This window comes from Rhizobium skierniewicense Ch11, from assembly GCF_023757665.1.
GTDB classification, from domain to species: domain Bacteria; phylum Pseudomonadota; class Alphaproteobacteria; order Rhizobiales; family Rhizobiaceae; genus Agrobacterium; species Agrobacterium skierniewicense.
Window position 1 is genome coordinate 56,441 of record NZ_RXPG01000021.1, and the last position, 57,671, is coordinate 114,111.

54 protein-coding genes, 1 tRNA gene and 1 other RNA gene (1 of these 56 cut by a window edge) are annotated in these 57,671 nt (G+C 57.1%); 24 read left to right on the plus strand and 32 right to left on the minus strand.

From position 1 onward, the window contains the following. Positions 1-101: 101 nt before the first annotated feature. The 3 genes from EKM04_RS14515 to EKM04_RS14525 form a co-directional block, all read right to left on the minus strand. Entirely contained in the window at positions 102-1,433 is a 1,332-nt protein-coding gene (locus tag EKM04_RS14515; RefSeq protein ID WP_183895592.1) for a L,D-transpeptidase family protein, read from the minus strand. 311 nt (positions 1,434-1,744) lie between these two features. Then, on the minus strand, positions 1,745-2,254 hold the full coding sequence (gene ldtR / locus EKM04_RS14520; RefSeq protein ID WP_174153476.1) for a transcriptional regulator LdtR: 510 nt from the start codon (positions 2,252-2,254) through the stop codon (positions 1,745-1,747). A gap of 232 nt (positions 2,255-2,486) precedes the next feature. Further along, positions 2,487-2,924, minus strand: a complete 438-nt coding sequence (locus EKM04_RS14525) for a DUF6163 family protein (RefSeq protein ID WP_183895590.1) — start codon at positions 2,922-2,924, stop codon at positions 2,487-2,489. Between the two features lie 144 nt (positions 2,925-3,068). Here EKM04_RS14525 and hemB point away from each other — a divergent pair, with 144 nt between their 5' ends. The 4 genes from hemB to EKM04_RS14545 all read left to right on the plus strand — a co-directional run bounded on the left by hemB (position 3,069) and on the right by EKM04_RS14545 (position 6,151). Next, entirely contained in the window at positions 3,069-4,082 is a 1,014-nt protein-coding gene (hemB, locus tag EKM04_RS14530; RefSeq protein ID WP_183895588.1) for a porphobilinogen synthase, read from the plus strand. A 66-nt stretch (positions 4,083-4,148) separates the two neighbouring features. Next, complete coding sequence (locus tag EKM04_RS14535) at positions 4,149-4,607, plus strand: RDD family protein (protein WP_183895586.1); 459 nt, start codon at positions 4,149-4,151, stop codon at positions 4,605-4,607. A gap of 149 nt (positions 4,608-4,756) precedes the next feature. Continuing rightward, the gene (locus tag EKM04_RS14540) at positions 4,757-5,530 is read left to right on the plus strand and encodes an arginyltransferase (protein WP_174153438.1); all 774 of its coding nucleotides are present in this window, start codon (positions 4,757-4,759) and stop codon (positions 5,528-5,530) included. 39 nt (positions 5,531-5,569) lie between these two features. Then, positions 5,570-6,151: a DUF922 domain-containing Zn-dependent protease gene (locus EKM04_RS14545; protein WP_412762965.1), complete on the plus strand. Its 582-nt coding sequence runs from the start codon at positions 5,570-5,572 to the stop codon at positions 6,149-6,151. Here EKM04_RS14545 and EKM04_RS14550 read toward each other — a convergent pair whose 3' ends face one another. Then, complete coding sequence (locus EKM04_RS14550) at positions 6,152-6,754, minus strand: J domain-containing protein (protein WP_174153440.1); 603 nt, start codon at positions 6,752-6,754, stop codon at positions 6,152-6,154. Positions 6,755-7,117: 363 nt separating this feature from the next. Here EKM04_RS14550 and EKM04_RS14555 point away from each other — a divergent pair, with 363 nt between their 5' ends. Further along, positions 7,118-7,471 (plus strand): nuclear transport factor 2 family protein, encoded by a 354-nt coding sequence (locus tag EKM04_RS14555; RefSeq protein WP_183895584.1) that lies wholly within the window; start codon positions 7,118-7,120, stop codon positions 7,469-7,471. A 103-nt stretch (positions 7,472-7,574) separates the two neighbouring features. Further along, positions 7,575-7,650, plus strand: a tRNA-Thr gene (locus EKM04_RS14560). A gap of 83 nt (positions 7,651-7,733) precedes the next feature. Here EKM04_RS14560 and EKM04_RS14565 read toward each other — a convergent pair. The 6 genes from EKM04_RS14565 to EKM04_RS14590 all read right to left on the minus strand — a co-directional run bounded on the left by EKM04_RS14565 (position 7,734) and on the right by EKM04_RS14590 (position 14,920). Then, entirely contained in the window at positions 7,734-8,843 is a 1,110-nt protein-coding gene (locus EKM04_RS14565) for an endonuclease/exonuclease/phosphatase family protein (RefSeq protein WP_183895582.1), read from the minus strand. A 28-nt stretch (positions 8,844-8,871) separates the two neighbouring features. Further along, on the minus strand, positions 8,872-9,927 hold the full coding sequence (locus EKM04_RS14570; RefSeq protein WP_183895580.1) for an ABC transporter ATP-binding protein: 1,056 nt from the start codon (positions 9,925-9,927) through the stop codon (positions 8,872-8,874). Continuing rightward, on the minus strand, positions 9,915-11,609 hold the full coding sequence (locus EKM04_RS14575; RefSeq protein ID WP_183895578.1) for an ABC transporter permease: 1,695 nt from the start codon (positions 11,607-11,609) through the stop codon (positions 9,915-9,917). Before EKM04_RS14575 ends, EKM04_RS14570 begins: the two co-directional genes overlap by 13 nt. A gap of 9 nt (positions 11,610-11,618) precedes the next feature. Next, positions 11,619-12,602 carry an ABC transporter substrate-binding protein gene (locus EKM04_RS14580; protein ID WP_183895576.1) on the minus strand — a complete coding sequence of 328 codons (984 nt, stop codon included), beginning with the start codon at positions 12,600-12,602 and terminating at the stop codon, positions 11,619-11,621. Between the two features lie 81 nt (positions 12,603-12,683). Beyond that, the gene (locus EKM04_RS14585; RefSeq protein ID WP_183895574.1) at positions 12,684-13,517 is read right to left on the minus strand and encodes a PhzF family phenazine biosynthesis protein; all 834 of its coding nucleotides are present in this window, start codon (positions 13,515-13,517) and stop codon (positions 12,684-12,686) included. Positions 13,518-13,675: 158 nt separating this feature from the next. Beyond that, positions 13,676-14,920 (minus strand): aminotransferase-like domain-containing protein, encoded by a 1,245-nt coding sequence (locus tag EKM04_RS14590; RefSeq protein WP_183895690.1) that lies wholly within the window; start codon positions 14,918-14,920, stop codon positions 13,676-13,678. Between the two features lie 241 nt (positions 14,921-15,161). On the opposite strand from EKM04_RS14590, the gene EKM04_RS14595 reads away from it, so the two are divergent. Further along, positions 15,162-15,614 carry an RbsD/FucU family protein gene (locus tag EKM04_RS14595; RefSeq protein ID WP_183895572.1) on the plus strand — a complete coding sequence of 151 codons (453 nt, stop codon included), beginning with the start codon at positions 15,162-15,164 and terminating at the stop codon, positions 15,612-15,614. 226 nt (positions 15,615-15,840) lie between these two features. Here EKM04_RS14595 and EKM04_RS14600 read toward each other — a convergent pair whose 3' ends face one another. From EKM04_RS14600 to EKM04_RS14625, 6 genes are all read right to left on the minus strand, one after another. Then, positions 15,841-16,560 (minus strand): hypothetical protein, encoded by a 720-nt coding sequence (locus EKM04_RS14600; protein ID WP_183895570.1) that lies wholly within the window; start codon positions 16,558-16,560, stop codon positions 15,841-15,843. Positions 16,561-16,683: 123 nt separating this feature from the next. Next, the gene (locus tag EKM04_RS14605) at positions 16,684-17,355 is read right to left on the minus strand and encodes a hypothetical protein (protein ID WP_174153450.1); all 672 of its coding nucleotides are present in this window, start codon (positions 17,353-17,355) and stop codon (positions 16,684-16,686) included. Between the two features lie 167 nt (positions 17,356-17,522). Beyond that, on the minus strand, positions 17,523-17,867 hold the full coding sequence (locus EKM04_RS14610; protein ID WP_183895568.1) for a helix-turn-helix domain-containing protein: 345 nt from the start codon (positions 17,865-17,867) through the stop codon (positions 17,523-17,525). A 367-nt stretch (positions 17,868-18,234) separates the two neighbouring features. Further along, a complete protein-coding gene (gene ilvC, locus EKM04_RS14615) occupies positions 18,235-19,254 on the minus strand; it encodes a ketol-acid reductoisomerase (RefSeq protein WP_183895566.1) in 1,020 nt (339 codons plus the stop codon). Between the two features lie 45 nt (positions 19,255-19,299). Next, positions 19,300-19,956, minus strand: coding sequence for a TetR/AcrR family transcriptional regulator (locus EKM04_RS14620; RefSeq protein ID WP_174153478.1), 657 nt, complete (start codon positions 19,954-19,956; stop codon positions 19,300-19,302). A gap of 157 nt (positions 19,957-20,113) precedes the next feature. Further along, on the minus strand, positions 20,114-20,521 hold the full coding sequence (locus tag EKM04_RS14625; RefSeq protein ID WP_183895564.1) for a winged helix-turn-helix transcriptional regulator: 408 nt from the start codon (positions 20,519-20,521) through the stop codon (positions 20,114-20,116). A gap of 113 nt (positions 20,522-20,634) precedes the next feature. Here EKM04_RS14625 and EKM04_RS14630 point away from each other — a divergent pair, with 113 nt between their 5' ends. Beyond that, entirely contained in the window at positions 20,635-21,522 is an 888-nt protein-coding gene (locus EKM04_RS14630) for an SDR family oxidoreductase (protein ID WP_183895562.1), read from the plus strand. Positions 21,523-21,776: 254 nt separating this feature from the next. Here the strand turns inward: EKM04_RS14630 and EKM04_RS14635 are convergent, their stop codons facing one another. Further along, positions 21,777-23,042 carry an NAD(P)/FAD-dependent oxidoreductase gene (locus tag EKM04_RS14635; protein ID WP_183895560.1) on the minus strand — a complete coding sequence of 422 codons (1,266 nt, stop codon included), beginning with the start codon at positions 23,040-23,042 and terminating at the stop codon, positions 21,777-21,779. Between the two features lie 78 nt (positions 23,043-23,120). Next, the gene (locus EKM04_RS14640; RefSeq protein ID WP_183895558.1) at positions 23,121-23,876 is read right to left on the minus strand and encodes a pyridoxine 5'-phosphate synthase; all 756 of its coding nucleotides are present in this window, start codon (positions 23,874-23,876) and stop codon (positions 23,121-23,123) included. 316 nt (positions 23,877-24,192) lie between these two features. On the opposite strand from EKM04_RS14640, the gene EKM04_RS14645 reads away from it, so the two are divergent. Continuing rightward, positions 24,193-24,909, plus strand: coding sequence for a MerR family transcriptional regulator (locus EKM04_RS14645; RefSeq protein WP_183895556.1), 717 nt, complete (start codon positions 24,193-24,195; stop codon positions 24,907-24,909). A gap of 76 nt (positions 24,910-24,985) precedes the next feature. On the opposite strand, the gene EKM04_RS14650 is transcribed toward EKM04_RS14645, so the two are convergent. Further along, on the minus strand, positions 24,986-26,113 hold the full coding sequence (locus EKM04_RS14650) for an ATP-dependent DNA helicase (protein WP_183895554.1): 1,128 nt from the start codon (positions 26,111-26,113) through the stop codon (positions 24,986-24,988). Between the two features lie 215 nt (positions 26,114-26,328). On the opposite strand from EKM04_RS14650, the gene EKM04_RS14655 reads away from it, so the two are divergent. Continuing rightward, on the plus strand, positions 26,329-27,174 hold the full coding sequence (locus EKM04_RS14655) for an aldo/keto reductase (RefSeq protein WP_183895552.1): 846 nt from the start codon (positions 26,329-26,331) through the stop codon (positions 27,172-27,174). Positions 27,175-27,549: 375 nt separating this feature from the next. Here the strand turns inward: EKM04_RS14655 and EKM04_RS14660 are convergent, their stop codons facing one another. The 3 genes from EKM04_RS14660 to EKM04_RS14670 all read right to left on the minus strand — a co-directional run bounded on the left by EKM04_RS14660 (position 27,550) and on the right by EKM04_RS14670 (position 30,378). Further along, positions 27,550-27,858, minus strand: coding sequence for a hypothetical protein (locus EKM04_RS14660; RefSeq protein WP_174153460.1), 309 nt, complete (start codon positions 27,856-27,858; stop codon positions 27,550-27,552). 134 nt (positions 27,859-27,992) lie between these two features. Continuing rightward, positions 27,993-28,565, minus strand: coding sequence for an acetolactate synthase small subunit (gene ilvN / locus EKM04_RS14665; protein ID WP_045228882.1), 573 nt, complete (start codon positions 28,563-28,565; stop codon positions 27,993-27,995). Between the two features lie 19 nt (positions 28,566-28,584). Then, on the minus strand, positions 28,585-30,378 hold the full coding sequence (locus EKM04_RS14670; RefSeq protein WP_183895550.1) for an acetolactate synthase 3 large subunit: 1,794 nt from the start codon (positions 30,376-30,378) through the stop codon (positions 28,585-28,587). Between the two features lie 393 nt (positions 30,379-30,771). On the opposite strand from EKM04_RS14670, the gene EKM04_RS14675 reads away from it, so the two are divergent. Further along, complete coding sequence (locus EKM04_RS14675) at positions 30,772-32,673, plus strand: ATP-binding protein (RefSeq protein ID WP_183895548.1); 1,902 nt, start codon at positions 30,772-30,774, stop codon at positions 32,671-32,673. Positions 32,674-32,719: 46 nt separating this feature from the next. On the opposite strand, the gene miaA is transcribed toward EKM04_RS14675, so the two are convergent. Next, positions 32,720-33,616, minus strand: coding sequence for a tRNA (adenosine(37)-N6)-dimethylallyltransferase MiaA (gene miaA / locus EKM04_RS14680; protein WP_183895546.1), 897 nt, complete (start codon positions 33,614-33,616; stop codon positions 32,720-32,722). Between miaA and serB the strand changes: the two genes are divergently transcribed. Next, complete coding sequence (serB, locus tag EKM04_RS14685) at positions 33,615-34,505, plus strand: phosphoserine phosphatase SerB (RefSeq protein WP_183895544.1); 891 nt, start codon at positions 33,615-33,617, stop codon at positions 34,503-34,505. The genes miaA and serB overlap by 2 nt on opposite strands. Next, positions 34,502-35,059 carry a GNAT family N-acetyltransferase gene (locus EKM04_RS14690; RefSeq protein WP_183895542.1) on the plus strand — a complete coding sequence of 186 codons (558 nt, stop codon included), beginning with the start codon at positions 34,502-34,504 and terminating at the stop codon, positions 35,057-35,059. Before serB ends, EKM04_RS14690 begins: the two co-directional genes overlap by 4 nt. Positions 35,060-35,116: 57 nt before the next feature. On the opposite strand, the gene EKM04_RS14695 is transcribed toward EKM04_RS14690, so the two are convergent. From EKM04_RS14695 to ssrA, 3 genes are all read right to left on the minus strand, one after another. Continuing rightward, positions 35,117-35,311 (minus strand): DUF4169 family protein, encoded by a 195-nt coding sequence (locus EKM04_RS14695; RefSeq protein WP_183895540.1) that lies wholly within the window; start codon positions 35,309-35,311, stop codon positions 35,117-35,119. 35 nt (positions 35,312-35,346) lie between these two features. Beyond that, a complete protein-coding gene (locus tag EKM04_RS14700) occupies positions 35,347-35,859 on the minus strand; it encodes an SspB family protein (RefSeq protein WP_174153467.1) in 513 nt (170 codons plus the stop codon). 127 nt (positions 35,860-35,986) lie between these two features. Beyond that, positions 35,987-36,357: a transfer-messenger RNA gene (gene ssrA / locus EKM04_RS14705) on the minus strand. A gap of 117 nt (positions 36,358-36,474) precedes the next feature. Here ssrA and EKM04_RS14710 point away from each other — a divergent pair. The 8 genes from EKM04_RS14710 (at position 36,475) to EKM04_RS14745 (ending at position 43,048) form a co-directional block, all read left to right on the plus strand. Beyond that, on the plus strand, positions 36,475-36,783 hold the full coding sequence (locus EKM04_RS14710; RefSeq protein ID WP_183895538.1) for a DUF2853 family protein: 309 nt from the start codon (positions 36,475-36,477) through the stop codon (positions 36,781-36,783). A gap of 87 nt (positions 36,784-36,870) precedes the next feature. Continuing rightward, entirely contained in the window at positions 36,871-37,665 is a 795-nt protein-coding gene (locus EKM04_RS14715; protein WP_183895536.1) for a thymidylate synthase, read from the plus strand. Further along, positions 37,662-38,189: a dihydrofolate reductase gene (locus tag EKM04_RS14720; protein WP_183895534.1), complete on the plus strand. Its 528-nt coding sequence runs from the start codon at positions 37,662-37,664 to the stop codon at positions 38,187-38,189. The genes EKM04_RS14715 and EKM04_RS14720 overlap by 4 nt, the downstream gene beginning before the upstream one ends. Positions 38,190-38,334: 145 nt before the next feature. Further along, positions 38,335-39,483, plus strand: coding sequence for an FtsH protease activity modulator HflK (gene hflK, locus EKM04_RS14725; protein ID WP_183895532.1), 1,149 nt, complete (start codon positions 38,335-38,337; stop codon positions 39,481-39,483). Between the two features lies 1 nt (position 39,484). Further along, on the plus strand, positions 39,485-40,408 hold the full coding sequence (hflC, locus tag EKM04_RS14730) for a protease modulator HflC (RefSeq protein ID WP_183895530.1): 924 nt from the start codon (positions 39,485-39,487) through the stop codon (positions 40,406-40,408). Between the two features lie 118 nt (positions 40,409-40,526). After that, positions 40,527-40,856 (plus strand): DHCW motif cupin fold protein, encoded by a 330-nt coding sequence (locus EKM04_RS14735; RefSeq protein ID WP_183895528.1) that lies wholly within the window; start codon positions 40,527-40,529, stop codon positions 40,854-40,856. 165 nt (positions 40,857-41,021) lie between these two features. Next, positions 41,022-42,572 (plus strand): Do family serine endopeptidase, encoded by a 1,551-nt coding sequence (locus EKM04_RS14740; protein WP_183895526.1) that lies wholly within the window; start codon positions 41,022-41,024, stop codon positions 42,570-42,572. A 263-nt stretch (positions 42,573-42,835) separates the two neighbouring features. Then, on the plus strand, positions 42,836-43,048 hold the full coding sequence (locus EKM04_RS14745) for a ribbon-helix-helix domain-containing protein (protein ID WP_174153484.1): 213 nt from the start codon (positions 42,836-42,838) through the stop codon (positions 43,046-43,048). A 249-nt stretch (positions 43,049-43,297) separates the two neighbouring features. On the opposite strand, the gene EKM04_RS14750 is transcribed toward EKM04_RS14745, so the two are convergent. The 4 genes from EKM04_RS14750 to EKM04_RS14765 all read right to left on the minus strand — a co-directional run bounded on the left by EKM04_RS14750 (position 43,298) and on the right by EKM04_RS14765 (position 52,897). Further along, positions 43,298-46,969 (minus strand): AsmA family protein, encoded by a 3,672-nt coding sequence (locus EKM04_RS14750; RefSeq protein ID WP_183895524.1) that lies wholly within the window; start codon positions 46,967-46,969, stop codon positions 43,298-43,300. An 85-nt stretch (positions 46,970-47,054) separates the two neighbouring features. After that, positions 47,055-48,473, minus strand: a complete 1,419-nt coding sequence (locus EKM04_RS14755; RefSeq protein ID WP_183895522.1) for an FAD-binding oxidoreductase — start codon at positions 48,471-48,473, stop codon at positions 47,055-47,057. 120 nt (positions 48,474-48,593) lie between these two features. Next, positions 48,594-51,746: an efflux RND transporter permease subunit gene (locus EKM04_RS14760; protein WP_183895520.1), complete on the minus strand. Its 3,153-nt coding sequence runs from the start codon at positions 51,744-51,746 to the stop codon at positions 48,594-48,596. After that, entirely contained in the window at positions 51,743-52,897 is a 1,155-nt protein-coding gene (locus tag EKM04_RS14765) for an efflux RND transporter periplasmic adaptor subunit (RefSeq protein ID WP_183895518.1), read from the minus strand. Before EKM04_RS14765 ends, EKM04_RS14760 begins: the two co-directional genes overlap by 4 nt. Positions 52,898-53,202: 305 nt before the next feature. On the opposite strand from EKM04_RS14765, the gene EKM04_RS14770 reads away from it, so the two are divergent. Next, entirely contained in the window at positions 53,203-55,683 is a 2,481-nt protein-coding gene (locus tag EKM04_RS14770) for an ATP-dependent helicase (RefSeq protein WP_183895516.1), read from the plus strand. A gap of 80 nt (positions 55,684-55,763) precedes the next feature. Here EKM04_RS14770 and EKM04_RS14775 read toward each other — a convergent pair whose 3' ends face one another. Further along, positions 55,764-55,931, minus strand: a complete 168-nt coding sequence (locus EKM04_RS14775) for a hypothetical protein (protein WP_183895700.1) — start codon at positions 55,929-55,931, stop codon at positions 55,764-55,766. 106 nt (positions 55,932-56,037) lie between these two features. Here EKM04_RS14775 and EKM04_RS14780 point away from each other — a divergent pair, with 106 nt between their 5' ends. Both EKM04_RS14780 and EKM04_RS14785 read left to right on the plus strand, forming a co-directional pair. Next, positions 56,038-56,520, plus strand: a complete 483-nt coding sequence (locus tag EKM04_RS14780) for a DMT family transporter (RefSeq protein WP_183895514.1) — start codon at positions 56,038-56,040, stop codon at positions 56,518-56,520. After that, positions 56,517-56,939 (plus strand): DMT family transporter, encoded by a 423-nt coding sequence (locus tag EKM04_RS14785; protein ID WP_183895513.1) that lies wholly within the window; start codon positions 56,517-56,519, stop codon positions 56,937-56,939. Before EKM04_RS14780 ends, EKM04_RS14785 begins: the two co-directional genes overlap by 4 nt. 6 nt (positions 56,940-56,945) lie before the next feature. On the opposite strand, the gene EKM04_RS14790 is transcribed toward EKM04_RS14785, so the two are convergent. After that, on the minus strand, positions 56,946-57,671 hold the 3' portion of the coding sequence (locus EKM04_RS14790) for a DUF2778 domain-containing protein (protein ID WP_174153493.1). It continues 543 nt past the right edge of the window; the window shows 726 of its 1,269 coding nt (coding positions 544-1,269); its start codon lies off the right edge, out of view — the gene reads right to left on this strand; the stop codon is at positions 56,946-56,948.

Sequence of the window (57,671 nt, forward strand, 5' to 3'; positions counted from 1 at the left end):
CTGCGACTTTGGCAAAAAATTCCATTGGAATCGTCGCCATTCCACCAAAAGAAAAGCCGCGCTTTGAAAAACGCGGCTTTTTGAATGTCTGGAACGCTCGATCAGTTCCGCGGCAGAAGGTCGTCGTCGATCGAGCCGGATGGCTGTTCCTGGGTGTTGGTGGTGTTCAGCGCCAACTCGGCGTTGCCGTCCTGGCTGTAGATGTCATCGCGGAACTGCACGACGCCATCCTTCGTAGACCAAGCGGTGATGTACACGAAGTAGACCGGAAGCTCCTGCGCAAGCTTGATGGGCTTGTTCTGACGGGTGGCGATAACACGTTCGATTTCCTGTCGCGACCAGCCGGGCGTATCCCGCAGCATCCAGGTCGTCAGATCACGGACGTTCTGAACGCGGACGCAACCCGAGGATTCGAAACGCATCAGCTTGTTGAACAGGCCCTGCTGTGGCGTGTCGTGCATGTATTCGTTGTTCGGGTTGTGGAAGTTGATCTTCGTGGACGACATGGCATTGTTCTTGCCGGGGTCCTGACGAAACATCAGGTTCGGTGCCTTCGGCGCGTTCCAGTCAATCGTCGTTGGCGAGACTTCCTGCCCCTTGCTGTCCAGAAGGCGGATGTTGTTGCGCTCCAGATAGGTCGGATCCTTCTGCATCAAGGGAACGATGTCCTTCTCGATGATCGAGCGAGGTGCTGTCCAGTAAGGATTGAGGATGATCTCGTAAATCTTGGAGTTGATGATATGCGTCGGACGACTGTCACGACCGACGACAGCTGTGTTTCGCAAAACGACGCGATTGTTTTCGACCGCTTCGATGGACGCAGCCGGGATGTTGACCATCACGTGGCGCTGACCGAGATCTCCAGACATCGTATTGATGCGAACGAGGTTGGTCTGAAGCTGGCCGAGGCGGATCTGCGCCGAAACGTTCAGCGCCTTCAAGGTGTATTCGCCAATGACACCATCAGCCGGTAGGCCGTGACGCGCCTGGAACCGCTTCAGGGCACCGTCGACATAGGAATCGAACGCGCTGGAAATACCGGCTTCGCGCGGCAGGTCCCCCGCAATCATCAGTCGCTGGCGCAGCGCCTGAACGGAGGGATCACTGACACCGATCTGCAGCTTCTGCTGGCTTGGCGGAACGTCCGGCCAGCCACCATTGGAGACGATCTGCTGATACTGCATCACGGCTTGCTGCATATAGGCGGGCGATTCCGGGCTGAGAACCGGTGTGTTGGATGCAACGCCGACAGCGGCACGCGAAGAGTTCGCATCGAACTGGTCGTCCCAATTGCCGCGACGCGAAGAGCCGATCAGATCGTTGAACGCATCCTGCGCGAAGACCGGAGCAGCGAGAGCCACAGCACCGAGCGAAACGGCAGACCGCAATATGGTGCGCCGTGAAACAACTTCCGGGACGATTTTCTTTGTCATTTTACCTACCAGCCACTTTATCAGGCGTCTTTAACAACACCTAAAACAACATCATTAACAAACACGTATAAACGCGCCTGCCGGCAGGGATGACTCAATGCGAACGATGGATGACGCATGACGCGAACACAGGAGAAACCGCCGGCTCCTAGTATGTGGCGGTCCCATACCAATATGGCCAATTCGTGTCACCTGAAGGCACCTCACGAAGCTGTGTCGGCATGTGATTTTGACGCTACGCCGCACAAAAATGCAACAAGCCGGATGCGAGACGCATCCGGCTTTGCTTGAGGGCTGATGATATTAGTCGGTTACAGGCGGTAAGCGATGCTGTCGTTCCAGAAACGGTCCAGACGCTGAAGCATCTTGTTCATTTCGGCGAACTCGCCTGTGCCGATGCCGCCGACTTTTTCGATCGAGCCGATGTGGCGCTCGTACAGGCCTGCAACGGTTTCTGCGATGTCCTGGCCTTTTTCGGTCAGGCTGATACGAACCGAGCGACGGTCGATGCGGGAGCGCTGATGATTGATAAAGCCAAGGTCTACGAGCTTCTTGACGTTGTAGGACACGTTGGAGCCGAGATAGTAGCCACGCGAGCGGAGTTCGCCGGCGGTCAGTTCGGATGTGCCGATATTGAAAAGCAGGAGCGCCTGAACTGCGTTGACGTCATCACGACCCTGACGGTCGAACTCGTCCTTGATGACATCGAGAAGGCGGCGGTGGAGGCGCTCAACAAGGTGAAGCGATTCCATGTAGAGAGAGCGGATGGTTTCGTCCTGGGTATCGGAAACTGCGGCCTGTGGCTTTGCTTTGCTATTGATCATGACTGCCTCACTGTTTTGTTTGGCGGTGTTTGTTTGTTTCCCGCCTTGAGACCAAATCTAAGCAATGCGCATAAAATTCTACTTAAAATGCACGATTAACGAATGGTTACTTGCATGATTGGCTTTTGAGGCAACCTGGACCATGTCCAAAATAGACACAATCACATCTATAAATTTCAATGACTTAGGGGAAAAAATTGAGGAAAATCCGGCCTGAATTGCTTTAATTTTATGGTAAATCAATTCTTGAGCGTTCATCGTTTTGGCGTGAATCAAGCCAAAAAGCGACCTGGAATAGTATATAAACCGTTGATACGATGCCGTGCATGACAGGGACCACGGTGTTGGTTCCGTAAATATCGGGCCAGACCCTGTACATGGCAATCTGGGTGCCGGCCCCAATAACCCACATGACGGCACCCCAGGAAACGCCGAGCCACAGGCCCAGCGCGGCAACGGGAAACACGACCGCCAGACTGGTACCGGCCACACGCCAGGGCATGTTGAGCATATCGAAGCGCGCCAGCCCGTTCAGCGAATAGCCCGTGAGCATCGCCCAATATTGCAGGCCGAACCAGAAACACGAAAGGGACACCAGCCTTAAAAAGGTGATGTAAAGGATGTCGGCGAGCGACATTTTGGGCTGCAATAGAGAATCAGGTTCCATGGCTCCACGATAATGTCCGGTTGCGGGCGCGACCAGCAGATATTGCGCTTCGGCACGAGGAGTTGTCAAAACCCGTAACGATCTGTCGCATTCGCACATTGCATCCAGTGTGTTATGTCGAAATCGACTTGGAAGGACATCACAATGAGCGATAAGACACATCTCGTAGACCATATGACCGGCCACCGCCGCATGCGCAGAAATCGCAAGGCAGACTGGACCCGCCGCATGGTGCGGGAAAACATCCTGACCGTCGATGATCTGATCTGGCCCGTTTTCATCGTGCCTGGCACCAACATCATCGAGCCCATTCCGGCCATGCCCGGCGTGAGCCGCATGAGTGTGGACCGGTTGGTCGAGGCAGCCAAAGAAGCCGCCGACCTTGGTGTGCCGGCGATCGCAACATTTCCCAATATCGATCTGGCATTGCGTGACGAAACCGGATCGCAGGTTCTGAAAGCTGACAACCTCATCAATCAGGCGACCATTGCCGTCAAGAAAGCCGTACCGAATATCGGCCTGATAACCGATGTCGCTCTGGATCCCTTCACCAGCCATGGACATGACGGCATCTTGCGTGGCGACATCATCGTCAACGACGAGACGGTGGATCAGGTCGTCGAGGCCGCGATCATCCAGGCAGATGCAGGCTCCGACATCATCTCACCGTCTGAAATGATGGACGGGCGGATCGGCGCCATCCGTCGCGGGCTGGATGCCGCAGGCCATCAGGATGTCGGCATCATGTCTTACGCCACGAAATTTTCCTCCGGCTTCTATGGGCCCTATCGCGAAGCCATTTCCACCAGTGGACTGCTGAAAGGCGACAAGAACAGCTATTACATCAGCCCCGCCAACGGCATGGAAGCGATGCGAGACGCAGCGCTTGACGTTGAGGAAGGTGCAGACATGCTGATGGTCAAACCCGGCCTGCCCTATCTCGATATCTGCTGGCGCCTGAAGGACGCTTTCGGCCTGCCGACCTTTGCCTATCAGGTTTCGGGCGAGTACACGCAGATCAAGGCGGCGGCCATGAATGGCTGGATCGATGGCGACCGGGTGATGATGGAAACTCTTCTATGCTTCAAACGCGCCGGCTGCGATGGCATTCTCACCTATTTCGCCATTGAGGCTGCCAAGAAACTCGCCAAGGGTTGAAGCGGCGGATTATTGCATTCGGCGGTTTCAACACCATATTATTTCCCGAACAGGAGAAACACGTCGATGACACTCGACCCGAATGCAACATACGTCCCCACAGAAGACTGGCGCGCCTATAACGGCGTGCTGAGCCGTCGCGCCTTCGCCTTCATCCTCGATTACATCATCGTGGCGCTTCTCTGCATTCCGGCGGCTGTGATCATCTTTTTCCTCGGTGTACTGACACTGGGCCTGGGATTCATGCTCTTCCCCGCCATCTTCGTCATCGTTGCGGTGCTTTATTTCGGCATGACGCTTGGCAGTTCAGCTCAGGCAACACCGGGCATGCGGGCAGCGGGAATTGCCATGGCGCGGACGAACGGAAGGCGAATTGATTTTCTGTTGGCGACCGTGCACATCGCGCTCTTCTGGATCATAAATTCCGTCCTCACGCCGTTCATTTTGCTGGCCGGTCTGTTTACGGAACGCTCGCGCCTGCTGCACGACTTCCTGCTCGGCACCGTTATCGTAAGAACAATCTAAAATTCAAATAAAAGCCGCCGCGGGTGTCTGCAAATTGACGTGTAGCGCACGCGCGGCAGTTGACGTTTCGCATCTTTTTGTCATTCTGGCACGGAGGCTTGACGACAGTTTGAGGGCCGATGGCTGGAGAAGGGAGCGATCAGGGTTCGATGAACACGCAAGCAACACCGTCTCCGCAATTTTATCTGACCGCGCCTGCCACCTGCCCCTATTTGCCCGGCCAGCAAGAACGCAAGGTGTTTACCCATCTCGTCGGTCCGCGCGCTGCTGAGATGAACGATCTTCTGACCCAAGGCGGCTTTCGCCGGTCCCAAAACATTGCATATCGTCCCGCCTGCGAGACATGCCGTGCGTGTGTCTCTGTGCGTATTCTGGTAGATGGGTTCACGCCGACGAAATCCATGCGGCGTGTGATGAGCCTCAATAGCGATCTTGTCGCGACCGTTCATCAGTCCGAGCCGTCAACCGAGCAATTTTCCCTCTTCCGTCGCTATCTTGACCGACGCCACCAGTCCGGCGGCATGTCGGATATGTCGGCACTGGATTACGCCGTAATGGTGGAAGACACCCACGTCAACACCCGCATCATCGAGTATCGCAAGCGCGAGCCGGGCTACGGCATCGATGAGACAAAGCGGGGTGAACTTGTTGCTGTTGCGTTGACAGACACGATGAGCGACGGCCTTTCGATGGTCTATTCCTTCTTCAATCCCGATTTCGAAAAGCGTTCGCTTGGGACCTTCCTCATCATTGATCACATATCGAGAACACGGTCACTTGGTCTGCCCCACGTTTACCTTGGCTATTGGGTCGATGGTTCAGATAAGATGGGCTACAAGACCCGCTACCATCCTCAGGAACATCTGACGCCGCGGGGCTGGGAACTGTACGAGCCGGAGACGAGCTCGCCTCAAACACCGTAAAGACAAGCAGGAAACCGCGTGCAGATACGATTTCACACCATTCTCGCGGCAGGTTCGCTTGTCTTGCTGGCAGCATCCGCGCAAGCCCAAACCGACTGGCGCCCAAGCGAACAGATAAAGACCTACACCGTCAGCGGCAACACGGGCTTTGCACTCTACGAGTCCATTGGCGAACGCGGCCCGCAGGCTGGCGTTCAGGCTGTTGCGCATACAACCTTCAAGCTGACATGGCGGCGTGATTACAGACCCCAGCCGGATGGCGCATGCGTTTTGGCAACGGCGCGGCCCAACCTCACCATCATTTACACCTGGCCAAAAGCACCGGCCAAACTTGCGCCCGAGGTTGCCGCAAGCTGGCAGCGTTTCATCTCCGGCGTTGAAAAACACGAGCGGGTGCACGGGGCGCATATTCTCGAAATGGTAAAAAAGATTGAAGCCTTCAGCGTGGGCCTGCGCGCCGAAAACGATCCCAAATGCCAGAGAGTCCGCGACGTCTTGCAACAGCGTTTGGGCGAACTGTCCAATGAACAACGCCAGCGTGGCCGGGATTTCGACAAGGACGAACTCTCGAACGGCGGCGCAGTGCACCAGCTGATTCTGGCACTTGTGAATGGCCCCTGATTATTCAGCCGCCTCGCCTTTCAGCACGGGTTCGGCCAGAATGGCGGTTTCAAGCTCGTAGGAATAGCCTTCCAGCATCGTGTAGGCCTGCTCGATGACGTCGATCTGCGTCTCCGCGTTACGAATGGCATCAGCGATCGACTGGCTGCGCGCCCGCAACATCGAGCCTAGGACGTCGGTCTCAGGCTTGCGGCCGAGCCGGTCCATGTGCTTGCGGACGCGCGCGCGATGGCGCTCCAGTTCCAGGATATGAAAGCGGCTCTTCAAGATATCATCGGTCAGCTTGCGGCGCATGGCGGCCACCGGATCGAAGCTGCCAGGCTCGCGCTCATCCAGAATGAATTCGTTGACCAGCGTTTCCAGCATCAGCAAGCCCTTGAGATCCTTGGCGTCCGCCAGTTGCGGATCATATCCGGTATCGTCGAATACCTTGCGCCGAACAGGGTCTTTCAACAGGTCATAGGCCAGTTGCAGCTTTTCGAATTGCTCGGCATCCCCGCCACTGTCGGGGTGAGCGCTTTTGGCCACCCTGCGATAAGCAGACTTGATCGCTGCCTCATCGGCATCGCGCTCAACACCCAGCAAAACATAAGGATCGATCACCGAAACACCTGTATCCGCATTCTTCAAAACAGCTCCCACCCGCAACGAGCGGGTTTGGCGACCTAGGGACCATACGAAATTTTCATCGCTCAAGGCACCCCTTCATCAAGGTTTTGAACGCAAAACAACGCAGGCGCTTGCGCTTTGACCAGTCTTGACACGCCATTGCCCGCAAATTTGTCGATGGCATGGCGAGGATCAAAACCGGGAAAACAAACATGGGGAGGAGAAGCGGAAACGGCCTCGTCACGAACCGAAAAATGACCCAACCACCAGGTTAAACATCGGTGTCAAAAGGGTTATGGTCTATTGCTAAAACGTGTTGTACCTTAAATTTCACTGTGGGGAGAAAGGGAGAACACCATGGCAGAAACGATCACGCAGACCGTCACTGATTACGTGCAGGCAATGACCGATGGAGATGCGAGCTTGCTGCGCGCCGTGTTCGATCCGCGCGCCAACATCGTAGGAAACTATGAGGGTGCGACAGACTGGCTGTCTCTCGAAGATTTTATCCATCAGATCCGCTCATCCGACCAAGGACAGACTGACAACCCGCCACAATTGCAAATTCTCGGCATCGACCAGACCGGCGACACCGCTTCCGTCAAACTCACGACGCGCCTCGCCGGCATGGACTTCTGCGAATATCTATCGCTGCTACAACGCGACAAAAACTGGACCATCATACACCGTCTCTATTATCTCAACGGATAAGCGGAGCCAGCGACAAACCGCAGTTTCAGAACTTTTTCTTCGGACCAATGAAATTTCCACTTTACACCACGAGAGAATCTGGTAATTCCACCCCCACTGGATTGCCCTTGTAGCTCAGTTGGTAGAGCACCTGATTTGTAATCAGGGGGTCACGAGTTCGAACCTTGTCGGGGGCACCAGTTTTCTCTTTCAAATTTGAAATGATCATTTTAGCGCAGCCGCGATAGGCTTGCGCGACAGCGCGGGTTCCGCATCCGACGCGTCACCCCAGATCCAGCGTCATGACCACCGGACAATGATCAGACGCCTTGGGGCGGTCCCAGCCTGTGCGGGGATAGCGTGCCACATCTTGCCCCGGCGGAAATATCGTTCGGTAGGGTTGGCCGGCGCGGATGATTTCTGGGATATGGTGGGCGTTGATCTCGGAAAGATGCGATGAGAGCCAGATGTAGTCGAGCTGGCAGAGATGCTGTTCCTGTGGTCCGCGTGAGTGGTAGAGCGTCCAGCGGTCCATCACATCGCGGCGGAGCATCGGGTTGATGGCGAAACCGTCCTTGCTGAGAACATCGAGCGCGCTGCGTTCTTCGGTCATCGGCGTGAAGCTGTAGCCGGTGCGGCGGTTGCCGGAGATGGCCACGCGTTCCTGGTAGTCGTTCATGTCGCCGCAGATGGCGAAGTTCACGGAGCGGGTCTTGTCCGCTCCGAAGCGGTTTTCGATAATGCGACGGATGGCGCGGATCTCTGCTTCGCGGATGGGCATGGTGGAAAGCCGGGCATCGCCCGCCTCACGGGCATTGGTCATGGATTTCAGATGCGTCACATACAACGTGAACGGCTTGCCGCCGATCCGCAGGTCGAGCTCCAGACAATCCCGTTTGAAAATCTTGTCGTCGATGCGGTTCGTCAGCGACAGTTCCGGCGTAAACAGCTCGAGCTCGCGGTACGTCAGCGTTGCGTGGCTTTTGATCTCGACAAGCTCAATCTTTTCACCATCCAGCGTTTCCTCGCGCATGATGACGGCGACATCGATGCCGCGACCATCATTGCCTTCCACCAGATATTTCTGACGATAGCCATTGCCCACCATGCGGTAGAGGTAGCCATATTCGAAGGCCTGAAGGGCCGCCATATTATCGACTTCCTGCAAGCAAAGAATGTCCGCATCGGCATCAGCGATGGCCAGCGCGGAAAGCTGGCGGGTATCATCGGTCGATGCCAGCATGCGCGCGCTTTCCAGCGCCTGATAGGTTGCCTCATCACGAACATCGAAAAGCTGCATCGCACGGTCTCGCCGCGTCTGGTTGCGAAAGCCGGTGTAATCGAAACGCGTCATCAGGTTTTCGATATTGAACGTGGCAAGCCGCAGCGACATGGTGCATTCCCTGTTGGTCGCCGCCAGACTATCCGTTTCTCGCATCACGGCAAGCTGAGAGGCGCCACGCCGAGCGGATGATGACGGGAAACAACGCTCCGATAGCGGCAGGCTCACGGGAATAGGCGCGCAGCATCTGCCCGTCCGGCAACGTCAGCCGCAAAGCGTAACGTTCGCCTTCGTAGAGAATGGTCGTGACACGGCACGGAATGCCTTCGGCATCTTGGATCACATCCTGCGGACGCACCAGAACGTCACCTGGCGGTGACGTTGAGACGTTGCCAATGAAGACCTCCCTCAACACGCTCCAGTCCATCGACCGTGGTGCGGTCTCCGGCAAGGTCAGGGAGAGGATAGCGCCCTGCCCCACGAGACCGCCGACAAGCTTTCCTTCCGGGCGCGCATAGAGGTCGGCGGGCGCTGCCATTTGTAACAGCTTGCCCTCGGACATGACGGCCACATCGGTTGCGAGTGCCATGGCCTCGGCTTGGTCATGGGTGACATAGACCATGGTCGCCCCCGATGTGGCGTGGAATTCGCGAAACGTTTCTTCCATTTCCTGGCGCAGGTGACGGTCGAGATTGGCCAGCGGCTCGTCCAGCAACACCACGTCGGGTGCGGTGACAAGGCAGCGCGCCAACGCCACGCGCTGTCTCTGGCCGCCGGAAAGCTCGGATGGGCGGCGGTCCGCATAGGCCGCAAGCCGCACCGTCGCCAAAGCATCTGCCACCTTGGCATGGTAACGTTCACCGCTGATCCCGCGCACTTTCAGCGGGTAGCCGGCATTCTCCGCCACCGTCATATGCGGCCACAGCGCGTAGGACTGGAACACCATCGCCATGTTGCGGCGCTCCGGTGGCACCATGCTTCCGGCATCGGCCAGCACCCGTTCGCCTAACAGGATGGAGCCATCCGTCGGTTGCTCGAAACCGGCGATCATCCGCAGGACCGTCGTCTTGCCGCAACCGGAAGGGCCGAGCAGCGCCAGGAAGCCTCCTTCGCGAATGGTAATGGAGACATCGTCCACTGCGGGTTTTGCGCCGCCGAAGCTCTTGGACAGACGGTTGAGGATCAGTTTCGCCACGGTACGACTCCCTTCGGCAGTTTTCGGCCCAGCACTTCCAGAAGCAGCATGAGAACGACCACCATGGCCACCACCAGAACGGACAGAGCGGAGGCGAGATTGAAACTACCGCTGTCATCGAGATTGTAGATCACGACGCCCAGCGTCTGCGTTCCGGCAGACCAAAGCAGTGCCGACACCGTCAACTCGTTGCAGGCAATGAGAAACACCAAAATGACGGAAGCGCCCGCAGCAGGCCCGACCAGCGGCAGGATGATATCGAACATCCGACGCCAGAAGCCTGCTCCGGCCAGCCGTGCGGCCTCTTCCAGCGCCGGGTCGAACTGCGTGAAGGCTGAGACCATCGGCTTCAGGCTGACGGCGAAGAAGGAGGAGAAATAGGCCAGCAGAATGATCCACAGCGTGCCGTACAGCGTCACGCCAAGCAGCGGGATGGGGGCGGCAAACAAAAGAACATAGGACACCGAAATGACCACGCCGGGAAGCGCATAGGGAATGTCCACCAGCGCCGAGAGGAGGAACATGAAACGGCTTTTGCCGCGCACCAGAAAATAGGCCGTCAACACCGTCACCGCCAGCAGACATAGTGATGTGGCGGTTGCCAGAAACAGGGAATTGGCAAAGGCCGTGCGCGTGACCGCCTGCCGGAACAGAATTTCCTCATAGGCATGCAGCGTTGCCGTCTTCGTGGTTAGGGGCACGCCGTAAGCAGGAGCAAGGGAACTGGAGATCAACGCCATGAGCGGAGCCACCAGCATGAAGAAAATGCCGAGCCACAGTGCTGTTTCCGCCAGCCCGCACCATGGCCCGAGCGTGAAAGTCGCAGCCTTGCCGGACAGGCCAATAATGCGGTAATCGCGACCCTTCATTGCCCGTTCCTGAATGGCAAGACCAAGAACGGAGATGATGGCGATCATGCCTGAGAGCATGGCAATATCGCCGAAGGTGCTGGTACCGAAGCTGGCAAAGCGGCTGTAGATCAGCGTTGGCAACGTGAAGATGGATGCGGGAATCCCGAGAATGGCCGGAATGCCGAAATTGCCCACACCGGAAACGAATGAAATGGCAGCACCAGCGATCAGTCCCGGCATGGCCAATGGCAGGATGATGTGCTTGAGCACCTGCCAGGAGGACGCGCCGGAAAGTTTCGCCGCCTCGATACCGTCCTGTGGCAACGCCAGCAGCCCGGCGCGCAGGGACAGGTAAACCAGCGGCGCATGCTGCACGCCCAAGAGCAAGGCAATGCCGCTGATGGAATAGAGCGGCTGCGGCGAACCCAAAGGCGGCGCAAGGCCGATGGCTTTCAAAAGCGTGCTGGATGGACCCGTCATGCCGATCCACGACAATGCTGTCACCTGCGGCGGGATCATCATCGGCAGCATGAAAAGAAAACTCAGAGCCGACTTGGCCCTGATATCGCACAGCGTCAGCGCCAAGGCGAAACCAGACCCGATCGCCAGTGAAATGACCATCCCGAAAAACGAAGTGGAGAGCGTATTGAGCCCGGCCTGCCACAAGGCCGGGTCGCTCAGCAGTGGCCACATGTCACCTTTGAGTGACGAGAGAATGCCGGTATAGGCCAGCCGCCCGAGCGGCAGTGCGCTGAGCAGAAAGACGACTGAAACAACAAAGGGAAACAGCCAGCGAGGCTGGCTGTTTCCACTGTTCGAAACCGTTTGCATGAAGCTGCATCAGCCCTTGGAGTCGAAAATATCGGAGAAGGTTTTCAGGTCCTTCTCGGAATTCTTCAATGCTTCTGGCGCGTTGATCGGCAGAACCTTGATCTTGTCGCGCGCAGGGAAACCCTCTGGCAGGGCAACGTCGTTGCGGGCCGGAATGTAGCCGAGTTTGACGAAGCCTTCTTGGCCTTTGGCCGACAAAACGTAATCCACGAACAACTTGGCCGCATCGGCATGTTTGGTATGGGCGAGAATACCGACTGGCTCGGTCACGGCCGAAACGCCCTCTTCCGGGAAGACGAACTCAACCGGTGCGCCCTTGGCTTTCTCACGGATCGGCATGTAATCGACGACGATGCCGTAAGCTTTCTCGCCGGAAGCGACCGACTTCAAAACTGCACCATTACCGCCAGCGGCAATCGCGCCATTGGCCTTCAGCGCCTTGTAATAATCCCAGCCGAGGCTACCGGCACCGGCCAACGTCTGCGTATGGATGAGAGCGGCACCCGAGGTCAGCGGGCTTGGCATGGTGACAAGGCCCTTGGCTTCCGGCTTCTCCAGATCCTTCCAGCTCGTCGGCTTCATTGCAGCTTGCGTATTGTACATGATGCCGGTGGTGATGAGCTTTGTGGAATAATAATAGCCATCAGCATCATAAAGGGCGGCATCGAAATGGGCAGCCTCCGGCGATTTATAGGCCAGCAACTGCTTGGCCTGCTTCATACGCTCCAGCGTCACCGTGTCGGCAATCAGCAGAACGTCGGCCGCAGCATTGCCCGCCTCGATTTCCGCCATCAGCTTCGCCATGATCTTCGGTGTTCCGTCCCGCACCCACTCGATATCGATGCCGGGATTGGCGGCCTTGAAACCATCGACGGTGGCCTGAGCATCCTCATTCGGCTGGCTGGTGTACAGCACCAGATCAGCGGCGTGCGCTCCGCCGACCATAATACCGAGCGAAACGATGGCGGTGAAAGCCGAAACAAGCGTTTTCATGAATGGAGTTCCTGTTGGTATGTGACACCGCTAAAACACATGTCCATAACATGTATGTGACAGGAAGCTTTCAGACGCCGATTACAATGTCACCGTACCCTTTATCAGCAGCGTTACCGCTCCACCGATCCAGATATCATCGCCAATCTTGTCGACACTGACGCGCCCTGCCCGGCCAAGAACCGTGCCCTGGCTCGCGACGTAGCTGACAGGTGCGATGCCTTTGCCGATCAGCCATTGCGCGATACCAGCATTCAGACTGCCGGTGACCGGATCTTCATAGCCATCCGCAAAGGCTCTGAGCTCGAAATCTGCCTCGATCGTATCATGAGCGCTGCAAGGGGCTGCTATGCCGACTTTCAAGCCGCCAAGGACGGGATAAATCGGTTTGACGTTCAAAACATCCTGTCGCGATCGCAGCAACAGCGATACCCAGCCGGGACCGTTATCCGTCCAGCTGGAATCGACAACCGCATCTGACGACAGACCAAGCCCGGCAAGCACGTGGTCGAGCGTGTCCGTATCGACCGGGCCGGATTTGCGCAAAGGTGGTGCTGCAAACGCCAGCTTTCCGTCCGAGACCCTGATCCGAACCAGCCCGGCCTCACATTCCTGAACCACCTCCGTCCTGTCAGTTTTACCCTGACGGGACAGCCAGACATGACAGGTGCCAAGCGTTGGATGACCTGCGAATGGCAGCTCCCCATGCGGGGTAAAAATCCGGACCCGATAATCGGCATCGCCAGATGTGGGTTTCAACAGAAACGTCGTTTCACTCAGGTTCGTCCAATTCGCAAAGTCCGCCATCTGCGCATCCGAAAGGCCATCCGCATCGCAGACGACGGCAAGCGGGTTGCCTTTCAACGGCTGGGCAGAAAAGACGTCTACCTGTTGAAATGCGTGGCTGCTCGACATGAAGAAAACCTCTTCGCTAAAAACAAGAAATGCAAAATGTTAGCCATCCTCGGGCGTGTCCCGAGGATCTGACCAAGTTTGATGTTGGCGTGTGTAAGATTCGTGGGACAAGCCCGAGGATGACGGAGACGTTGGGAGCCAAAGTTATGGCTCGCAATTTACACCAGCGGCATCGTCGCGTTGGATGTCGTCTCCGCACTGGCAATCAGACGACCGAGACGTTTGATGCCTTCATCAATCATCTGCTCGTTGGCGCAGGAGAAGCTGATGCGCAGCGTGTTCGCGCCAGAACCGTCGGCGAAAAACGCCTTGCCGGGAACAAAGGCAACGCGTTCCGTGGACAGCGATTTGGCCAGCAATTCTGCACCATCCATACCTTCAGGCAGCGTCACCCAGACAAACATGCCGCCTTCAGGCTTCGTCCAGCTGGCGAATTTCGGCATGTACTTATCGAGAGCAGCCAGCATCGCATCACGACGCGCACTGTAAGCGGCCTTGATTTTCGCCACCTGCTTGTCGAAGCCGCGCGATGCGACGTGCTCGATCGCCATCTGGTTGATGGTCGAGGAGTGGAGGTCTGCCGCCTGCTTCATCAAAACCAGCTTGCGAATGACTGGCATGGCAGCAACCACAAAGCCGACACGCAGGCCCGGGGCCAGTGTCTTGGAGAAGCTACCGGAATAGATCGTGCGGGTCTTTTCGATACCGCCGCTGCGAGCGATATCCAACGCCAGAATTGGCGTGATCGGCTCGCCGTCAAAACGCAGGTTCTGATATGCACCGTCTTCCAGAACAGCGATATCCAGCTCGTCGGCCAGTTCCAGCAATTTCTTGCGGCTTGCCAGATCCACCGTCTCGCCGGTTGGATTGGAGAAATCCGCCGAGAGATAGGCGAATTTCACCGAGCCACCAGCCTTGGTAGCGTTGTCGCGGTAGGTCTGCGGCGTGCGGTTGCCGTTCGGATTCAACTGATCATAGGTCGGCTCATAGGCGTTGAAGGCCGAGAGGGCACCGAGATAGGTCGGCCACGTCACCAGTGCCGTATCGTTGGGCGACAGGAACAGCTTGCCAAGATAGTCAAGGGCCTGCTGCGACCCCGATGTGATGAACACGTTATCGACCGAGCATTCGATGCCGATCTTTTCCATGTCCTTGACGATCCACTCGCGCAACGGCTTGTAGCCTTCGCTGACGGAATATTGCAGGGCAGCGTTGACCTGCGGACCGGAAAAGATATCCGCATAGGCCTGCTTGAATTCCTGGTCAGGAAACAGCGCAGGATCCGGAATGCCACCGGCAAAGGAAATGATATCCGGCTGCTCCAGCAGCTTCAGCAATTCACGAATTTCAGACGCCTTCATGCGCAAAGAGCGTGTGGCGAAAATCTGTTCCCAATCCAGCATGGGTTCGTTTCCTCTCATGTTTTTTTCTGCGCACAGATGTATCAAAGACGCAATAGGTCAGCAATGCTGACTTATCGTGTTTTGGTACGGTTTTCCAGAATTTCCGTGCGGTCTCCCAAAGGCCGCATACGCATACATGCTGGCACGAGAGTCTACAATCAACCTTGCCATGGATTGACGCCGACGTGTTTTAAGGTTCGATTGCCAGCAAAACGATTTGACCCATGGAGGAGAACATCAAATGCTCAAGAATATCGACCCGGCTCTCAATGCCGATGTGCTGCACGCCCTGCGCGCCATGGGCCATGCTGACAGGCTGGTCATAACCGACACCAACTTCCCCTCCGACAGCATAGCCCAGCACACCGTTGTTGGTCAGGTCTTGCGCATGGAAAATATTTCCGCCGCCCGTGCCATCAAAGCCATCCTCTCCGTCCTCCCCCTGGACACCCCGATCCAACCCTCCGTCGGACGCATGGAAGTCATGGGCGCTCCGGAGCAGATCGAGCCGGTGCAGGCAGAAGTGCAAAAGGAAATCGACGCCGCAGAAGGCACATCAGCCCCGATGTACGGCATCGAGCGCTTTGCCTTCTACGAGCAGGCGAAAGATGCCTATTGCGTGATTACGACCGGTGAGACGCGGTTTTATGGCTGCTTCATCCTGACGAAGGGCGTGATTGCGCCGACCGCTTAGCCCGGATTGGTTCCCGTTGACGTAAAAACTGTTTCAGTTCCAGATAACGACACATGCCGTGGTTGGGGAGACGGGCACTCCCCGCCACGCGAGGAGCGTTGACCGACGGGATGTGGCATCGGAACCGGTGAGGCGTTAGCGACCTTGCGTCGCTCTCCGCATATGTTTTCAAAGTCAGCGCCCAGCGGCTGAATGCAGCATCCGCCAGTCAGACAAGATCAACGGACTATGGAATATCTGACGTGGAGAAGGTTCCGTCTGCGTTGTAGTTGACCAAGATCTTTCTCAGTCCCGTCGTAAAATCGCAGCGTGCGGCATGACTTTCATCATAAAAAATGGCGTCTCCGTCGGGCACAAAGCCCGTCTTGACGAAGAAGACCTGTTGCGGTGAACACGTGACCATGCTGTTGGGTGGAGGCGTAATGTAGCTGGAAAGCATGATGCACCCTTCCGCACTCAAGGCCGCCACACCCCAGCAAAGCTCCGGAAAAGGAGACGGATCGTAAGGCGGAAGATTGACCCCGAATGCTCCTGCCGCAATTTCTGGGCTGTAGATCGGATGCGACAGTCCAAGTGGGTTGAGACTGAGAACCGAGCTGTTGAGCGCGTTTGTCGACTTTGTCGACGTGAGTTCGACCCGTCGTATTGCCCGTACTGTGTTGATTGGCCATCGGGCTTCGTTTTCCACGGCAAAGGTCGCGGGTTGTGGCACTGTCGTTCCGGGAGCGGTACTGACGGCGCCGGCGTAGATTTGCCTGCCGAGTTCAAAGCTGATCTCGGAACCGGTGCTCGAAAACTCGTCGACAGCTCGGCAGCCGATGCTGCTCGATGAAATCGAAGCGATTGTTGAGGAGGACTGGAATTCCGCCCTCTTCTGGAAGACATGGAAATGCTGCAGACGCGGTGAAAGGTTTCTGACGATAATCTTGTAGTGCAAACTTGTCATAGCGGTCCACGATCCGGTTGGGGACGAAGTCTGCCCGCCGCCATCATGCAGCGGACAGACTGTGTGGCACATACGGTTGACGCACTTGGGGGTAGCCGCTCGTCAACCGTTGGCGCACAACGCCTACTGAAGCTGAGCGCTCCAGTTACCATTCGCCAGAAGGCTCACATTGCATGTCGTGTAGCCGCCCGTGAAATCGGCAATGGCGGCGTTAATGCTGGATTGCGTGAAATTCATCACGCTGCCCGGCGTGTAGGAACCTGTCTGGACGTAATATTTGAGGATCGGTTGGCAATCGGTGTAGCCCATCGGGTCAGCCTGCACGAAGTTCGACAGAATGATTCCACCATTGACGGCAACGGCTGAGCCGACGTTGAAGTACGGTGGAGAGGTGAAGCTCGGCGTTGCGACACGAAACGCGCCGGGCTGAATACCGGGACCATTCGTCGGCACGGAAAGACCCACAGGCGCGACCGTCGCCGTTGTAAGATCGTTTGGCGAACCGGAAGCCCCAGCGGCAGGCGCGAGATCGATAGGGCGGCTTGCGGATGCAAAGCCGGAGGAAGCACCGACCTGAGGCGGGGTGTTTGCCTGTTGAATGCCCGCATAGAACTGCATATTCACTTCGAACGTCAAGATTGCACCGGTTTGGTCGTAATTTCCCAACGACTGAGAAAACAGGCTGTTGGAGTACACGGCCCCACCGCCGGTATAGATAGCGGGTTGCTGGAAGAAGTAGAAATTCTGTGTCTGTGGCTCGTAGTTCTTCACGTTGATGGTCAGTAGAGTAGACATGGGCAACTATCCTCAAAAGTTTGGAGTGAAACAGGGATGCTGGTTGTGAAGAACGCTTTACCCACTCACATAAACAACCCTGAGACGAATATGTACAAACCAATTCGTAGAAACAATCTTAAGTTGTTTAGCTGAGCGTGATATTGCCCCTAAGTTTAACCTCAGCGTCATAATCGCTCCGCCGGGATCGCTTCGAGCAAGGCCAGCAGTCGCGTCTGAACCGTTGCGGATCTGCTGCGAAGCAACAGGATCCATCGCATCTCAAGGGCCGAGATCGAATTGTTCCTGTGCCAGTCCATCGTGCCACGCCCCAGCAGTAGCCAATCAAGAGAAACATCGAGCAGCGTGGCGAGAGAACAGGCACTTTCCAGCGAGGTGTGACCACCGTTCTGCCAGCGGGACACCGCAGCAACGGAGACATCGAGTTCAGCAGCGACGGCGTGCACCTTGCGAATGTGGCTTCGGGTGATGGCCTCGCGAATGCGCTTGCCTCTTTCCAAATCATTCGCCATGACGCAACTCCTGCTTACTCTAATTTAAGTAAACACTCTTTAGTTGTATCTGAAGAATAAGTCACGCATAAAGAGCATTTACTTTACTCTTAGTTGCACTTGGTTGTGGTACCCGTTGTTTTCTTTGAACTTTTCCCCGCCGTTGTCGACCCGAACGGAAAATCAGCTGGCGCTGTTCATCCGAATGTTACAAACGGCCTGCCTCACACGTCATACATTCTGCTGAGAGACAGCCGTCACATCGGCTTTCAGGATAACGAACAAAAAAATGCCCGCAAAAGCGAAGCTTTGCGGGCATTTGATACTCTTTCGCGTTCATCATCGACTGGGCTTACTCGAAACCCAAATCGAAGTGAGACCAGAAGATTTAGTTCACGGCCTTGTCGACCAGCTTGTTCTTGCCGATCCAAGGCATCATGCCACGCAACTTGGCGCCGACTTCCTCGATCTGGTGGGTGTCGTTCATGCGGCGAATGCCCTTGAAGCGCGAGCCACCGGCACGGTATTCCTGCATCCAGTCGGACGTGAACTTGCCGGTCTGGATGTCGGTCAGAACGCGCTTCATTTCGGCCTTTGTTTCGGAAGTGATGATGCGAGGACCGGTGACGTATTCGCCCCACTCGGCAGTGTTGGAAATCGAGTAGTTCATGTTGGCGATGCCGCCTTCGTAGATCAGATCCACGATCAGCTTCACTTCGTGCAGGCACTCGAAATAGGCCATTTCTGGTGCGTAACCAGCTTCGGTCAGCGTTTCGAAACCGGCGCGGATCAGCTCGACGAGACCGCCACACAGAACGACCTGTTCGCCGAAGAGGTCGGTTTCGCACTCTTCGCGGAAGTTGGTTTCGATGATGCCGGAGCGACCGCCGCCAACGCCGCAGGCGTAGGACAGAGCCACCTCAAGTGCGTTGCCGGATGCGTTCTGGTGAACGGCAACGAGGCAAGGAACGCCGCCGCCCTTCTGGTATTCGCCGCGGACCGTATGGCCTGGGCCCTTCGGGGCGATCATGACGACGTCGAGCGACGACTTTGGCTCGATGAGGCCGAAGTGGACGTTGAGGCCATGCGCGAACGCAATCGCGGCACCATCGCGGATGTTGTCGGCAATGTCTGCCTTGTAGATGTCGGCCTGAAGTTCGTCAGGCGTTGCCATCATCAAGAGGTCTGCCCACTTTGCTGCTTCTGCAACGGTCATGACCTTGAAGCCATCGGCCTCAGCCTTCTTGATGGTGCCCGACCCGGCCTTCAAAGCGATGACGATATTCGTCTGACCGCTGTCTTTCAGGTTGAGCGCATGCGCCCGGCCCTGTGAACCATAACCGACGATGGCGACATTCTTCGCCTTGATGAGATTGAGATCGGCATCACGATCGTAATAGACGCGCATTTCGGTAGTCCTTCCTTGGATATTTAACGGTGTTTAGACCGGAATTCAGGCGACCTTTCCGCCCATTTCCGAATGTATTTTTTCCGTGCCGTAGAGCGTCAGAAAGGCCGCAACGGCCTTGCGTGCCCGGACGGAAAAATCCTTAGCCTGCTGCGCTTCACCGAGCAGCATGCGCACATGCAGGTCGGATACGATCAGGCCATAAAAACTGCGATAGGCGTCTTCAAGATCATCAAAGCGCAGATAACCGGAGCGGCGACCGGCCTCGATGAGCCCACGCGACCGCTTGTCGATCTGGCGGCGACCACGCTCCAGAAGGAGGTTACCAAGCTTTGATCCATCGCGGCTTGCCTGTCCGATGGCAAGGCGATTCAACGCCAGCGAGACATCGCCCGCCAGAACATCGAGAAGATCATGGGCAAAGACTTCGAGATGGTCAGTCAACTGCGCAGCGGAAACGCGGTCACCCGCCTTTTCAAACGTGCGAACCTTGCTCTGTTGAAACGTGATCATCGCCGCCAGCAGACCGTCCCGATCTCCAAACCACTTGTAGAGGCTCTCTTTGGAACAATTGGCGGCACGCGCCAGACCGGAAGTGGTCAGCGCTTTTTCCCCGCCCTCGACCAGAAGACGCAACGCCTGTTCCAGAACGGCGTTCTGGCGCGGCGAAAATTCCTGCGCTGTGATCGGATCGGTTCCCACCTTGTCCACTCCCTCTACCCAAAATGTACCGTACGGTACGGTTCGAATGCTGTTTAAGGGTGGCAGAGAAAAGGGTCAAGAGTTTTTTCGAGGAAGACGAAAGAATTGACGCGCCGCAATATGAGGGTCGGCAAAAATAGGGTTAAGTCGGAGGCCCTCAGGCTTCCGCCTCGAAATGCTGGCGCGCAGTCTTGACCGCCTCATGGTTTTCCAGCGCCCATTTGATGACCTCAGACAGAGGACTGTAAAGTGAGCGCCCAAGCGGCGTCATGCTGTATTCCACACTCGGTGGTTTGGTGGCGAAAACCTCTCGATGAATGTAACCATCGCGCTGGAGGTCGCGCAATGTCTGCGTCAACATGCGTTGCGAAATATCTGGCACCATGCGACGCAACTCGCCGAAGCGGTAAGGCCTATCGGCCAAGGCCTGCAGCAGCAGAGTAGACCACTTGCCACTGATCTGGTTAAGAAGGTCGCGCACCGGGCAATTACCGAAATCCAGATTGCGGAAGTCGGGCCGTGGGGCAGATGCTGTCGGCTTCAGTCTGGAAATCGTCGCACTCATGGTGGTTCCCTTTTGGTAACGTACAGCAATAAAAATGCCTTCTTTACAGCAGCTCGTCAATTCTTATTCTATCCCTACTCTCTTTTTGAGACCATAAGGAAAAGGAAATATCGATGAGCAAGATTCTCGTAACCGGCGCCTCCGGCCAACTGGGACAGGCTGTTATTCGGCACCTCTTGGAAACCTACGGGGTTCCTGCATCCGACATCGTCGCTGCCAGCCGCAACACGACCAAGCTTTCAGCACTTGCCGCCAAGGGTGTCGAAACCCGCACCGCTGATTTCGATGACGCCCATTCACTCGACAACGCCTTTGCTGGCATCGACACCGTGCTTCTCATTTCGACGGATGCACTTGCCGTTGCCGGCCAGCGTCTGACACAGCACAAGGCAGCTGTCGCCGCCGCTGCCAAGGCAGGCGTCAAGCACCTCGCCTACACTTCCATGCCAAACCCGGACAAATCCCTGGTCACATTCGCACCTGACCATCTCGGCACCGAGGAAGCCATCAAGGCCAGCGGCCTGCCTTACACAATCATCCGTAACGCCTGGTATAACGACAACTACCTTCACGCCATGCCGCACAACCTGGCAAGCGGCCAGTGGTTTACGGCCATGGGTGACGGAAAGGTTTCCAACCTCTCACGCGACGAGTGCGCCCGTGCGGCCGCCGCCGCACTGGCCAAGGGTAAGGCCGAAAACAAGACTTACACCGTAACCGGCCCGCAATCGCTCAATGCCGACGAGATCGGCGCCATCATATCGCAGGTCGCCGACAAGCCATTGGCAGTCATCAAGGTATCACCCGGTGATCTGCAAAAGGGCATCGAGGGCGCTGGTCTTCCCGGCTTCGTTGCCGAAATGCTGGCATCAGCCGACGCCAACATCGCGGCTGGCAACTTCGATCTCGTCACCAGCGATTACGAAACACTGACGGGCGAAAAGCCGCAGACATCTGAGGCATTTTTCAAGGCACACAAGGCCGCGCTTCTCTCGGCTTGATGAGATTGCAAGGGCTTGCGGAGGCTGCCCGACAGCCTCGGAGCGTTGTCTCGTCAAAGGGAAACATTCTGCCGGAGCAGGTTTCCGGCAGGACAGCGGTGATTGGCGTAGAGCGTATCTCGAGGTCCTCTCAGGCCAATCACCTTTCACCCTGGCGCGGGGATGTCGTACCCATCCATTTGGTTGAAACGGACGACCCATTTGCCTGTGCGGCTTGGCCGTCTCCCATCGTTACGGCACACGGCGACCCAACCTCACCCCTCGTCCTTCAGCGTTTCTTTCTGTGTAATCAACCGCGCACTGTGCTGGCCGCTCAGATAAATCCAGAGCCAGCTCCACGCCACGGCAAGTCGTGAGCGCGTGCCAATGAGAAAATAGATATGGGCAAGGCCCCATATCCACCATGCCAGAACACCTGTCAGCTTGATTCTGCCAAAATCCGCGACCGCCGCACTTTTGCCGATCGTTGCGAGATTGCCCTGGTGGCGGTAATGGAATGGAGGATGGTCCGTCTTTCCCGCAAGACGAGCGGCAATAACCTCGGCCACATAAGCACCTTGCTGCTTGGCCGCAGGCGCAACACCCGGCACAGGTTTTCCGTTGTCTTGGGTAACGGATGCCGTATCACCGATCACAAAAATATTGGGATCACTGGGAATGTTGAGTTGCGGGCTGACTTCCGCTCGACCTGCCCTGTCAGCTGTCGTCTCCAGCCACTTTGCAGCGGGCGACGCCTGAACACCGGCGGCCCAGATCATGGTGCGGGCAGGCGTAAAGTGCTCGCCAATCTTAACACCTTCTTCTGTACAGGCCGAAACTGGAGTGCCGAGCAGAACCTCGACGCCAAGCTTTTCCAAGGCGCGCTTGCTGTAGGCGGAAAGATCTTCAGTAAAAGCGGGCAGCACCCGTTGTCCCGCCTCGACCAACAGAACCCGCGTCTTTCGCGTATCGACGTTTCGAAACTCGGGTGGCAGGGCTTTGTGCGCGAGTTCCGCAATCATACCCGCCATCTCGACGCCCGTCGGACCGGCACCAATGACAACAAATGTCAGGTGAGCCTGCTTTTCCTCTTCCGTTGCCGCGAGTTCGGCACGCTCGAAAGCCAGCAGAAGGCGGCGGCGGATGGTCGTGGCATCCTCCAGCGTCTTCAAACCAGGCGCATGCTTTTCCCAGGCGTCATTGCCGAAATAGGCATGGCGTGCACCGGTAGCGAGCACCAGCGTGTCGAAGGAAATGGTGTCACCGGATTTTAGAATCACGGCCCGCTTCTGGCGATCGATGCCGCCGACTTCCGACAAAAGCGTGGTCACTTCGGGTCGGTCGCGATACAGCCGCCGGATTGGCCAGGCGATCTCGGATGTGGCAAGCGCCGTGGTCGCAACCTGATAAAGCAACGGCTGGAACAGGTGGTGGTTGCGGCGATCAATCAGAGTGATGCGAACCGGTACGCCCTTCAGCCCGTGAACGACTTGCAGTCCGCCAAAGCCTCCCCCAACAACGACGACGTGATGCTCCTGCATGAAAAATGCCCTTCTCAGAATCAATTGGCCGCGCAGTTCATGCGCGGCCTGCAATATAAGGGTAAAAATGGATGGGTGTTATGAATTAGGCTGACCGCAGGCGCCACAAAAACGCCGTACCGTTTCCGCCATTCCGAACTCCAGCGCATCAGCCGTGAGACCATGGCCGATGGAAACCTCTCTGAGATAGGGAATGCGGTCAATCAGTGCTGGCATGTTGGCAACGGTCAGATCGTGACCGGCATTGACCTCCAGCCCAAGAGCTTTGGCGTGATCGGCAGTTGTACCCAGTTTTTCCAGCCATATCTGCGCCATCTCCGGACTATCGTAACACCCGCCATAGGGACCGGTATAAAGCTCGATACGTGCCGCACGCGTATCCGCCGCGAGCTGAACTGCGTCCTTGTCCCCATCACCGTCCGCAAACAGCGAAACACGCATACCGCCTGCCGTCAGCCGCGCCACGGTCTCTTTTAAAAACGTGGCGTGCTTTCGAAAGTCCCAACCGTGATCAGAGGTCGCTTGCGATGGATCATCAGGCACCAGCGTGACCTGTTCGGGTTGAGCTTCCTCGCACAAAAGCAGGAAATCTTCGGATGGATAACCCTCGATGTTGAACTCGGCCTGCGGAAACTCATCATCGATCAGGGCGCGCAAGACGGGCAGATCGGAAAACCGAATGTGTCGCTGGTCCGGGCGCGGGTGAACCGTCAAGCCTCCCGCGCCTGCCGCGAGCGCTATACGACCGAAATGAGCAACATCTGGCCAGGGCAGATCACGGCGATTGCGCAACATGGCGATGGCGTTGAGATTGACCGAAAGTGTAGCTGGCATGAGTGATTACCGCTTGCGTTGGACTGGAAACATTTCTGTTTCCTGTACTATCACGCCGTCCGCAAGCGATATGCAAAAAATATTTTAAAATCGATGGAACCAAACACGTGGCTGCGTGTTTGCCGGGCTATTGGGGTCCGGGGATTTATTTATGGCGAACGATTATTTCTTTTCAGAGACACTTCTCAACACACATTCCAACTTCGACGTATCATCCTCAGAAACAGGGCTTGAAGAGCTGCTGAAGGAGGAGTTGCCATCGCGAAGGTCTATTCCAGGCAGGGCGCGAAACGAGGCGCGATGGAGAGCAAGACCAATGCGCGAAAAGGAAGAACCGAAAAAGTCTGCGACATGGGCTGCCCCCCAGGCTGCCTGCAAAGGCTTTCTTCCCGACGTGGCAATGCCATCGCCGCTGCCGCCGGAGCCGGTGGCAATAGCAGACATGGCGAGTATGTTTGGCGTTACGCACCGCACACTGCATTTTTACGAAGAAAAAGCGATCATTTCCTCACGCCGCGCGGGCCTGATGAGAATTTACTCGCATCACGATGTACACCGTATGGCCGTTATCAACTTCTGCCGCGAGATCGGCATTCCCGTCGCGTCTATTCAAGATATCATGCAGAAGTTGACTGATGCTCCCTCTCAGGAAGCAGCCGATACGATCTTTCAGGACGTGCTTGCAGCGCGTAAGGCCGAGTTGGCCTCTGAAATCTCGACGGTGCGTCGACAAATCCAGCAGATCAGCGACATTCTGGTGACGGATGTCGCACAGACCGATGCCGATTTCGATCAGGATGGGCAAGACGATGTTCAGCTGAATGAGTTGGAACAGCAATGTTTGGAGCTCATGGCAGAAGGCTATGCGCCGGTCAGACTTTCCCGTACGCTGGGACTTTCGGCTCTTGAATTGCAAAATCTGGAATCCGGCATCATGGAAAAACTCAGCGCCAACAATCGCTTTCAGGCCGTTGCCAAAGCATTCATGCTGGGCGTGATCACAAATGACGCGGGACAAGACGCTCAGCCATAAGCTCGGCCGTTCACGTATAGATCCCAAGACAGAGCGCCCGGCACTCATCGCAAGATGACGTCGGGCGCTTCTGTCTTTACCGAACGATCGTCAATGTCTCGGCCGCACGCGTAATGGCAGTGTAAAGCCACCGTTCGCGAGAATCGCGGAACGCAAAACTTTCGTCAAACAGGACGACGTTGTTCCACTGCGAACCCTGAGCCTTGTGAACAGTCAACGCATAACCGTAATCGAACTCGTCGTAACGCTTGCGTGTCGTCCATGGTATCTCGGCGTCCGGCTCCTCGAACGCGGCCTTCAAAAGCTTTATCTTGGAAGCCCCGCGATCCATATCGTCATCTTCTGGCCGGATCATCAGGTTGATGCCCGGTTTCACGGTCTCGCGCGACGAACTCATCACCTGCCAGAGAGAGCCATTGAGCAATCCTTTGGCTGGATCGTTGCGAAGGCAGACGAGCTTGTCGCCGGATTGCGGATAATCCGCACTAAAGCCCTTCAGCTCACGCAGGCGCTGGTTATAACGGCGGCGCGTGCGGTTGGTGCCAACCAGAACCTGGTCCGCATCCAGCACCAGACCTTGAGTAACCTCGTTCTTGGAAATGACCTGCGCAGAACCATAATCACCACGCATGATCTCCTTACCTTCGCGAACGTCCATGGCAAGCTGGATGATGGGATTATCTTTTGCCTGGCGGTGAATTTCCGAAAGAAGGAAATCAGGCTCCTGATCCGTAAAGAACCCGCCACCGGATACCGGCGGCAACTGACCGGGATCACCGAGAACCAAAATCGGCGTGCTGAAGCTCATCAGGTCTCGGCCAAGCGCCTCGTCCACCATGGAGCACTCATCAATGATAATCAGAGCCGCCTTCGCGAGTGGGCTCTGGCGGTTGATGGAAAACATCGGTGCGATGGATGTCTTGCCCGTTTCTTCATTCTCTACCGCCTCTTCGCCGCGCGGACGGTAGATCAGCGAATGGATCGTACGGGCATTCGTCGCTCCGCGTGAGCGCAGGACCTGCGCGGCCTTGCCCGTGAACGCGGCAAACAGCACTTCGCCATCGACATTCTCGGCAAAATGTTTCGCAAGCGTCGTCTTCCCCGTGCCAGCATAGCCAAACAGCCGGAAGACCGGCGTGCGGCCTTCCTTCAGCCAGCGCGAAACAGCCTTCAGGGCTTCATCCTGTTGCGGTGAAAATTGCATCCGCTCTCTTCGCAGGATTCGAGCCTGGAGCGCAACTGAAAAAGAACAGACAAAGAATGGAGCACTGCGATAGGATCGCCGCATAGTCAAAACGACGCGACCCTGCAGAATGCCTGGACCATGGAATAGAACCGAATACCCGTAACTTTTGATGGATCGACCATGGCACCCACGCCGTTAGACTGTCACAGGCAGCCGAAAACCGGAGCGATCACATGCACGATGACATTCCAACGGTCACTCTCCTCTCTGGACTGAGCATTCCCGCCTTGGGGATCGGAACCTGGAACATGGGCGAACGACCCGGCGACGCCTCACAGGACATAGCCAGCATTCGCAAAGCTATTGAGCTTGGGATGGCCGTGGTTGATACGGCGGAAACATACGCCGACGGAGGCTCTGAAGAGATCGTTGGCACGGCAATCAAATCTGTGCGTGGCGATGTCTTCCTCGTGAGCAAGGTCCACCCAGCCAACGCCTCCGCTCAGGGCACCATCAAGGCTTGCGAGAGAAGTCTGAGACGGCTGGGAACAGACCATCTGGACCTCTACCTTCTGCACTGGCGCGGCTCGTATCCGTTGGAAGAAACCGTTGATGCATTTGAAAAGCTGAAGGCGGATGGAAAGATCAGGGACTGGGGCGTTTCCAATTTCGATGTCGACGATATGGAGGACCTTTTCTCCATACCGGGCGGCAAAAACTGTGCGGCCAACCAGGTGCTCTACAACCTGTCCCGTCGCGGGCCGGAATACGATCTGCTACCTTGGTGTCAGAGCCACGGCGTGCCAATCATGGCCTATTCACCCATTGAGCAAGGCCGCATTCTCTCCAACCACGAACTCATCCGCATCGCCAAGGCCTATCAGGCAACCCCTGCGCAGATCGCACTGGCATTCCTTCTGGAGCGCGACGGTGTTATGCCAATCCCGAAATCCTCAAACCCCGACCGCGTGACCGAAAATCGGGGTGCAAGCGAGCTTGAGATCAGCGACGAAGACTGGACGGCCCTCGACGCGGAATTTCCTCCGCCGAATTCAAAAGTCCCGTTGGAAATGATCTGATTTTTCAGTTGCTTGCAACGCTTTTTTGATTCGGGTTCGCCAGCGAGGCAATCAGGCCTCATCGCGTGCTGTAAAACCTTTTAACCACGACATAAGCCGGATACGATATGATCATCAAAATGATGCTCGCTTCATGCGTGGAAGCTGCGTTGGCCCATTTATCTACACGCGCATGGCTACCCCACAAGCCGACCCCGATCAGGGCTGCTCCACCCGACAATAAGCCGCCGACCAAAGAGAGACCCCACCAAGGCAAGATGATCGAGCCGCTGGAGACGAGGTGGAGTGTGAAAGCGGAACCAGCCATCAACAACAGCCCTACCGTTAGAAGATAACTCCGACAATACAACGCCCATGCCTCTTTTGATTTTCGGTTCATTGTGTTGCCTCGGGCGCTTGTCCAGATGCAATGGCAAAAACCAACGCTGTGAGAGCGAAAGCAACAAAAATGGCGATATGGCAGCGTCCAACGACTGTCGAAAAATATGCTTTGATTTCTTCACCAAAAATTCGGATTTTCAGCTGGAGGCGGTTCACGGCGATGTCGTTTTTCTGCGAAAACAAATCGTTTTCCCATAACGGACCAAAGTCTTTACGGCGCGCGAGTCGGATAAACATGACGAGTTGAAGGCAAATCGCGAGCAGGATCGCGACGCTGGCGCATATGATGAAATTTTCTTTCAACGAGGTACTCTCAGGCTACAGCTGTCTGACCAACTCACAAATAGTCCGCATGTGAGGCCCCGCTCAACCCATAACGACAAAAAAACCCGCGACTAAAGCCGCGGGCTTTCTCGCACTGATCCATCGGGCGGATTTTACATCCCCTGCGGTCCCCTGTTCATCGCAGCAATGCCTGTTCGGCAAACTTCGATGAGGCCCAGCGGTTTGATAATCGTCAGGAACTGATCGATCTTGGACGACTTGCCGGTGATTTCGAAGATGAAATGCTCCAGTGTCGCATCGACCACCTTGGCGTGGAAAGCGTCCGCCAAGCGCAGCGTTTCGGCACGGTCTTCGCCACGTCCGGCCACCTTGATGAGAGCGACTTCACGCTCGATCGGGCGATCCTGGCCGTTCTGGCGGGCGCGAACCGTGAGATCTACGACGCGGTGAACCGGAACGATCCGTTCCAGCTGCGCCTTGATCTGCTCCAGCACACCCGGCGTACCGCGCGTCACAATCGTGATGCGCGACAGGTGCGATTCGTGCTCCGTTTCCGAAACGGTCAGGCTCTCGATGTTGTAGCCGCGACCAGAAAACAGGCCGATGACGCGGGCGAGAACGCCCGGCTCATTGGCGACGAGGACCGATAGCGTGTGGTTTTCAACGGTTTCCGTTTCCTTCTGAATGAAGTAGGCCGAACCGGTGGGCTGTAGATGTGCGTTCATATCCGTATTCCTCTCCAGATCAGACGAGCTGACGGCCCTTGGCGTCGATAGCGGTGGCAACGGCTTCGTCGGTTGCCTCGTCCGGCAACAGCATCTCGTTATGCGCCTTGCCCGACGGGATCATCGGAAAGCAGTTGGCGAGATTGGCGACGCGGCAATCGAAGATGACAGGCTTGTCGACCGCAATCATTTCCGCAATCTTGTCGTCCAGTTCCTTGGGATCATCGCAATACATGCCGACACCACCATAGGCTTCCGCCAGCTTGACGAAATCAGGCATGGCTTCAGTGTAGGAGTTGGACAGGCGGTTGCCATGCAGCAGCTGCTGCCACTGGCGCACCATGCCCATATACTGGTTGTTCAAGATGAAGATCTTGACCGGAAGGTTATGCTGGATCGCACAGGACATTTCCTGAATGCACATCTGGATCGACGCATCACCGGCAATATCGATAACCAAGGCTTCCGGATGAGCGACCTGAACGCCGATAGCGGCAGGCAGGCCGTATCCCATGGTGCCGAGGCCGCCGGAGGTCATCCAGTGGTTTGGCTCTTCGAAACCGAAGAACTGCGCCGCCCACATCTGATGCTGGCCAACTTCCGTGGTGATGTATGTGTCGCGGCCCTTCGATGCTGCATACAGACGCTCAAGCGCGTATTGCGGCATGATGACATCTTTGGAATTCTTGTAGGAAAACGACTTGCGGGCACGCCAGCGCGTAATGCTCTCGTTCCACTCTTGCGTCTGCGCCTTTTCCGGTTTGTTCGGCAAAGCGCGCCAAACGCGAACCATGTCTTCCAGGACATTGCCGACATCGCCAATGATGGGCACATCGACGCGAACGTTCTTGTTGATCGAAGACGGATCGATATCGATGTGGATTTTCTTGGAATTGGGCGAAAACGCATTCAGACGGCCCGTGATACGGTCATCGAAACGCGCGCCGACGCAGACCATGACGTCGCAATCGTGCATGGCCATATTGGCTTCGTAAGAGCCGTGCATACCCAGCATGCCCAGCCACTTCTCGCCAGACGCGGGATAGCAGCCAAGACCCATCAGCGTCGATGTGATCGGGAAACCGGTCAGCTGAACCAGTTCACGCAGCAGGCGCGTGGCTTCCGGGCCGGAGTTGATGACGCCGCCGCCGGTATAGAAGACCGGGCGTCTGGCTTTAGACATCAGCTCGACGGCCGCGTGGATGGCGTTGATATCGCCGTGGACCTTCGGCTTGTAGCTCTTCTGCTGGATCGCGGCAGAGGGTGGCGTGTAGGTGCCGGTCGCGAACTGAACATCCTTGGGAACATCGACGACGACTGGGCCAGGACGACCGGTCTGGGCAATGCGGAAGGCTTCATGAATGATGGCGGCCAGATCGTTGACGTCCTTGACCAGCCAATTGTGCTTTGTGCACGGACGCGTAATGCCGACCGTATCGCATTCCTGGAACGCGTCGGAGCCGATCAGCGTGGTCGGAACCTGCCCGGAAATGCAGACGAGCGGAACACTGTCCATCAACGCATCCTGCAACGGCGTAACCGCATTGGTGACGCCTGGACCCGAGGTTACCAGCATCACGCCGACCTTTCCGGTGGAGCGGGCATAGCCTTCGGCGGCGTGGCCTGCACCCTGCTCGTGGCGAACCAGGATGTGCTGGATGTCGTCCTGCTGGAAAATCTCGTCATAGATCGGCAGAACCGAACCACCCGGATAACCGAAAATATGCTCGACGCCGTTGTCCTTGAGGGCTCTCAGAATGATTTCCGCGCCCGTCATGGTGTTATTGCTTTCGGTCGTGTCCTTATCCGTCATTGCCTGTTCCATCCCGATTTGGCCTTGGATATCGCGGGGCCGTCTGGCCCAAGTGGAGACATAAAAAAAGGCTCCTTTGAGGAGCCTCGTTCAGCGCATGGGTGCTTTCGCCGGATGGTTACACCATCCTGCCCATGCGCCGTCCCACCACGATAAGTACGTTAAGATTTTTCATGGGAGCGAGTGTTAGCCAGAAAACCATTCTCCGTCAACGCGTATTGCGGAAAAAACCGGCATTCATTCCATTTATTACGTACAAACACCGCTTGAAGACATAAAAATACGTCAGCGTTATACCAGTTGTTAAATGCGATCTTATAGACTGGAGGCAATGAACGGGACAACCCGCGCGCGGCCGTCAAAAGGCCGACAGACCTATGACAGGGGCAAGACGTGTTTAACGACGACCTTCGCAAATCCGCGACCGCAGGCGCGCATGAGCGCCGCGATGAGTTGACGGCAGGCAATCGCCTGCTGGGCCACGTCATTTCCTGCACAGGATCGCGTGCGACGATTTCCGCAACGACAGAACCCGGCAAGACGGATCTTGCCGAACTGTGGTCGGTCGGCAGACTGATTTCCATCGACCTTGGCGAAACACGCGTCGCAGCCCTCACCTACGCCATGAAAACCAGCGAAGCCGGTTGGTCGGCAAGCCGCAGCAACACGCTTCTGATTGATGTCGAGCTTCTGGGCGAAATCCATCTTACACCCGATGGCACCGAGCGTTTTTCCACCGGCATTTCCCGCTATCCCTATCTGGGCGCCATTGCCCACCGCATTCGCGCCAGCGACCTGATGCGGATCTATGACAATACCGGGGGTGGCGCTTGCGTCGTCGGCCGTCTGACGCAGGACGATAGCGTCGATGCGACGATCAGCATTCCGGAAATGCTGTCGAAGCACTTTGCCGTTCTCGGGTCGACCGGTGTCGGAAAGTCCACTGCGGTGTCGCTGTTGCTCAACAAGGCGATCGAGAAAGACCCGAAACTGCGCGTGCTGATTCTCGATCCGCACAATGAATATGCCGCAGCGTTTCCGCAGACATCCGTTGTTATCGATACCGATACGCTCGACCTGCCCTTCTGGCTGATGAAGCTGGAGGAATTCACAGAGGTGCTTTACCGCGGACGCAAGGCCGTAGCCGAAGAACTGGATGTCCTGCGCGACCTCATCCCGGAAGCCAAACGTGCCTTTCGCGGCTCGGAAAACTCCATCATGCGCCGCGCCTCGGAAAAGTCGTCTCTGACCTCCGATACCCCCATTCCTTACCGCATCGCCGATCTTCTCGCCCTTATCGATGAGCGCATCGGGCGGCTGGAGGGGCGCGACGAGAAGCCAGCCTTGCGCAATCTGAAAATGCGCATCATGTCGGCCATCAATGACCCGCGCTACCACTTCATGTTCTCCAACAGCACGATCAGCGACACGATCATGGAAACGGTCGCGTATATTTTCCGCGTGCCCGGCGAAGGCAAGCCCATCTCGGTCTTTCAACTGTCGGGCATTCCGTCAGAAGTCGTGAACTCCGTCGCATCTGTTCTATGCCGCATGGCATTCGAACTGGCGCTGTGGAGCCAGGGCGCGATCCACACGCTCGTGGTTTGCGAAGAAGCGCACCGCTATGTCCCCGCCGATCCCGCGCTCGGATTTTTCCCGACCCGACAGGCCATTGCCCGCATTGCCAAGGAAGGCCGTAAATACGGCGTTTCGCTCGGCATCATCACCCAGCGCCCCGGAGAACTGGACCAGACGATTCTCTCGCAGTGCTCGACGGTTTTCGCCATGCGGCTTTCCAACGAAAACGACCAGGAGATTATCCGCTCGGCTATCCCGAACTCGTCGGTTTCCACCACCAGCTTTCTGTCGTCCATCGGCAATGGCGAGGCCATCGCTTTCGGCGAGGCGATCAACGTACCGATGCGCATCAAGTTCAACCGCGTGCCGGTCCATGTCCTTCCGAAAGCCAACGGCGTCACGCACTCCGCACTGGAAGACACGCCGGATACGGTTGACCTGCGCTCCATCGTCAAACGCATGCGTTCGGTCAGTGGCCCGGACATTTCCGGGTTCCGCCAAAGCTACGACGCGAAGATCGCTCAGGACGCGGACGAGGAAGAATTCGAAAGCTGGAAACGGGAATTCAACGAAAGTACCGGAAGCGAACCCTATCGCCCGGAAATGCTGCCACGAAGCTCTGCCTTTTCTGCAAAAGCGCAAATGCCGACGACTGCGGCACCGCCGCGGGCTGATGTCTTGAAAAAACCGCTGGGAAGCCTGTATCGGAAGGATTGAGGATCGCTTCGCGCCTTAGGGCGTTTCCTCGTTAAATGGAAACACTCTAAGGCACAAGGCGTTCCCAGTCCTCTCCCATCTGATTGCGAAACCACGTCATCTGACGCTTGGCATATTGGCGGGTGGCAGCTGCGGCTTTGTCGATGACCTCTGCCTCACCCATGCGTCCCGCCAGCATCTCCGCAATCTGGAAAACACCAATGGCCTTCATCACCGTTGCGTCCGATGAAAGCCCGAGCGCCAGAAGCGCTCTGACTTCCTCAACGGCACCGCTCTCCATCATGCCTTCAAAACGACGGTTGATGCGGTCATGCAGCACGGCCCTCTCCGGCAGCACCACGAATTTTTCAGCTCGCGCCTGATCGATGATGACCGGCCCGTTGGCGTGTTGAAATGTGCGGATGGACTGTCCCGTCGCCTCCCAAATCTCCAAAGCGCGGACGATGCGCTGACCGTCGCTCGGCTTCAGGGCGGCGGCGGTCTGCGGGTCGTGGACCGATAGCTCGTCATAGAGGTTTGCAGACCCACTTTCGACCAATCGCGTCCGGTATCGCTCCCGGATTTCGGTCGGAATTGCCGGCATATCGGACAGTCCACCCGCCAAGGCTTGAAAATAAAGCCCTGTGCCGCCAACGATGACCGGATGACGCCCCTCGCTTCTTAGATTTTTCAGGAGCGCAGTCACGTCTCGCAGCCATTCACCGGTGGAATAGGATCTGGATGCGGGGATATTCCCATACATGTGATGCGGTATGCCATCCATGTCATCCGTGGAAGGCCGTGCGGTGAGCACCTGCAAGGTATCGTAGACCTGCATGCTATCGGCATTAATGACAACACCATTCTTCTGCCGGGCGACACGAAGCGCAAGCGCGGACTTGCCGCTTGCCGTTGGGCCGGTTATCAGGGTCGCATCGAATTCGTCACCAAGGTTTCTCATCATGGCTCTCGTTGCCACGCTTATCGCCAATCCGTCAAATCCTGTTCTCAATTCCGTCATAGCAGAGAGCGCCGCAAAGGCACTCGACGCTTCCGGCCTCTATTGGCTGGCGGATGGGATCGCATGCGATTTGGTGCTGCGCGATGGTACGGACTTGGCGGCGGCAGAACGCGTGCTGCGGATGGCTATCGCCGACAGACCCATCGACATCGCCATTCAGGATCAGGACAAGCGCCGCAAGAAAATTCTGATCGCCGACATGGATTCCACCATGATTCAGCAGGAATGCATAGACGAACTGTCGGCCGAAGTGGGCCTGAAAGACGAAGTTTCCCTGATTACCGCGCGCGCCATGAACGGCGAGATTGCATTCGAGCCTGCTCTGCGCGAGCGCGTGGCACTGCTGAAGGGCCTGCCAATTTCGGTGGTGGACGATGTCATCGAAAGACGTGTGACGCTGACCCCCGGCGGCATGGAGCTCATCGCCACCATGAAGGCGAAAGGCCACTATACGGCTCTGGTGTCGGGCGGTTTCACCGTCTTTACCAGCCGTATCGCTGAAACGCTCGGCTTTCATGAAAACCGCGCAAACATACTGGGCGAGAAAGACGGCCTTCTCGATGGCACCGTGGCCGAACCCATCCTCGGCAAGCAGGCAAAAGTTGATGCCCTCAACGACATTGCGACGACACTGGGGATTTCTCCTGACGACGCGATGGCTGTTGGCGATGGCGCCAACGATCTCGGCATGTTGCATCTGGCGGGATCGGGCGTTGCCTTACACGCCAAGCCAGCCGTTGCGGCAGAAGCGAAAATTCGCATCGATCACAGCGATCTGACCGCGCTTCTTTACCTTCAAGGTTATCGCAAGGCTGATTTCGTTACCTCATGATCTTGCGCGGAACTTCCAGACTGCTCCTTCGGGAATGGAGAGAGACGGACCGCGATCTTTTCCGGGAGATCAATGCGGACCCCAAAGTCATGGAGTTTTTCCCCCAGGCGCGAAGTCATGACGAATCCGACGTGGCGCTCGACCGGGTCAACGGGTTGATCCGCGCGACCGGTTACGGCTTCTATGCCATGGAACTGCGTGACACCGGCGAGCCGATCGGCTTCTGCGGCATTGTGCCCGTCAATCTCGAAGACATATTTCCGCTCGGCACGATGGAAATCGGTTGGCGTCTGGCGACCCGATACTGGGGTAAGGGTTATGCGACTGAAGCTGCGAAATCGCTCCTGGCCATGGGTTTCGATGAGAAAAAGCTGCCTGAAATCGTGTCTTTCGCAGTCAAGGACAACCAGCGCTCCGTGGCCGTCATGAAACGCACCGGCCTTATCCGAGACCCGTCACGTGATTTCCTGCACCCGCGCGTGCCGGACACCCACCCTCAGCTCAAACCGCACGTGACCTACGCGCTGACGCTGGAGCGGTGGTTGGGGAAATGAGCGACCAGTCGACAGGGACCAATGCGGTAACGCAGTGAAAGTCGAGCGGAAAAGCACTTATGCTTCGTCATCACCCGTGTCGAGCTTGCCCTGATCGAGCATACGACTGGCTTTGTCATTGAGAGCGGACGTAAGATTTTTTTCGGTCTTGGTACGACCGAATGTCAGGCGGTTTTGCTCCGCCTGCTTTTCCTTATCACTGCGCGCCTTCTGTTTGCGAAACTGGCGCAGATTAACGACATCGCCTGTCACGACCATCTCCCATCTGCGCCAATGACTTCAAACAATCACTTGTTCTTGCGGAATGCATCCAGAGAAACCACGGAGCCGGCCTTTTTCTCTTCGTCCGGCTTCTCTTCGGTCGAGGTCGAGGAAGCCTTGTTCTCGGCAGGTGCCGGATAGGCTGTGATTTCCGCCTCCACGACGTCTTCCTCTTCTGCCAGGGGAACGTCGAATTCGAGTTCGAAATTTACCGATGGATCATAGAAGCCCCTGATCGCATTGAAAGGAACGACAAGCTTTTCAGGCGTATCGGAGAAGGACAGGCCGATTTCGAACTGTGTGTCCGTAACCTTCATGTCCCAGAACTGATGCTGGATGACGATGGTCATCTGCTCGGCATACTTCGACTTCAGGTGCTGCGAGATACGCACGCCTGGAGCGCCGGTCAAAAAGGTGATGAAAAAATGGTGGTCGCCGGGTAGCCTTGCCGTCGCAGCAACTTCGCTCAATACCTTGCGAATAACGCCGCGAAGGGCATCCTGTGCGAGAATGTCGTAACGGATATGATCCTGCCCCATACGGTCCTGTCTTTCCTATGCAAACGTCTTTTATCGTATTATACGCAATGTCCTACAACGCAGCAACGGAAAAGCCCGCCTGCCCCGAGTCATTTCGACTTATAGCCGATCGCGCCGAAATGGAGAAGGTGGAGGTTTCTGTTGCCAGGTACCTCCGAACCCCGCCTTACGGGGCTAACCGTAAGGGCTTAAGTCGGAATTCCCACACCGCCATTAGGCAGCGAGAGCGTATTCCTTAGCGTTGTTGTCATTTGCAACTACACTTGTGACCCGATAACGGCGGTATCATGCCGAGCAAAAGTTCGATCTTTACACCCTTGTCGATCCTATTTCACCCCCATCAAAAGCCGGCCTTCTCAAAGGTCCGCCGGTTTTTGGTGGAGGCGCCGGGTACCGCCCCCGGGTCCAATAGGCTTATTTCATCGACCGTTTATCGCCATATCCGGATTTGCATCCGGCAAGGACCATATAGGCGCTTCGTGCGGCGGAGAAAAGGGGGCTGATGACATTTCGATGAAAGGTCGCGCGCAATTCTTGACGGGACCGCGGACTTGCCACATTCTGCTTTATAAGTAGAGACTTAAATTAACAGATTCATATGTGGGAGGACAGAACATGACGGACTATCTCGCAGATGTGAGACTATACGACGCCAATGCCGATGAAGACGCGGTGGCTAAAATTGTCAAACATCTCGGCATTGCTTTGCGCAATCGCGATTCTGCACTCGTTTCCTCATCAGATCCTGAAGAGTTGGCCCGTGTCAAAACGAACTGGTGTGGCAAGAAGCTGGGCGTGACCGGCGCCGATGCCGACAAAGCGGTCGATGACACCATTACCGCGATGAAGGGCGACCGCACAAAATCACGCGTGACCTTCTATTACCTCGTCGCCAAGCACCTCGGGAAATTGGAAACGCTCTGATTTCTGTGGGCCGCCGCCGTGGGTGACTGGCTCCGTAGCCTCGAAGGCCATATGGTGCCAGCTGTTTAGAATCGGCGGCGGACCATCATGAAGCAATATCTCGACCTTCTCCGGCATGTCATGGACACCGGTAGCGACCGGGGCGATCGGACCGGAACTGGTACGCGTTCCGTCTTCGGTTACCAGATGCGTTTCGATCTGTCTGAAGGCTTTCCGGTCCTGACCACCAAGAAGCTGCATCTGCGCTCGATCATTCACGAACTTCTGTGGTTCCTGAAGGGCGACACCAATATCGCCTACCTCAAGCAACACGGCGTTTCTATCTGGGACGAATGGGCCGATGAGGATGGCAATCTCGGCCCCGTCTATGGCGCCCAATGGCGCTCCTGGCCCGCACCCGATGGCCGCCACATCGACCAGATCACGCTTTTGATCGAAAGCCTCAAAACCAACCCCAATTCGCGCCGTCATATCGTATCGGCCTGGAACCCGGCTCTTGTGGATGACATGGCACTGCCACCCTGCCACTGTCTGTTCCAGTTCTATGTCGCGGATGGCAAGCTATCCTGTCAGCTCTACCAGCGCTCCGCCGATATCTTCCTCGGCGTTCCCTTCAACATCGCATCTTACGCGCTGCTGACGCTGATGGTGGCCCAGGTCACCGGCCTGAAGCCGGGCGATTTCGTCCATACGCTGGGCGATGCCCATATCTACGCCAACCATTTCGAGCAGGCGCAACTGCAAATGCAGCGCACGCCAAAAGCGCTGCCGTCCATGCGCCTGAATCCGGACGTTAAAAATCTCTTCGACTTCACGTTCGAAGATTTCACGCTGGAAAATTACGAGGCGGACGCCTCCATCAAGGCACCGATTGCGGTATGATACAGCCAAGCGTCATCCTCATAGCAGCTGTCGCTGAAAACGGCGTCATCGGCCGTGATCTCGACATGCCCTGGAAGCTGTCGTCGGACCTAAAGAGGTTCAAGGCGCTGACCATGGGCAAACCGATGATCATGGGACGAAAGACGTTCCTTTCGGTGGGAGAGCGTCCCTTGCCCGGACGTCCGCACATCATCGTCAGCCGCAATCCTGACTATCACCCCGATGGTGTCGATGTGGTTTGGTCTCTGGAAGATGCGCTCTCTTTGGCTCGAGACAGGGCGCAAGCTCTTGGCGTCGATGAGATTTTCGTGGCCGGTGGTGGCGAGATTTACCGTCAGGCCATGCCCTATGCAGATCAACTTTCCGTCACCCATGTCGAGGTGTCGCTGGAGGGCGATACTTTTTTCCCGACCATCGATCCGCTCGTCTTTTTCAAAACCGAGGAAACGCCTTGGCCTGCAGGGGAAAAAGACAATTACCCGGTGAGATTTACAACTTATCGTCGACATCACGCCAAGACGTGAACTATTTACCGTGATTGGGTATTAAGTTACCGCCTCTGCGTTGAAACGGACCGCTCTCCTACTTATAACTGAGACCACAGTCCCGCGTGACATGCGCAAGCATGGTCAGGAGGGAGCGGGAGAGTTTTTAGCATAAGAGGTATGGATGCCCTGGAGCAATCAGAATGGCGGCGGCGGCCCTTGGGGCGGCGGCGGCGGTAACAACGGTGGCAGCGGTGGAAACAACCAGGGAGGCCCCTGGGGTCAGGGACCAAACCGGCCACGTGGCGGCGGTGGTGGAGGCGGCGGCAATGGCGGCCCTCCAGATATCGAAGAGATCATTCGTCGCAGCCAGGACCGTTTCAAGAGCCTGCTTCCAGGCGGCATAAACGGTGGCGTGGTCGCCATCCTTGTTCTCGTCGTGCTGGCCTTTGTCGGGATTCAGTCGTTTTACACTGTTCGCCCGGACGAACGCGGCGTCGAAACACGCTTCGGCACACCGAAGGATGAGGTTTCGACGCAAGGCGCTCACTTCCTTCTCTGGCCGATCGAAACCGTTGAAATCGTCAAGGTGAGCCAGCAGCGGCTGAATATCGGGACGCGCTCGAATACATCAACAACCGATGCTTCGGCAACGGGCGTTATGCTGACGGGTGATCAGAACATCGTCAACGTGCAATTTGCCGTTCTTTACACGGTGAAAGACCCTAAATCATTCCTCTACAATGTCGAAGCGCCTTTGAACACGTTGCAGCAGGTGGCCGAAAGCGCCATGCGCGAAATCGTTGGACGGCGTCCAGCGCAGGACATTTTCCGCGACAACCGAGCACAGGTTGCCGAGGAGGTTAAGACAATCATCCAGAGCACCATGGATGGCTATGGTGCCGGCATCAACGTCAACGGGGTTTCTATTGAAGATGTAGCTCCGCCACGCGAGGTCGCCGATGCATTTGAAGAAGTTCAGCGCGCCGAACAGGACGAGGACCGTTTCGTGTCCGAAGCCAATCAATATGCCAACCAGAAGCTGGGTGCCGCGCGCGGCCAGGCTGCGCAGATCGTTGAAGAGGCCAGCGCTTACAAAAGCCGCGTCGTCAACGAGGCACAGGGTGAAGCACAGCGCTTCGTTTCAATCTATGACCAGTACCGCTCCGCGCCGGACGTAACGCGCCAGCGCATGTTCATTGAAACCATGGAGCAGGTTCTGAAAGGATCCAACAAGATCATTATTGACGAAAAGCAGGGCGTGATGCCGTATCTGCCGCTGAACGAGATCATGCGTAACAACCCGAATGCGGCACCTCGGGGGGGCAACTGATATGACCAATCGTCTCATTGCACTTATCGTGGGTTTTGCGATCATCTTATTTGTGGGCTACTCGTCCATCTATATCGTGACGCCGGTCACGCAGGCCGTTGTCCTTCGGTTCAACCAGATCCAGAGTGTCAGAAGCGAGCCAGGCATTTACTTCAAGCTGCCGTTCCCTTTCATGGGGCTTGATCGCGTGCAATACATTGAGAACCGTGCCCTTCGCCTCGACTACGAGAATATTCGAGCACAAGTTTCGGGCGGTAAGGTGTACGAGGTCGATGCGTTTCTCGTCTATCGTATCACCGATCCACGCCGCTTCCTTGCGAATGCGAGTGGCGATCAAGAGCGAGCTGAAGGGCAGCTGCGCACCCTGTTCGACTCCTCACTGCGCCGCGTCTATGGTCTGCGTGGGTTCGAATCCGCTCTCTCAGATGCGCGTGCATCGATGATGCAGGAAGTGCGAGACGACTTGCGGCCAAGTGCTGAAGATCTTGGCCTGAGCATTGTCGATGTTCGCATTCGACGCACCGATCTCAGTCAGGATGTCTCAGTCAACACATTCGGGCGCATGCGCTCCGAGCGTCTTGCCGAAGCGGAATTGATCCGCGCGCGTGGTAACGAAGAAGCACAGCGTCGTCGCGCTATCGCCGACCGTCAGGTCGTTGAGCTCGAATCCGATGCCAACCGCCAGTCGGAAGTGCTGCGCGGTGAAGGCGATGCAGAGCGGAACCGGATCTTCGGCGAAGCCTTCCAGCGTGATCCGAGCTTCTTCGAGTTCTATCGCTCGATGAGCGCCTATGCTACATCGTTGAGCGGCACGGGCACGACGCTGGTTCTGTCTCCGGACTCGCCGTTCTTCCGTTATTTCAACGATATCAATGGCGCATCTCCTCAGCCGGCGCCACCGGCTCCTGCTGCACCAGCAAACTGAGCACGGTGACATGATAACAAAGGGCCGGTGGAAACATCGGCCCTTCTGCTATTGAGGGCTGGCAAGTGGTTGACCGATCCCTGCATATGGATCGACTTATCAAAATTCGGAGATAGCATTGAACATCAACGATATTCCCTTCGGCACCACGGACTGGTCGCAGGTCGAACCCACGGTACACGCGGGAGAAACCGGAAGCGCCACCTGGCGTACCCGACACTTCGGCAGCATCCGTGTTCGCATGGTGGACTATACGCCCGGCTATCTGGCCGATCACTGGTGCACCAAGGGTCACATTCTGTTGTGCCTCGAGGGTGAACTGAACACCGAACTGGAAGATGGCCGCAATTTTCTTCTGAAAGCAGGCATGAGCTATCAAGTGGCAGACAATGCAGAGCCGCATCGCTCATCCACCTCCATCGGCGCCAGGCTTTTCATCGTCGATTGAGTGCATGTCGTGCAAAGCTGCACCTTTGCTGTGCGGCGTCGATTTTCGTGGATGATGGGGCGATTTGTCGATCATTCACGAAAAGGTATTTTTACACTTCATCATTCCGCCTTATGCTTGGCTAGTTTACAGAACGCCATGTTTTGCAAGACGCGAGGACGCCGTATGCCCGTTTCTACTCTTTCACCTTTCCGCAGCAGCATCGCCGCCATGGCAGGACTTGCCATCATCGCAGGCGGACTTGTTCCGGCAGGTGCCAGAGCGCAGAGCGTCGGCCCCGCGTCGGTCGCTGATCTGGCCGCGCCGCTGCTTGATGCGGTGGTCAACATCTCCACCTCTCAGAGCGTCAAGACCGAAGGTAAGGGCCCGACCCCTCCCCGCATTCCAGATGGCTCGCCCTTCCAGGAGTTTTTCAAGGATTACTTCGACAACAAGGATTCTGACAGCGGCGGCAAGGTCAGTTCTCTCGGCTCCGGCTTTGTCATCGACCCCGCCGGTTACGTCGTCACGAACAATCACGTTATCGAAGGTGCCGACGATATCGAGGTCATTTTCCCCAATGGCAACAAGCTGAAGGCCAAACTGGTCGGTACAGATACCAAGACCGATCTTTCGGTGCTGAAGGTGGAGCCGAAGGCGCCTCTGAAAGCCGTCAAATTCGGCGATTCCCGCGCCATGCGAATTGGTGACTGGGTCATGGCCATCGGCAATCCATTCGGGCTCGGTGGCTCGCTCTCCGTCGGCGTCGTGTCTGCGCGCGGCCGCAACATCAATGCAGGTCCCTACGACAATTTCATTCAGACGGATGCCGCGATCAACAAAGGGAACTCCGGCGGCCCGCTTTTCAACATGAAGGGTGAAGTCATCGGTATCAACACGGCCATTATCTCGCCCAGCGGCGGCTCGATCGGTATCGGCTTTTCCGTGCCCACCGAGCTTGCGCAAAACATCGTCCAGCAACTGATCGAGTTCGGTGAGACGCGTCGCGGCTGGCTTGGCGTTCGGGTACAGCCCGTCACCGAGGATATCGCATCCAGCCTTGCCATGGACAGCCCGCGTGGCGCGTTGATCTCGGGCGTGGTAAAGGGTGGGCCGGTCGAAAACGGCCCGATCCAGGCGGGCGACGTCGTCCTGACCTTCGATGGCAAACCTATTCAGGAAATGCGTGATCTGCCGCGTGTGGTCGCGGAAAGCCCCGTCGGCAAGGAAGTCGATGTCGTTGTGCTTCGTGACGGCAAGGAGCAGACCGTGAAAGTCAAGCTCGGCCAGTTGCAGGATAGCGCGGAAGAGCAACAGCCCGGAGCAGGTGCAGGCAACGAAGAAACGATGCCTGACGACGGCGAAGGCGGCGAGATGGCGCAGCCGAATGAGAACGGTGGCGAGCAAGACCCGCAGGCACCGGATCAGCGAGAGGCTGCACAGACAGTTCTCGGGATGAACCTCGTTGCATTGACGACGGAGCTGCGTACCGCAAAAAGCATCGCCGAAAGCGTCGAGGGTGTCTTGGTGGCAAGCGTCGAGCAGGGCTCGGTCGCTGAGCAAAAGGGCATCAAGGAAGGCGATGTCATCGTTGAGGTTGGCCAGGACTTCATGGACGTCCCCGGTGATGTGCTTGTGCGCGTCAACGGTCTGAAATCCGCCGGTCGCAAGAATGCCCATATGATGGTCGCAGACGCCAAGGGCAATCTGCGTTTCGTCGCAATTCCTCTGGAATAGCCTGAAGAAGACGCCAGGAGGGCGGTTTCCCACGTCCCGTCCTCCCGCGTCGTTAAAGCAACTTGCTCGCTGAAATATCACGCTGTGACGCTGGCAGTAAGGACGGCCCCATCCAACCAAGAGATTTTCTGAAGGCGGAACCTCACCGCATCGAGCAGCGTTAAAGCGTGCCAGCAAAGTTAAAGAATTAAAAAATCATAAGCTTACGCGCATCTAATACATCCGGCAGGCAGCGCGTTGAATCAGTTTGGAAAGACACAAATTTGATCCGCAAGCATTCCACCACGCTCCATGGTCACCGGACCAGCATATCCCTAGAAGACGCCTTTTGGGACGAACTTCGAACCATTGCCGAAAAACGCAAAATGAGCTTCGCCGCCCTTCTTGCAGAGATAGACGACAACCGCCCTGAGAACAGCAACCTCTCTTCGGCTTTGCGTGTCTATGTCTTGGGCTGGTTGAAAAGCCAATCCTAGCAAGATCGACAGAATCTCACATAGTGAAACTCAGGGCCTTCATCACAGCAATGATGGTCGCCCTTGCCAATGTGGACGTCGCAGCAGGCGGCAAGGCAATGATGATCTTTTTGAAGGCGGTCATCGCATTTTTTCCTCAAACCGGAAAACGCGGCGGCGCAAAGGGCTTGCGCGGACGCCATTCGTTTCCTGCCGGGCGCGACTAAAACGCTGAATAGAGCTTCCGGTCCTCGCACGATTTTAACCGCACTAACGAATATTTTCCTGCGTCGGTGGCACGATAAGCACCGGGCCTGCTGGCGGCTTCGGCTGCGTATCTTGCTCGCGCTCCAACCGGTCCTGTTCGGCTTTTTCAGCCTGAAGCCGTTCCTGCGCTAGAGTTCGCAAGCGCTCTTCTTCTTGCTTGCGGGCTTGCTCCGCCGCCGCCGCGCGTTCTTTTTCGGCCTGTCGCTCTGCAGCCGTAAACCGGAAGAGCGCGACTTCGCGACGCAAGCGTTGCTTTTCCATAATGCTGGCCTGCAATGCTTCAACCCGGCGTCGCTCCCGCTCAAACGCGCGTAGCGACAGGTATCCGGTTAGTCCCGACACATCGGTTGTAAGTGCCGGTTGGGAGAATGGACCCGTATAGTTGAGGCGAACGGAGGGCGTTGCGCCCGCAAGTTCCTCCGCACCGACGTCGAAAACGAGGTCGATGCCGCCAGTCAGCGTGCTGCTCGCAAGATCAAGTGCAACATCGGCAGTAACAGCCACCTGCTCGGTCTTGGCTGTCAAATTCTGCAGACGCATCTGGCCATCACCCAGCGTAAACGGCATGGACACAGCACCGAGCGGGATTTCGCCTTGCCAGAGATGCGCGTCTACCAGAGGGCGAACCTTGGCTGCATCAATGGTGCCTTGAAGCTCGTTTGCGGCTTGAAGCCATGGCTGGACAGAAGCCTGGTTCAGCCCACGCAAAACAAGGCCGTCCGCCCGGATTTCACCTGAGCCGCTTGCCGATGACAGAAGTTCGCTCACACTTTTGCCGGTCGCTTCCGCCGTCAAGTCGATGGCAAAGCGTCCACTGGCGACGGGCGTCTGCCCGCTTTTCCACATCACCGTCTCAGGGTTAATGCCGGATGCCGCGATCTTGGTGCGGAAGATGCCAGCGCCCTCGCCTGCAGACATGGAGACCCACCCCGAAATCTTGCCGCCCATCCAGTCGCCGCTCATATTGTCCAGCGACAGCATGCCGTTCGACTGGTTGAGCACAAAGGCCATACCCGTCACGGTGCCATAGGCGCCTGTTTCGAAGTTTGCGGCTTTAACATTAAAAGAGGCGTCGAGTTTCGGAAAGGCAGGAAGAGAAACAGGCTTGGCGCTCAAGGCGCCAGATTCGGGATCAATCACCGGGCCGTAAATCGTGTCCCCAAGCCATGCCAAATCGACGGTATCAAGAGATATGTCGCCCGTCACCTTATACGGTTCGGCCAGCGACGTGGAAAAACTACCTGTTATCGGATTTCCACCGGCCTGCCCCGACAGACTGGACAGGGTTGCCTTCTCCTGGTCAACAGTCAGCGTGGCCTTTCCTTTTACGGACATGCCCCCACCCAATTGCGGCAGGCCGACAGCATTCATAATGAGGTAAGGCTCGAGATCAGCGCTTTCCAACGAGACATCGGCATTACCCTGTCCGAAACTTCCCGCCGCGAGCGAAAAATGACCATTGGCCGAAAAATGGGTACGCTCGGTCGAAAAGCGAAAGTCTGTTTGTACTGGCGACCCAAGCGTGCCGTTGAGCTTCAGCGACAACAATCCTTCGCCATCGGCGTCGAAAGGCAGCGGATCGAGACCCGCTTGACCAAACAGGATCGCCGTCGACTGATTCTTGAGAACGGCCTCCAGCGTCAGCGCTGCGTCATCCGTGTTGGACAAGACATCGGGAAGCTTGGCAACCGCAGACACACGGCTTCCATTGATGGTCCCCGATACGGCGGCGTTCGCACCGCCATTGTTGCTATCTACCGAAAGATCGACGGCAATGTCGGAATTCGAATACCACGGCGCACTCACAACCAGCCGGTCCACAAGGGGGTGATGCGGCAACTTCTGACGCAGCAGATTAAACACGGGCTGCATATCGGCGGCACGAAGATTGACGGTTCCCTTGCCCTCAAAGTCCGACAACGAGCCCTTGATCTGCCCCTTTGCCCGGACCTCGGCCCCCGCAATATCACCAGCCGTCATGCTCTGGAGCGCGAGGACGCCATCGGTCAGGGTAAAGGCGGTTTCCACGCGGTTGGCTGTGACACCCGCCATGTTGAAGCGATCAGCCTTGAACTTGGCTGTAATGCGGTGGTCGAGAACGGAGCTACCGACCTGATCGCCCAGAGCAAGTCCGCCCAGCGCTTTCAGCGCATCCAGATCGATCTCGTTGCCGGACAAATCAATATCGATGCTGGCGCCCTTGTCCTCGGCCTGACGGATCAAGCGGCCGCGCAATGATGCCTGACCGATGGCCAGCTCCAGATTTTCGAAACGCTGCGCCTGCGTCGTCAACGATACGGTCGACGAAAATCCCGCCGCATTCAGCTGCCGGATGGCCGGATCAACCGTGCCGGACAGCCAGTTGGCAAGACCAGATGGTTGGTTGGAGGCAACAAGGAGATCGCCGTTGAACGCCGGACCATTGGTCAACGTCAGAGAACCCTTGGCTTCAAACTGGGTGCGTCCAGGCAGCACGGCGACGGCGTTTTCAACCTGCCAACCGGCACCGTCCGGGCGCACATCGAGACGGATATCCCGAATGGTGGTGTCATCGGACACCAGTGCGGGAAGCCGGATGCTGGCTTTGCCAGGAACCTGCGGCACGGGAATGCGCGCAATGAGGCTGGCGAAGGACTCGATGCGCTGACGCAATGAGGCGGTCGGCACACGCGATGTCTTGCCCGTTTGAACCGGTGCAGGTGCAAAACGGTTGAAATCGATCTGCTGTCCATCCGCCGTCAGCAGGAACTCGGGTGCCGTTCCCGTGTCGAGTGTGGCTTCACCGGTGACGATGTACGGGTTTTCCGCTCCGCCCAACTCCATACGGTAACTCGGCACGCGCACACGACCGTTGGTCAGTTCGAAGCTGCCGCGGGTGCGCGGTGCAGTGAAGATGGATTGGGACTGGCTGGCCTGCTGCTTCTGCTTGTCATCCTGTCGGAAATTGAAGGCGAAGGAACCGCTATAGACCGGCCGGCCCCCGGTCGCAGCAATTGCCCCATCCAGATCGATCTCGACCGGATGCTCATCCGGGAGCATACGAAGACGGAGACCCATGCGCCCGGCATTAGCCTCCGGCTCACCGCTGGAGAGTGAAAACGACCCTGCGTGACCATCGACCGCTGCACGACCCTCCGCACGCCAGGGACCGGCAAGCGACTTGGCGGACATATCGGCAGTCAGACCCGTAACGATGCGGTTGCGACCGGATTGCTCATCGATGAATTCAATCTGGCCGCCTTCGATGCTGACATTTTCCAGCACGACGGTCTTGGCCGGAATGACGGCGCGGCTTCCCCGCGTCCAGTCCAGCGTTCCATCCTTCAGCAGCCTGATCTTGGCTTTCGGCTCCTCGATGCGCATATCGAAGATACGGGCTTCCCCGGAGAGGAACGGCGCAAGTTCTGCATCCATGGAGAAACGGGCAACCTGGATTTGCGGGGAACCGTCAGCATCCATACCGGCGCGCACGTCATGCAACGTGACCGATGGAAAAGGCAGAAGCCGGGCTTCAACGCGGCCGTGTACCACGACCTTCTTGCCCAGAATACGGCTTGCCTGATCCTCGAAGTCGCGCCGAAAATCAGTCCAGTCGATAAAATACGGGATGAACAGCGCCGCAAACAGCGCCACGACAAGCAGTCCGCCCAGAAAAACCAATATGCGTCCGAGCACGACCTGACGTCTCCCTTAACCGACGATGAAAACTATCTTTTTTTCCCGCCAGAGCAAGCATCATTTCGGCGTCAAAGATAGTCTCCTATACGCTATCGACGCGAAAAAGCTTACCCGGATTGAAAATATTATTCGGATCAAGTGACCGCTTGATGGCAACCATCACATCAAGCGCGCCACCCACCTCTTCTGCCAGGAAACTCATCTTGCCCTGTCCGATGCCGTGCTCGCCGGTACAGGTCCCATCCGCATCAATCGCCCGCCGGTTCAATCGGGCAACGAAGGCTTCAGTGGCTGCAACACTTGCGGCATCCTTGCCATCGAACAGCACAAGAACGTGGAAGTTTCCGTCCCCCGCATGACCGACGATGGGTGCAAGCATGGCGTTGTCGATGATGTCCTGCTGGGTCTCCGTCACGCATTCCGCAAAGCGGGAAATCGGAACGCAGACATCAGTCGAGAGTACGTCAAGATGCGGCGCGAGCGCTTTGGATGCCCAATAGGCATCGTGCCGCGCCTTCCACAGCTTGGCCCGCTCCTGCGCATCGCTTGTCCAGCGAAACGCGCTGCCCCCACACTCTTCAACGATCTCCGAAAATTGCCGGGATTGCAGCGCGGTCGTTTCCTCCGTACCGTGAAATTCCAAAAACAGGGTTGGCTTTTCTTCGTAAGACAGGCCGGAATAAGCGTTACAGGCGCGGATCTGAACCTCGTCCAGAAGCTCGATGCGCGCAACGGGAACGCCCATCTGAACCGTCATGATGACGGCGTCGCAGGCCTCCTTGATGGTCGCGAACGTGCAGACGCCGCCTGCGATCTTCTCCGGGATACCCTGCAAACGCAATGTAACGGAGGTAATGACTCCAAGCGTACCCTCTGCCCCAACGTAAAGTCGCGTCAGATCATAGCCAGCCGACGATTTGCGTGCGCGGCGACCGGTGCGGATTTCCTCGCCATTGGCCGTGACCACCGTCAGCGCCAGCACATTGTCCTTCATCGTGCCGTAACGCACAGCGTTGGTGCCGGACGCGCGGGTAGATGCCATTCCGCCAATAGACGCATTGGCCCCGGGATCGATGGGAAAGAACAGACCCGTGTCACGCAGATAGGTATTGAGCTGTTCGCGCGTCACACCCGGCTCCACCGTAACATCCAGATCCTCGGCATTGACCGAGAGAATGCGGTTCATGCGGCTGAAATCGACCGAAATGCCGCCCGTGGGCGCATTGATCTGTCCCTCAAGCGAAGACCCCACGCCGAAAGGAATGACCGGAACATGATGTTGCGCACAGGCTCTGACCACGGCTTTCACGTCATCGGATTTTTCCGCGAACACAACGGCATCGGGCAATTGCGTGGTGAGATACGTGGTGGTGTGCGCATGTTGCTCTCGAAAAGACTGGCCGGTCTGAATCTTATCGCCAAGCTGTTGTTTGAGAACATCGAGAACGGCAGCGATTCCCGCTTCGTTTCTCATTCCGGCAACCACGTCTTTCAATGCCATCATCGTCTCCAATGCAATACGAAACCGGACTCACCCCGTCAGGCAAGTCCGGCTGGTATGTGGCACGACCTTGGATTTGTCCAGCAGAGCCACTGCCAGAATGGCGCACCGTCTAGCACGTCATTCTGCGGCGAGCAGTTGCTTGTCTTCCTCGATGGCCCTGCGACGAATGGCGGTTTCCAACTCCCGATGAAGACGAATTTCCGCATCCGCCTGCGGCTTGGCAAAGCGGGCAATCAGCAGATAGGAGACCGGCGTGATATAGAGCGTAATCAGCGTTGCAAAACCCAGACCACCGACGATGACCCAGCCGAGCGCAATACGCGCTTCCGCGCCAGCACCCTGCGCCATAACCAGCGGGACCCCGCCCAGGATGGTCGCGATCATCGTCATCATCACAGGACGTAGACGAATGGTACACGCTTTTTCGATGGCCTCGCGAACGCTCGCGCCCTGGTCACGCAGATGGTTGGCGAATTCCACGATCAGAATACCGTTCTTCGCCATGACCCCAACCAGAAGCACAAGGCCGATCTGGCTGTAAACGTTGAGGCTGGAGCCGGTAAACAGCAATGCAATGACGGCGCAAGCGAGACCGAGCGGCACGGTCGACATGATGATGACAGAACTCAGAACGCTTTCAAACTGGGCCGCAAGCACGAGAAAAATGATGGCAATGGCAAAGCCGAAGGTCAGCAACATGCCGCTGGAATTTTCCTGCAGGGTTGCGGCTTCACCCAAAGGCAAGAGTCGCGCACCGGTCGGCATCACCGATTTGGCCATCTCCTCCACGCGGGCAACTGCCTCGCCCAGCGACACACCTTCCTTAAGGTTTGCCGTGAAGCCCACCGATGGCAATTGCTGTTCGCGATTGAGTTGCGGTGAGACCGCCGTTTCTTTCAAAGATGCGATGATTGACATCGGCACCATCCGCCCGTCCTTGGCCTTGAGAAAAATGTTCTCCAGATCGGTCGGATCGTTGATCGGGCGCGTCGACGACAATAGCCTGACGGGGACCGCATCGCCATCCACGAAGACATCGACGATGGAGCGGCCTTCGAGCAGAGACTGCATGGCCGTGGAAAGTCCGGTGATATCGATACCAAGATCGGAGGCGCGCTCACGGTCGATCGATACGGACAATTGCGCTTGGTTGGGCTCGTTTTCAAAACGCGGCGTGTCGAACAGGCCGCTTTCTTCCATGGACAGCAAAAGCTTCTGCGTGGCCTCCGTCAGCGCAGGATAGTTGGCGCCGATCATCGCCATGCTGAGACCGTTGCCAGCACCGCGAATGCGAAGACTGTTGGGCTGCGATGCAGAAGCACGAAGCCCCGGCACCGTCTGCGCAGCGGCGTTGATGTCCTGCGCAATCTGGTTCTGTGTCCGCTCCCGGTCTGCCCATGGTGCCAGCGTCAGAACGACAAAACCGGTATTGGATGAACCGTTCATTCCAGTAATGGAATAAATATTCCGGATCTCACCGCTGTCGCGGAGCGGCTGCAGGTTTTCCTCGACACGCTGCAATTGATCACGTGTGTACTCGAGGCTGACGCCCTGTGGTGCAGTGACGCGTAGCACAACGGAAGAGCGGTCTTCGCGTGGGGTCAATTCATTTTGAACCATGCCAAAGGCAATCCATGACACGCCCGCAAAACCAAGCGCTACGATCACGACAATCAGGGGACTGTTAAGGCAGGCAGACAGCGTCCTTTTATAGAAAGAAGCAAAGACGTTGCCGAACCAAGCGAGTGGACCCGTCGGCTCTTTAACCCCGTTTTTCAACATACGCGATGCCAGCATCGGGCAAAGCGTCAACGCGACGATAGACGACAGTCCGACCGCAAAAGCCAGCACGAAGCCAAACTCGCGGAACAGGCCACCCAACTGGCCGGGCAGGAACGACAGCGGAATGAACACGGCCGCAAGCGTGGCCGTCGTTGCGATAACCGCGAAGAAAACCTCCTGTGTGCCGAGAACAGCGGCTGCCCGGGGACCCATGCCTTCCGATCGTCGGCGGACGATGTTTTCGAGGACGACAATGGCGTCGTCCACCACCAGGCCCGTCGCCAAGACAATAGCGAGCAGCGTCAGGATATTGATCGAGAAGCCGACCATATAGATGGCGACGATGGTGCCGATCAGAGCAACCGGCATGGTAATGGCCGGTATAAGCGTGGCGCGCCAATCCCGGAAGAAGAGATAAAGGACAACGACGACGATGAGAGCGGAAAGCCCAAGCGCCAGTTCAACCTCGTGCAGGGCGCCCTCGATGAACACCGCATCATCGCTGGTAATAACGATGCGGGTGTTTTCAGGCAGGTTGGGTGCCATCGCCGCGACAACAGCTTTGACACCGGTCGATATGTTCAGCGTATTGGACTGTGCCTGACGGATGACTCCAAGGCCCACGCCCTGGACCCCGTTGGACCGCAACGAGGTCGTTTCGTCATCAGCCCCCAGCATGACGCTGGCGACATCGCGAAGCCGCACCCGGTCCTTGACGATGAGGTTTTCAAATTCGGAAGGCTTGGTCAGGCTGGCGGTCGCGCGGACCACAATGTCCTGCGTCGAGCTCTTGAGAGAACCAGCGGGAACGTCCAGCGCCGCCGTGCCGAGCGCAGTAGCCACGTCCGTCACGGTCAGCCCACGGCTGGCAAGCGCGCCCTGATCGAGATCGATGCGGAAGACTTTTTCCTGATCGCCATAAAGCTCGACATCGGCCACTCCGTCCACCGCAGCCAGACGATCGATGATTTCGTCATCGACCAGCTTTGTCAGATCTTCCATGCTGAGGCTGGAAGACGTGACGGCAAGACGCATGATGGGCTGACTGTCGGAATCGGCCTTGATGATCTGCGGCTCATCGGCATCGTCAGGCATCTGGTTGGTAATACGACCGATAGCGTCGCGCACATCATTCGACGCGACGGCGATATCGACTTTGTCGTTAAACTCCATCGTCACGCGGCTGGTGCCGAACTGCGATGTGGAGGAAATGGATTTGACGCCACTGACACGTGCAACCGCACCCTCGATGGTCTGCGTCACCTCCTGGTCGATGGTCTGTGGCGACGCGCCGTCATAAGTCGTGCGCACGGTGATAACCGGACGGTCCACATCCGGCAATTCACGCACATCGACGCCGACGAGCGCAGCAAGACCGGCGACCACCAAAAGCGTGTTGATGACGGCGGCGAGAATGGGACGACGAACGAAAAGCGCCGTTAAGGCGAGCTTGGAATCGGTTGCACCGGTTGGCGTCTGCTCCGTCATTGGCTGGCGACCTCCGGTGCCTTCTTCTGGTCCGCAGTACGGACCGAGCCGCCCTCACGCACACGCTGCAAACCTTCGATAACGATTGGTTCGCCTTGGACCAGTTCGGCCTTGACCAAAACGGAATCCGGGTTGCGCTGAACGACCTGAACGCGAACCTTGTGCGATTTGTCATCCTTCACGCGCCAAACATAGGAGCCTTCGGCATCCCACTGCACGGCCAGAGGATCGACAGAGGGATAGTTGTCGCCGGTAAATCCCATGGTCACGGCAAAGGACATGCCTGCACGCAGATCGTCATTGGCATTCTCGAACACGGCACGAACGCGCACGGTGCGGCTCGCCTCATCAACGCGGTTGTCGACAGCTTCGACCTTACCCTTGAATGTCTCGCCGGGACGCGAAATCGACGTCGCTTCCACTGGCATGCCGACCTTGATGGCTGTGGTGAAGCGCTCGGGTGCCCAGAAGTTAACGAGAATTTTCGAACGGTCATCAATGCTGACGATGCTTGTCTGTGTCGTTGCATTGTCGCCGACATTAATCGCCACAATCCCGGCGATACCATCGATCGGCGCAAGGATGTTTCGGCGCTTGAAATTCAGCTCGGCAGTGCTGACTGCAAGCTTGGCGGCTTCCTCGGCAATCTGCGCATCGAGCACATCCAGCCGTGCAACGGAACGCAGATTTCGGTACGAGGTCGATTTCTCAACGGCACTTCTCAAAGACACCTGTGCCTTCTCACGCTCGATGACCTGCTCGTCATCGTCGAGCCGCGCCAGCACGTCACCTTTTTTGACACTCTGACCTGACGAAACCAGGATTTCGGAAATCAGACCGGATGCCTGTGGCGTCACCACCACGGACTGAATGGCCTCGCCATTGCCGATGGCGTTCAGTCGGTCGTTGATGGTGCCCACCTTGACAGGCGCTATCGAAACAAGGGTGGCGCTATTGCCGCGTCCACCGCCCTGTCCGCGCCCTGCCCCACCGCCAGCGGGTGCGGAACCGGCTTTGGCCGCAGGTTGTTCAGGGCTCGCAAGTCCCGCTTTCGCAAGCACGTTTCTGCCATCGGGCGACATAAACACCCATAGACAGACGCCAGCACCCACAACAGCCAGACTGACACCGACCTGCTTCCAAACCTTCATATAATTCTCCGACGTGAAACTCTTCGCTACCGCGGATCAACAGACTGCGGCCCCTCTCATAATTACCCGCAGTATCCGTGCTTGCCTGAAACAACACAACGCACAAATTCGTTTCTTACATAATGGTAATTTACGACGCTTTTCTATCGATAGCCCCGTTTGCAACCTCTCATAGACGCATCGATGAGCACTAACGCAACGCTAATATAGAAAATGCCTTGGAATGGGCGCTTTGCCGGTTGATACCGGAATAAAAGCAGAACACGGTTCTGGCCTTTCACCGCCGAATCACTACATTGGGCCTCATGAGCAATAGTTTCGACGATATGCCGTTCTTCGACGAAGAACCTTCCGAGCCTCGCCGCCAACCTGCAACCTCTGACCAGGCGGGCGGTCTGGGAATTGCCGCGCGCGCCATGGCCGCCCGCGATCAGGGACGCGCGGCACCGGATTACCTCTCCGGCCTCAACCCCGAGCAGCGCGAAGCTGTCGAAACGCTGGAAGGGCCCGTTCTGGTTCTCGCGGGTGCGGGCACCGGCAAGACGCGCGTGCTGACCACGCGTATCGCGCATATTCTCGCGACCGGCCGGGTCTATCCCAGCCAGATCCTCGCGGTGACCTTCACCAACAAAGCGGCGCGCGAAATGAAGGAACGTATCGGCGTTCTCGTCGGCGGCGCGGTCGAAGGCATGCCATGGCTCGGCACCTTCCACTCCATCGGCGTCAAACTGCTGCGCCGCCATGCCGAATTGATGGGTTTGAAATCCGATTTCACCATTCTCGATACCGATGATGTCGTGCGCCTGTTGAAACAGCTCATCCAGGCCGAGGGTCTGGATGACAAGCGGTGGCCTGCAAAACAGTTTGCCGGCATGATCGACGGCTGGAAAAACAAGGGCCTGACACCGCCGGAAATTCCGGAAGGCGACAGCCGCGCCTTTGCCAATGGCAAGGGCCGTGAGCTTTACGCAGCCTATCAGGCACGTCTAAAGACGCTGAACGCCTGCGATTTCGGCGACCTGCTGCTTCACCCCATCACCATCTTCCGAAATCACCCCGATATTCTGAAAGAGTACCATCAGAAGTTCCGCTACATTCTGGTGGACGAGTATCAGGACACCAATACCTGCCAATATATGTGGCTGCGGCTTCTGGCGCAGCGCTCTAAGGGCCAGCCGCAAAACGTGTGCTGCGTGGGTGATGACGACCAGTCGATCTATGGCTGGCGCGGCGCCGAGGTAGACAATATCCTGCGTTTCGACAAGGATTTTCCCGGCGCAAAGGTCATCAAGCTGGAGCGCAACTATCGCTCCACCGAACATATTCTCGGTGCCGCCGGTCATCTGATCGCCCACAATGAAGGTCGCCTCGGCAAGACGCTGTTCACCGATCGCGCCGAACCGGATGATGAAAAGGTCGTTGTCCACGCCGCATGGGATTCGGAAGAGGAAGCCCGTGCCGTCGGCGAGGAAATCGAACAGCTTCAGCGCACCAAGCATCCGCTCAACAACATGGCGATCCTCGTGCGCGCCTCGTTCCAGATGCGAGAATTCGAAGACCGCTTCGTGACACTGGGCTTGAACTACCGAGTCATCGGCGGTCCGCGATTCTATGAGCGTCTGGAAATCCGCGACGCGCTGGCCTATTTCCGCCTTGTCTGCCAATCGGCAGACGATCTGGCCTTCGAGCGCATCATCAACACGCCAAAGCGTGGTCTGGGCGACACCACCGTGCGCAACCTGCATGATTACGCGCGCGCCCGCGACATTCCCATGCTGGCCGCCGCCGCAGACATCATCGAAACCGACGAGTTGAAGCCCAAGGCGCGCAAGGCGCTGTTCGACGTCGTCCAGGATTTTCGTCGCTGGCAGGGTCTGTTGGAAAACACCGAGCACACGGTGCTGGCCGAGCAAATCCTCGATGAAAGCGGCTACACCGCCATGTGGCAGGCGGACAAGACCGCCGAAGGTCCAGGCCGGCTGGAAAACCTGAAAGAGCTTATCCGCTCGATGGAAGCCTACGAGAGCATGCGCAGCTTCCTTGAGCACGTCGCGCTCGTCATGGACACCGAAAAGAACGCCGAGCTCGATGCCGTCTCCATCATGACGCTGCACTCCGCTAAGGGGCTGGAATTTGAAACCGTGTTTCTGCCCGGCTGGGAAGAAGGCCTGTTTCCCCACCAGCGCTCGCTGGATGAAGGTGGCCGCTCGGGTCTGGAAGAAGAACGTCGGCTGGCCTATGTCGGCATCACCCGTGCGAAACGCCGCTGCCACATCTGGTTTGTCTCCAACCGCCGTATCCACGGATTATGGCAGGCCACGATCCCATCGCGCTTTCTGGAAGAGCTGCCGCCAAACCATGTCGAAGTCTCTGCATCGGACAGCAACTACGGCGGTTATGGCGGGCGCGGTGGCTACGGCCATTCGCGTTTCGATGCAGCGGATCCTTTCACGAACAATTACTCAACACCCGGCTGGAAACGCGCACAGGCCAACAAGTCCGACGCGACCCGCGACAATTGGGGAAGCCGCTCCGGCCATTCTGTGGACAGGATCGGTTATGGCGAGAGCGGCCCGAAAAGCCGCACGATCGATGGTGAACTCGTTGCAAAATCCGTGGCCGACACGCCATCAAAATTTTTCGTTGGCGACCGCGTCTTTCACATGAAGTTCGGCAACGGAAATGTCGCCAGCGTCGAAGGAAACAAACTCACGATCGATTTCGACCGCGCTGGACAGAAGCGGGTTTTGGATGGGTTCGTAGAGCGGGCTGAGAAATCAGGCTAACGCGGCCTGCTTCATGCGCCTTCGTGTTTGAGGTAGCGCTGGCCGTTGGCTGGACGCTACCTCTATAACGTCACACCAATTTATTGCGCTATGGGTGTCTCGCCCGGTGTAAAGCCGATCAGGTACACAGCGGCCACCACGATGGCGAGAATGAAAATAGAGATGACGAAAATCGTCATGCGGTTCAGTGGTTTGCGGGTTGTTTTCTTCATGGCCAGATAACCATCCAAGACGATTTTGGTTCCCATGTAATGCTGCAGCGCGAAACACCGAGTGCATGCTTCAAGGAAAATCAATTTCGCTTCAAGGGCATATCGGATAGAGCTGAATCACAGTCTCAGCATTCGGCGTATCATGACCAACAATACCTCCACCCGGCTGAACCCGCTCCATATCGTCGCGGCGTTTGCAAGTGGGTGCCTCTTGACCCTGATGGTCCACTTCAATGGAATGCTCGCCCTTTACGGCAATGCGCTATTCTCATCCTGGACGGCGCATGGAACCGGAACCCTGGCGGCGATCCTCTATCTGGCGATCCTCTACAAAAAACCTGCTGGTGGAAAGCAGGCGCGGCCCAAGGCGCCGGTTTGGGCCTATTGCGGCGGCGTGTTCAGCGCAGCCATCGTGATGCTGACATCGACGGCCGTCAATTCGCCGCTCGCCCTCTCCGGCACGATCGCGCTGGGGCTTGGCGGTCAGGTCATCTTCAGCCTGATCGCTGATCTCTGGGGATTGTTCGGCTTGCCAAAACGCAGACCCGATCTGACCGACCTATGCGCTGTTGCTTTGATCCTCGGTGGTAGCACGCTCATCATTCTCGTGGGGAGGTCCGCATGACGCTCTGGATCGCCATGGCCTTCGCCGGAGGCTTGTTCGTCTCGGTCAGCCGCCAGATCAACGGTCGGCTCAGCCTGTCGAACTCGCCACTGATCGCATCCTTCTGGAACCATATCGTCGGTTTTATTGTGCTGACCGCATTGGGTCTCACGCTGGGCGGTCTGTGGCCGGAAGGTATCACCGATGCCCCCTGGTACGCCTTTGTCGGCGGGCCCATCGGTGTCGTCTTCATTGCATCGGGAAGCTGGCTTATTCCGCGCATCGGCGCCGTCAACACGGCGCTTCTCGTCATCAGCGGTCAGATGGTATCCGGCGTGTTGCTTGATCTCTTCAGCGATCAGCCACCGGACCTATGGGCCAGCGCAGCCGGCATATTGCTCATTCTCGGAGGAATGATGCTGACACAGCGCAGAAGATAGTCGAGGTCACGAATCCGTGTCACGACTTGAGAACATGCCGAACAGCGTCTTGCCTTTGCCGTTCGTGGTGGCACCGGCCGTCATCGCCGGGCGCCCGGCCAGTTTCGGTACGACCACGATACGCTTGACTTCACCACGTTTGAAAGCGGCCAGGAACCGCGAGTAATCCTTGAACACGACGCAGCCATTGGACTCGCCACGACGGGCCAGCATGTAGGTGTGTGCCAGAAGACCGTTGCGGCCGTGCGGATTGACACCGCTTTCCGGCGTCAGGCGAATGGCCTCGACACCGTGGAAGAGCGATTCACGCATCGTCAGCTTATAGCTCGAAGGCGGCGTGGCTCCGCGCATTTTGACATGCACGAAATCGGGATTGTCGCGCATCTTGCCGATACCGGAATGGGCTTCAAGCTTCTCGCCACTGGGCAGATGAACCACGCCTGCGGAAATATCATAAATGGCGGTACCGTTACCGCGATCAGGCCATGGAACCGCATCCATCTTTGTTTCACGCATCGGATTGTCAGGCCGAGCGAACGCGACCATGTTGGTTGCCGGACGTGGCTGAACCGGGACAGGTGCTGGCGCCTCAAGCTGTTTCTCGGCGAGCGACATTCTGGCGGGACGCGGTGTCGGCTCGACATCGACGGCACGCGCGATCTCAGGGCGGAAGTTCGGCAATGGAACGGTTTCCGGCAGCAGATCGATTTCGTCGTCTGTCGTCGTCTGTGG

Bases quoted from the DNA above. Each gene is read 5' to 3' on its own strand.
- EKM04_RS14515 (WP_183895592.1), bottom strand. From the start codon at position 1,433: ATGACAAAGAAAATCGTCCCGGAAGTTGTTTCACGGCGCACCATATTG.
- EKM04_RS14525 (WP_183895590.1), bottom strand. From the start codon at position 2,924: ATGGAACCTGATTCTCTATTGCAGCCCAAAATGTCGCTCGCCGACATC.
- hemB (WP_183895588.1), top strand. From the start codon at position 3,069: ATGAGCGATAAGACACATCTCGTAGACCATATGACCGGCCACCGCCGC.
- EKM04_RS14535 (WP_183895586.1), top strand. From the start codon at position 4,149: ATGACACTCGACCCGAATGCAACATACGTCCCCACAGAAGACTGGCGC.
- EKM04_RS14540 (WP_174153438.1), top strand. From the start codon at position 4,757: ATGAACACGCAAGCAACACCGTCTCCGCAATTTTATCTGACCGCGCCT.
- EKM04_RS14555 (WP_183895584.1), top strand. From the start codon at position 7,118: ATGGCAGAAACGATCACGCAGACCGTCACTGATTACGTGCAGGCAATG.
- EKM04_RS14565 (WP_183895582.1), bottom strand. From the start codon at position 8,843: ATGTCGCTGCGGCTTGCCACGTTCAATATCGAAAACCTGATGACGCGT.
- EKM04_RS14575 (WP_183895578.1), bottom strand. From the start codon at position 11,609: ATGCAAACGGTTTCGAACAGTGGAAACAGCCAGCCTCGCTGGCTGTTT.
- EKM04_RS14580 (WP_183895576.1), bottom strand. From the start codon at position 12,602: ATGAAAACGCTTGTTTCGGCTTTCACCGCCATCGTTTCGCTCGGTATT.
- EKM04_RS14585 (WP_183895574.1), bottom strand. From the start codon at position 13,517: ATGTCGAGCAGCCACGCATTTCAACAGGTAGACGTCTTTTCTGCCCAG.
- EKM04_RS14590 (WP_183895690.1), bottom strand. From the start codon at position 14,920: ATGCTGGATTGGGAACAGATTTTCGCCACACGCTCTTTGCGCATGAAG.
- EKM04_RS14595 (WP_183895572.1), top strand. From the start codon at position 15,162: ATGCTCAAGAATATCGACCCGGCTCTCAATGCCGATGTGCTGCACGCC.
- EKM04_RS14600 (WP_183895570.1), bottom strand. From the start codon at position 16,560: ATGACAAGTTTGCACTACAAGATTATCGTCAGAAACCTTTCACCGCGT.
- EKM04_RS14605 (WP_174153450.1), bottom strand. From the start codon at position 17,355: ATGTCTACTCTACTGACCATCAACGTGAAGAACTACGAGCCACAGACA.
- EKM04_RS14610 (WP_183895568.1), bottom strand. From the start codon at position 17,867: ATGGCGAATGATTTGGAAAGAGGCAAGCGCATTCGCGAGGCCATCACC.
- ilvC (WP_183895566.1), bottom strand. From the start codon at position 19,254: ATGCGCGTCTATTACGATCGTGATGCCGATCTCAATCTCATCAAGGCG.
- EKM04_RS14625 (WP_183895564.1), bottom strand. From the start codon at position 20,521: ATGAGTGCGACGATTTCCAGACTGAAGCCGACAGCATCTGCCCCACGG.
- EKM04_RS14630 (WP_183895562.1), top strand. From the start codon at position 20,635: ATGAGCAAGATTCTCGTAACCGGCGCCTCCGGCCAACTGGGACAGGCT.
- EKM04_RS14635 (WP_183895560.1), bottom strand. From the start codon at position 23,042: ATGCAGGAGCATCACGTCGTCGTTGTTGGGGGAGGCTTTGGCGGACTG.
- EKM04_RS14640 (WP_183895558.1), bottom strand. From the start codon at position 23,876: ATGCCAGCTACACTTTCGGTCAATCTCAACGCCATCGCCATGTTGCGC.
- EKM04_RS14645 (WP_183895556.1), top strand. From the start codon at position 24,193: ATGCGCGAAAAGGAAGAACCGAAAAAGTCTGCGACATGGGCTGCCCCC.
- EKM04_RS14650 (WP_183895554.1), bottom strand. From the start codon at position 26,113: ATGCAATTTTCACCGCAACAGGATGAAGCCCTGAAGGCTGTTTCGCGC.
- EKM04_RS14655 (WP_183895552.1), top strand. From the start codon at position 26,329: ATGCACGATGACATTCCAACGGTCACTCTCCTCTCTGGACTGAGCATT.
- ilvN (WP_045228882.1), bottom strand. From the start codon at position 28,565: ATGAACGCACATCTACAGCCCACCGGTTCGGCCTACTTCATTCAGAAG.
- EKM04_RS14670 (WP_183895550.1), bottom strand. From the start codon at position 30,378: ATGACGGATAAGGACACGACCGAAAGCAATAACACCATGACGGGCGCG.
- serB (WP_183895544.1), top strand. From the start codon at position 33,615: ATGGCTCTCGTTGCCACGCTTATCGCCAATCCGTCAAATCCTGTTCTC.
- miaA (WP_183895546.1), bottom strand. From the start codon at position 33,616: ATGATGAGAAACCTTGGTGACGAATTCGATGCGACCCTGATAACCGGC.
- EKM04_RS14690 (WP_183895542.1), top strand. From the start codon at position 34,502: ATGATCTTGCGCGGAACTTCCAGACTGCTCCTTCGGGAATGGAGAGAG.
- EKM04_RS14700 (WP_174153467.1), bottom strand. From the start codon at position 35,859: ATGGGGCAGGATCATATCCGTTACGACATTCTCGCACAGGATGCCCTT.
- EKM04_RS14710 (WP_183895538.1), top strand. From the start codon at position 36,475: ATGACGGACTATCTCGCAGATGTGAGACTATACGACGCCAATGCCGAT.
- EKM04_RS14715 (WP_183895536.1), top strand. From the start codon at position 36,871: ATGAAGCAATATCTCGACCTTCTCCGGCATGTCATGGACACCGGTAGC.
- EKM04_RS14720 (WP_183895534.1), top strand. From the start codon at position 37,662: ATGATACAGCCAAGCGTCATCCTCATAGCAGCTGTCGCTGAAAACGGC.
- hflK (WP_183895532.1), top strand. From the start codon at position 38,335: ATGCCCTGGAGCAATCAGAATGGCGGCGGCGGCCCTTGGGGCGGCGGC.
- hflC (WP_183895530.1), top strand. From the start codon at position 39,485: ATGACCAATCGTCTCATTGCACTTATCGTGGGTTTTGCGATCATCTTA.
- EKM04_RS14740 (WP_183895526.1), top strand. From the start codon at position 41,022: ATGCCCGTTTCTACTCTTTCACCTTTCCGCAGCAGCATCGCCGCCATG.
- EKM04_RS14755 (WP_183895522.1), bottom strand. From the start codon at position 48,473: ATGGCATTGAAAGACGTGGTTGCCGGAATGAGAAACGAAGCGGGAATC.
- EKM04_RS14760 (WP_183895520.1), bottom strand. From the start codon at position 51,746: ATGACGGAGCAGACGCCAACCGGTGCAACCGATTCCAAGCTCGCCTTA.
- EKM04_RS14765 (WP_183895518.1), bottom strand. From the start codon at position 52,897: ATGAAGGTTTGGAAGCAGGTCGGTGTCAGTCTGGCTGTTGTGGGTGCT.
- EKM04_RS14770 (WP_183895516.1), top strand. From the start codon at position 53,203: ATGAGCAATAGTTTCGACGATATGCCGTTCTTCGACGAAGAACCTTCC.
- EKM04_RS14775 (WP_183895700.1), bottom strand. From the start codon at position 55,931: ATGGGAACCAAAATCGTCTTGGATGGTTATCTGGCCATGAAGAAAACA.
- EKM04_RS14780 (WP_183895514.1), top strand. From the start codon at position 56,038: ATGACCAACAATACCTCCACCCGGCTGAACCCGCTCCATATCGTCGCG.
- EKM04_RS14785 (WP_183895513.1), top strand. From the start codon at position 56,517: ATGACGCTCTGGATCGCCATGGCCTTCGCCGGAGGCTTGTTCGTCTCG.